The organism is Pseudarthrobacter niigatensis, from assembly GCF_030812615.1.
Taxonomy (GTDB): Bacteria; Actinomycetota; Actinomycetes; order Actinomycetales; family Micrococcaceae; genus Arthrobacter; species Arthrobacter niigatensis.
Genome location: NZ_JAUSTB010000001.1, coordinates 455,802 through 512,583, shown reverse-complemented (window position 1 = coordinate 512,583; position 56,782 = coordinate 455,802). Strand labels below are relative to the sequence as shown.

Sequence of the window (56,782 nt, the reverse complement as noted above, 5' to 3'; positions counted from 1 at the left end):
CTGGGCAGGGGCCGGAGCGGCCACGGGTTCGGTATTCAGGGTCATAGCGGCATCACCAGAGGGTTGCTTGGTTGGCCCGGCGTGCTACCCAGTTGAAGGTCAGCAGCAGCACGAGGTTGAGGACGGAATTGAACAGGCCAATGGCGGCCGAATAGCTGAACTGCGCTTGCTGGAGGCCTGCGTGGTAGACGTACGTCTGGATGATTTCCGACGCCGGCAGGTTCAGGTTGGTCTGCATCAGCAGGGCCTTTTCGAAACCGACGTTGAGCAGGTTACCGATGGCCAGGATGAACAGGACGGTGACCACGGGCATGATGCCCGGTAGGTCGATGTGCCGGATGCGCTGCAGTTTGGAGGCGCCGTCCACCTTGGCTGCGTCGTGCAGCGCAGGGTCGATGCCGGAGAGCGCAGCCAGATAAACGATCATGGAGAATCCTGCGTTTTGCCAGACATCCGAGATCACATAGATCGGCCGGAACCACTCGGACGAACCCATGAAGAAGATGGGTTCGCCGCCGGCCAGTTGGATAGCGTTGTTGACCAGGCCGGACCGTGGAGACAGCAGCACGAACATCATTCCCACCACCACCACCGTGGAAATGAAAGCCGGGGAGTACAGCACCGTCTGCGTGAACTTCTTGAACCGTTCGCTCTGCAGCTGGTTGACCAGCAGGGCCAGGACAATCGGGATGGGGAAGGCCACTACCAGCCCGAGGACCGCGATCCAAAAGGTATTCCCCACAACCTGGCCGAACTGGTACGAGTTGACGAACCTGATGAAGTGCTGGAGTCCCACCCATGGACTTCCCGTGAAGCCGTCAACCGGGTTGTAGTTGCGGAAGGCGATCTGCACTCCGTACATCGGCCAGTACTTGAACACCGCGATGTAGATGAGGGCCGGAGCAAGTAATACGTATAACTGCCAAGATCGGGCGACCTTTTTTAGATGCAGCGGCAGGGGAGTGCGGTGATTTGCGTTGGTAGGGGGAGCCGGCGGCGCTGCCGGTGTGGATCGAGCCAGGATGCGGCTCATGGCTTCTCCTTGGGATGAGTCACTGAGTTTCTTTCGATGAGCGGACAGGTAATGAATTCCACCTGGCCGTCGGGTTCGGCGCCTCGCAAAATGAGGTCCACGGCGCGGCGGCCCATCTCCACGAACGGCAGCTCAAGGGTAGTGAGGCCGGGCCGGAGGTGCTGGGCGAGGGTTTCCTGGTTGTCGAAGCCGATGATGGATAGGTCACGCGGAATCGAAAGGTGCAGTTCCTGGGCGGCTTGGTAGGCGCCCCAGGCGGTACGGTCGTTGGCGCAGAAGATGGCGGTCGGCGGCTGTGCTGCCGTGAGCAGGTCCATGGCGTGGGTGAAGCCGTCCTCCTCGTTGCCCCTGCCGAAGCGCACCAGCTCCGGCAAAACGTCGAGCCCCGCCTCGCTCATGGCCTGTGTGTAGCCCCGGAAACGTCCGACGGCGGCGGGGAGTTCGCTTTCCAGGGTTTCGATGTTGATCATCGCCACCCGGGTGTGGCCGGCGTTCAGGAGATGCCGGGTAGCCGTGAGGCCCCCCAATTCCTCGTCGGGAGCCACGCTGTGCAGGCGCAGCTTTCGGTCCTGGGAGTTCAGCACCACGGAAGGGACGCCCATGAGCGCCTCGGGCACGTCCAGGCGGCGGTGGTACATGCCGGCATACACCACCCCCGCCACCTTGTAGCTGAGCATGGAGTCCAGCGACGCTGCCTCGAGGGCCTTGTTTCCGCCCGTGTTCATGGTGAGCAGGAGCAGGCCGTCTTCCCATGCCCGTTCCTGTGCGCCTTCGATGATCTTTCCGGCGAAGGGAGCGGTGGCCACGGCATCCCCGAGGAATCCGATGATTCCAGAGATGCCGTCACGCAAGGTTTTGGCATGGGCATTGGTACGGTATCCGAGCTTCTGAACGGCATCCTGCACCCGTTTGCGCGTGTCGTTCGAAAAACGCGATCCGGTGGCCGAATTCAGGACCAGGGAGACGGTTGCCTGCGAGACACCCGCTTCCGCCGCCACGTCGTGCATGGTTGGTCCTGAGCGTGGGCGGGGTCGTGCCATGGGCACCTCCTTGGGCCGTTGGTTATTCGAAGTAGTTATTCGTATAACTGGATTGCTGTAAAACTGTAACCTGCGCCATATTGAACCGTCAAGGGCCGCAGCGCCGCCTAATTTCGAAGCCCGGAGTGTGGACTCCGCGACTTGCCGGCCAGACGTTTGCTCGCTCACTGGTCATGCCCAGGAACTGGGTGCGGTGCTGCAGTGTTGCTTGCGAGCGGTCAGCCCACGACCTTCTGGAGATCGGCTGTCGAAGCGCGGGGGATGAGGGTTGCCCGCATTTCGGGCCCTGCCGTTGGTGGCGGAGTTCCTTCCATGGCTTTGAGTGCTAAACGCCCAAGGTAACGTCCCAACCTGGCGGTGTCCACGGTGATGGTGGATAACTGGGGCTGGAACATCGAGGAAAGTGGTGTGTTATCGAATCCGATGATCGAGAGGTCTCCGGGAACTGTCAATCCGCCTCGGAGGGCGGCTCCTGTGAACGCGAGTAATCGACGCTGACACCGGCCAGATGCGCCACTTCCTCGCGGCGCAGGCCGGGGACGCGGCGGGTCCCGCTGTACAGCGGAACGCCTGCCTGCTCGGGGGTCAGTTTGGCGCGCCGGGTAGTGAGGAAGCTGCTGATCTCGGACCGGGAATCCATAGCTCCAAGGGTAGGCCTGCCGCCTCGGGCGCTTACAGGACCTGTCAGACCATGTCTCACCAGGTCCTTCTGCCCTGCACTCAGGTACGGCATTGTCGAGGAAGCAATGCGTGTTCGGCTCCCACCGAACCTCCGCGAAGGAACCGCCTCGTCAATGACAACGTCCATCACTTCGACGTGCCACGGAATACCCGTGGCCGCCGTCGTGGCCACCAGAGCGGCGACCTCAATTCAGGTCAGCGACGGTGGGGTCACATGAGCGCTGCATCTGGATTGTGTTGGGCGCGCGGTCCAAGCAAAAGATACAAATGAGTCCTCGAGAAGATGGACTCTGACACGATGTCAGCGCGGAGAATCAGAGGCATGACCGATATCTCGAAGCTCATGCCCATCGGCCACTTCTCCTCGCTCAGCAGGATCAGCGTCAGGATGTTGCGGCACTACGATGCGAACGGAGTCCTCGCTCCGGCTTTTGTCGATCAAGCCACTGGTTACCGCTGGTATTCCCACGACCAGCTCCGCGAGGCAAACGAAATCCGTCGGCTAAGGGACGTGGGCTTCGGGGTGTCTGCCATAGGGGCGCTTCTTGCTAGCCGCGGGACCCGCGCATACACACAAGCCCTGTCCGCTCAGCGGGCTGGCCTTGCCGAGGAATCGTCAGCCGCCCTGCGACGGATGGCTCTCATTGAACGAATGCTGAATCAACAATTTCAGGAGGACGCCATGTCTGCCGTGTCTGCCCAACTCACCTATCTGCACGAGCAAACCCTCATCTCGCTTCGCGGCCGGGTGCCCGACTACAGTGCCGAGGGCGAACTGTGGGCCCGGTTCATGCCTGAGATCTCGGCCCAAGGGATCCGCATCACGGGCGCCGGCGGGTGCATTGAGCATGACGGTGAATACCGCGAGCATGACGTCGACGAGTCGGTCTTCCTTGAAGTAGCGCCCGATACGGAGGCCGCGGAGCCACTGAGCGTGCTGCACTTTCCAGCACGTCGCGTGGTGACCGCTACGGTCACCGGGCCGTACACGGATGCGATTCCCTGGGCCCATGCCGTGATAGCAGCGTTTATCGCGGATAACGGATTGCGGCCCGCAAGGGAAGACCACGACCTTGCGACGCACCACTTCAACATTTATCGCAACGATCCGAGCCAAACGCCCGAAGCCGAGCTCGTGACCTCAGTGTTCATGCCTGTCGTGGACGCATTGTCAGATGTGGACTCCGAGGGCCGCTAAGCGATCTGCGTGAGAGCGAGAAACGGGTTCTATCCAGTCTGGTTTAACCCACCCGAGGATGGTGCCGGGCTGGTATCTGCAGGATAAAGTCGCCGGAGTGCACTTTGATTACGCGCCACACCCAGGCCGCTTCCCCGCCGCCCCAGTGTGCTGGCGCGACGATTGCCTCGCGCAAAGCCGTAGCGATGTGGCCCGTCGAGCAGCCGCTCCAGGATGAGCAGGGGCCGCCGCGCTCCGACGATGCCGAGGGCAGGGGCGAGGTGGCTCACTCGGTCGGATCGGCGTCCGGTTTCATCCAAAACGGCGAGTAGTGGTAACCGTCGGGGTCGTCGAACTGGCGCTGGTACATGAATGGGTAGTCGTCGGTGTCACCAATCCGCCCGCCGGCTGCGCCGGCGCGCTCCGTGAGCTCATCGACTGCCTCACGGCTGCCGAGGTCGAACGAGACCGTGACCTTCGAAGGAGTGTCGGTTCCGCCGACCAGCTCTTCGGCGCCCCCGACGTGACTATGTCAGTCTGATCGGAGCCCACCAGGACGGCTTGATTGGTACCCACCTCAGCGACATGCCGAACCTGATGACGGCTTGATTGGTACCCACCTGTGAACGTAGACCCCATCCAATTGGGATCTACCACGGGAGGACCAGGATGGGGTCAAGAGTGGAGTTGTTCGCGGGAATTCGGAGAGACGCCAGGGTTGAGGAGCTGTCGATCCGAGAGCTTGCGCGCAGGTACCAGGTATCAAGGAAGACCGTCAGACGGGCTCTGACTTCACCGGTTCCACCGCCGCGCAAGACTCCGCAGAGAATCTCGCCCCGGCTTGAGCCCTTCAAGTCAGCGATAGATGCAATGTTGATTGAGGACACGACAGCACCGAGGAAGCAGCGCCACACCGCGAAAAGAATCCTTGCCCGGCTGATCGAGGAGCATGCAGCGCAGGATCTGTCCTATTCAACGGTGCGGGATTACGTCAGGGTGCGTCGGGCCCAGATCGATGTTGAAGCGGGCCGGCGGGTTGAAGTGTCTGTCCCGCAGGAACACGCACCAGGCGCCGAGGCCGAGGTTGATTTCGGTGAAGTCTGGGTCGTGTTGAACGGGGTGAAGACGAAATGCCACATGTTCGTGTTCCGATTGTCCCGATCCGGCAAGGCTATCCACCGGATCTATCCCACGCAGGCGCAAGAAGCTTTCCTTGAAGGGCATATCGAGGCGTTCAACGAGATCGGCGGCGTCCCAACGAAACACATCCGGTATGACAACCTGACCTCCGCAGTGACGGCCGTGGTGTTTGGGCAGGGACGGCAGCGGGTCGAGAACGAGAGGTGGGTCCTGTTCAAATCGACCTTCGTTTTTGACGCCTTTTACTGCCAGCCCGGAATCGCGGGGGCTCACGAGAAGGGCGGTGTTGAAGGTGAGGTTGGTTGGTTCCGACGGAACCGTCTCTCGCCCATGCCGGTGGTGGAGTCTCTGGATGAGCTCAACGACAGAATCCGAGTCTGGGAGGCACAGGACGAGCGGCGCAGGATCAGCCACAGGATACGAACGATCGGTGAAGACTTCAGCGCCGAGCAGCCTTTCCTGGCGCCTTTGCCGCTTGAAGGTTTCGACCCCGGGCTGGTCCTGACCCCCAGAGTTGACCGATCTTCGATGATCACAGTCCGGATGGTCAAATACTCCGTCCCGGCCCGGCTCATCGGTAGGAAAGTCCGCGTCTCACTCCGGGCTTCCGAAATCATCGTGTTCGACGGCAACACGGTCGTCGCCCGTCATGCCAGGCTCTCTGTCAAGGGCGGGCAGTCGGTCCAGCTCGATCACTATTTGGAGGTCCTCAGAACCAAACCTGGTGCCCTCCCCGGATCCACGGCCTTGGCCAGGGCGCGCGAGACTGGCGTGTTCACCTCGGCGCATGAGGCGTTCTGGGAAGCATCCCGCAGGGTCAACGGTGACGCGGACGGGACAAGGGAACTGATCGAGGTTCTGTTGCTGCACCGATCCATGGACGCGCTGGATATTCAGGCAGGGATCGCCGCGGCTCTCTCCGTTGGCGCGGTCAGTGGCGATGTCGTGGCTGTAGAGGCACGCAGGCACGCAGCCAGTGTCCTGGCTGAGACCGCAGGCGGGTCCGATTCAGACCGTCGTTCCGGTGCTCGCGACGAAGTGAAAGTGCAACGAGTTGTCAGTCTCACCCAACGCCGCCTCATGGACCCCGCTGCGGTCATTGCCGGCCTGCCTCAGGACAAACGTCCGCTCCCCACGGTCACCATCTATGACGAATTGCTGGCCAAACGCACTCCAACCCCGGCACCCGCAGGAACTGCCCCAAAGGAGAACATCTCATGACACCCACGGCCCCAGCTGCTTCAATCACCCCCGCTCTGCGGAGACGCCGTGGACTCACGGAACAGGCCGCCGTCGCGGCCGTCGACCAAGCCTGCCGGCGGCTGCGCTTACCTACCGTCCGGGCTGTCTTGGATGAGGCCCTTTCCGTAGCAGGGAAGGAACAGCTGAGCTATCAGGGATTTCTGGCCGAACTGTTGTTGGCAGAGTGTGATGACCGGGACAGGCGTTCGTCCGTCAGGCGGGTCAAGGCAGCTGGGTTCCCGAGGGATAAATGGCTTGGTGACTTCGATTTTGAAGCAAATACGAACATCAACCCGGCTACCATCCACACTCTGGCCAGTGGCGAATGGATCCGCAAAGGCGCACCCCTGTGCCTGATCGGGGATTCCGGGACCGGAAAATCCCACCTCCTCATCGGACTGGGCACCGCGGCCGCGGAGAAGGGCTTCAGGGTCAAATACACTCTCGCGACCCGGCTCGTGAATGAGCTCGTCGAAGCCGCAGACGAGAAGGTGCTGGCCAAAACCATCGCCCGCTACGGCCGTGTGGATCTGCTCTGCATCGATGAACTTGGCTACATGGAGCTGGATAAACGAGGCGCAGATCTACTCTTCCAAGTCCTTACCGAGAGAGAAGAGAAAGCATCCGTCGCGATCGCCTCCAATGAGTCCTTCTCCGGCTGGACGAAGACCTTCACCGATCCGCGCCTCTGTGCGGCCATTGTGGACCGCCTCACGTTCAATGGGACTATTATTGAAACCGGGACCGATTCCTATCGCCTTGCACATACCATTGCGCAACAATCTGCATGATGTCGCGAAGTTGACCGGGAGTGGGCGGCAAAGCCGGGCAGCCCATGTAAGGTTCATGCGCGGCTGAGGATCGGATTGGACGCTTAGCGCAGGGGCGCCGGGGTTATTCGCGACCCCGTTCCAAGCAAATGGGATAGGGCGGACCGTTACTTCCAACACCCCTTTACCCTGACTGTCTTACCGCGAAAAGAGAGAGCCTGCACCCCTAATCGGGGTGCAGGCTCTCTTTTGACCCAACGCCTTGGTTCTACCTGGGGCGGAAGGTCATTCTGGCGAGGAGACGGACGTCTTCGTAGGTGCTGCCCTCGACCCCGGTGTCTGCTGGATTGAGGCCAGAGCCGTCACCAGCAGAGCCGCCACGGCGAGGAGCACCATCTGCGATTGAGAGCCACCTATGTAGCTTCTGAGAAGAACGTTACCCACAAGGGCTTCACCCCCTGTAACCGTCGCACCAATGACATATGACACGGTCAGGAGCACAGCCGAAACCAGGGCCGCGACGAGTCTTCCCAGCCCAAACAAGCCGCCCAGGACCTGACGCAACAGTAGAACCGCTGTGAAGCTGATAACTACGATAACGAATTGGAGTTCCCACGGAAAACGCGGTGAAACACCGGCCGTCGGTCTTCCCATAAGGTCAGCCACGTAGCCCCCGAGACTGGCATCGATGAAGATGCCTACATAACCAACGACGGTGAGGGCGACCAAGCTAATCAAGCTGGACAGCAATGTTCGAATAGCCATTTGACTCCTATTCAGGGAATTTCACGAAAGAGAAAGTGTCCGCTGTGCCTTCGATGGGAAGCTCACTAACAGCCGGGAGCCCGTCATTGGGACGCTGAAGAACAAGCTGTCCGGATCCTTCCGAACGCACTTGGTGTAGCACTCCGGCCTCTCGGCGGGCAGCGACGGACGTCAGAGCACTGGTATCGACGTCTGCCGGCAACAAGTGAGCAACGACCTGCGAGGCTGGATCGGCGCCTGAGGCCATGGCCGTGAGCCCGCTGTGTACGAACTTTTCAACGGCAATACACGAAGCTGTACTCGCCTGCTCCGGGCCATTCGTTTGGACGATAAGGCAAACCTCACGGCCTGAATGATCCTGACCAGTCGAGTACGTTGCCTTGTCGTCGACCGCGATAACTCTGACAGAGGCTTTGTCCACGCGGCTGATGATTGGTTTGCCCAATTTGTCCGCAGCTGCGGAATCGGTTTGAACCTGCGCGGCGGCGAGAACAGGAACGAGATCCGTTCCGCTGATGCTTCGCTGCTCTCCGGCAAGCGCAGGGGAAACCCCGACGCCAATGCTGACAACCGCAACGGCGCCAACGGAAACGACTAACGCGGATGCTTTAGAAAAATTCATTTTTCCCCCAAAATTTTGAGTAGCTACTAACCAACATACTGATCACAAAGAAGCTGCGGGTTATGACGGGCTTCAGGGTAGGACGTGTTCCACCAGCACTTGCTTTCGCCATAGCGATACAGGGCATGGCTATAACTGGACCAAGCTTCGCCCTGAGCAGCGCCCGTACTGTATGCGTTGCCGTTGGCGTAGTTGTATGTGCCGCCGTAGGACCAGGACTGGAACCCCAATGGCGGCGTGTACCCGACGTGGGTACCCCCGCCGGACAGGTTGTCAATGAACCCGCTGCCACGAACCTGGTTCGCGTAGTTGAAATCAGCGTGGTAGCGGCGGGTGTAGGCCTGAGCCGCCGTTGAGGCCATGATGACGAATACCAGCGCGAGCAGCGCTGCTACTAATAGTGTGATTGGACGTGTGATTTTAGTCTTACTCGCCTCTATTACTAATGCCGAGTTATTCATAGAAACCCCCAAATCTAGCTTTTGCTTCGGACGTGGTGAGGCTAACACGAACTCGGATTCTCCGCTTGTCACGTTCTATTGCCGGCTAGTCTGTGTAATTGACTGGAATTCAAAGAAGAAGTATGCATTTCTGCGTTCGGAAGGCGGAAGGCGGAAGGCGGAAGGCGGAAGGCGGAAGGCGGAAGGCGGAAGGCGGAAGGCGGGAGGGCCAAGCTGGATCATGCTCGACCTCGTCCGCTGGCGTGCTTGATGGATGGATCAAAGCCGTCCTCGCGGCCCAACTCGGTTGACACAATCAGTCGTCGCAGACCGTGGTTAGGCGTTGCACTGACCACTGAGGTGCCCTAAACGCTAAACAGCCTCGTCCCACTTCCTCAGAACTAGAAATCCCAGCGCGGAAGAGCGCTCCGCAGTCATGAAATCGAAACGTATCGGTCAATGCCTGTCACCGATCGCATTCAGGCGAGTAGCAGCATTAAGCCGCTGATGCCGACGTGCCTAATGATGGGCCGAGCATACAGATCGATCCATCCTGTCCCAAGTCCGCTCACATGTCTGCGCCAAACTTGGGCTTGCAGAACTGGCATCCGGAACATTGCCCTAGGCCCGCCCATTCAGGAGGTAGGCCGCGCGGAACATCGGGGGAACATGGCGGGGATAGCAAGTATCGGAGCTTGGCTGTTCACGACGCCCGGCCAAACTAGGTTTCCCAGTCCCTTGCAACTGCCGCGCCCCAGGTGGGTGCCAATCAAGCCGTCCTGGTGGGCTCCAATCAAGTTGACACAGTCACCGACGCTCGCGTACATCTCTCGGCTGCCGAGCATGACGTACTGCTCGGGCGCGATCGCGAAGCATGAGACGTTGCGACCGGACATTTCTGGGTTGAGGGTCCAGCCCAGGGCGGTGTAGAAGGCGGTCGCGCGCTCGACACTTTCAACCGGGCAGGTGATGAAGAGGCTCATGTGGCTCATACTTGCGAAATGCAAGTCCGAGGTCAAGGTCTCGGCCCACACGGACCACGATTTGCAGGAGGGTTGCAGAACGTTCAGAGGTACGGGCGGGATCTAGGGACCGAACCGTGAGTTGCCTTTCTGCGGTCGGTGGAGGCGCTGTTTGTCGATGCAGGTGCTGCGCGCCCGAGCGTCGCAGGTCATCGACTATCGGCCCGCACGGGATCGGGAACGCCTTACGCCCCGTACCAAGCGTGGACACAGGTCACTCTCACAGCAGCAGCGTCTCGAGCTCTCCAAGTCGCCAGAACAGGTCGGGGAGGCCGTTCAATCCGTTGCGTACCGACTCGTGCGACAGCGCGAGGCCAGGGCCGGTGCTCGCCTCGGCGCCGGCAAGGCACCGGAGGATGTTCCACCTCGTGTGCTCCAACCAGCCGCCGATCATGAAGACAAACCAGCTTGGCCCTGGTGGCGGCAGCACTCCGCCTCCCGCGACATAGCCGTCGAGAACGGAGCGGAAAATGGCGGGCTTGATGTCCTCCAAGCCGGGTCCCTTTGCGAGGCTCAGCGCGGTCGAGCCAAGTTCACTGGACAGGTCGAGCATCCCCGAGAGCTCCCAATCGAGTAACACCGGCCGGCCCTCCCGAGCGAGCAGATTCCACGGTTGAATGTCCCGATGGGTCAGCACGACCGGGCCTGGCCGTTCGCAGGTGTCGACGAAGTGGGCAATCGCGAGGAATGTTTCGATGTGAGAGGCGAACTCGTCGGCCCAAGGCTGTCCGGTTGCCTTCGCCCGCGCGGCGAGCTCGGACCAGTCATGTGACGTCGGGTCCTCGATCGATGCATTCGTCCATGGGACGTCGAGCGCATGGATGCGTCCGAGGATCTCGCCGATCTCAAACGCGTATGCCGCCGACACGGGCGCTTCGGGCACCTTTTCGCCTTCGACCCAGCGGTGAACGAGTGTGTTGTAGCTGGCCGAGATTGGCTCTGGCATCGGAATGCCGGCAGCGAAGGCCGCCCATTCAAACCTGAACACGTCCTCGACGCGATGGGCCCAGCGGCGGTCGACGAGGTTCAGTTCCTTTATTGCGAACGACCCTTGGTCGGTGTCGAGCCGGTACATCCGGTTGGCGAATCCGCCGTGCACGCGAATCATCGGCCCTGTCGGGGCGCCGAGATGCGAAAGGTTCACCCACCCATTCTAGGAACTGGCGCTTCATAGCGGCACCGGGCGTTTCCGCAATGCGTGCTGAGGATCACCGGCAGGCCGAGGAACGGCGACCTACCAAACACATCCCTTCCAGGCCGGGTGATTTGGCCATGCAAAAACAATTCGGCGGCAGCCCTTCATAGCATCAGCGCCTTGAGTTTGGTGGCCCCTGAGACTGAGATTGCGATCGCTGCCGACGGCTTAGGGCCTGGAGTGGTTCCCGCTGTTCCTAGATTGGTTCGGATCACATTGTCGCGGAGACTACCTCCCGGAGCGGGACTCCCAAGGGGTAGGGTGTGCCGTAGCCGACGAAGGAGCCATGATGAGCTACAAATATCGAACTGTGCGGGTTCGCGGTACCGAGATGGTTGGAACCATTGCAAGGAAGCACGGGGGTGCGGCTGAAATCTACGAAACGTCCAAAGACTTGAGCACATCAGTAGTTCCGGTGTTTTTCGAGGCAACGGGCGAGATCCGTTTCTTTGACAGGTCAGTACTGGAGGACGTGGTGGCACCGTCCACATAGCCCTCCGGCAGGGTCCGTAGCGAAGCTGCCCCGCGTTGGCCGCCTGGTGTCAAAGACCTATTTACTACCCTCCTGGAGGTCCCATTCCCTCAGCAAGCTTTCCCGGGCAAGGGCGTAGCGGCCGGTCTTGAAGTAGTTTCCGTGCGTGGCCACCAGTGCCTGATACGAGTCGGGCTCTATCTCGAGGGCAACGCCGTCCAGCGCGTTCGCTTCCGGGGTGTCGTGCGGATAGGCGTAGACGGGGAAGCCGAGGTAGTCCGTCCGTCGCCATACATTCAGCCACACTCCAGGACCGGTTGCGCCGCCGCCCAGGAGGCCCGCGAGTTGGCCATCGGACGGGACGGGCGGCGTTGGGAGAAAACGGCCCTTCCACGGATCGCTCCCGAAATATCGTGGTCCCTGTACACCCGGAGTCCCAAGGACGGCCGGTCCCCACAGGTCGGGGAAGAATCTGCCGAAATATGGGCGCAGTTGGACACCGAAAGTGAGCAATCTGATCCTGGACAAAAGGTCGCTGACCCTGTCCTTGGCCGCGTCGGCATCCGTGCCCCTTGGCCCGGCCTCGAGCTCCCTGTGCTGGGCCATGGCGGCCAGGTGATATATCGCGGCTATGCCCAGGACGGCTCCCAGGCTGTGTGTAGCCAAAAGAATGCGGCGCGAGGGCTGCACCTGATCGAGCACTGCCGGGTCGTCCACCTTCTTCTGGTCGGTGAGCCATTGGAGCATCCGGTTGGCAAGTTCGGGAACCACACGTTCTGAGTAGCAAGCGGGGCCAAAAGGGTGGCCGGCCCTTGGCAGCCAAGCCACCAGATCCCAAAGCAGCCCGAGCGGCCTGCCTGTTCCCACGACGGCGCTCGAAATTGCTACCCCTACTATCAACACCCCCGCGGCTGTCAGGGCGCTCGTGGCCACCCAAGTGCCGGCCGGGGAGACTGCGTTCCAGAACCACAGGTGCCGGAGCCACTCATGGCCTGTGCCGTTCTCATGGAGGATGGTCAACGCAAGGACCATGAGGACGCCCGCGAGGGTGGCCCCTGCTGCCAGCTCTACCACCCGCTCACCGCGTTGCAGCAGGGCGCTTCTGCGGCGGACGGCCATTATTTCTGACGTGTAGGGCAGTTCGCTGTCAGCGATCGGAGGAGTGGTGATTCCTTCACCGATCCAGAGGCTGCCCAGCATGAGCGTGCCCAGGATGACCACGGCTGCAAGGACCAGGAGCACCATGACTCCACCCGCTGCCCAATAAAGGAAGGGGATTGAAATGGCAGACGCATCGTCGTTGAGCAGGGTGCGGAAGAGAGGATGGGTGCTGTCCCGTTGCCAAAGGAGGGCGCCGGCCTGCAGCCAGTTGCCGACACCCACGACGATGGCGCTCGAGTAGAAGGCCGCGAGCAGAAGGCTGAGATACATTATTACGCCGGGAGCCAGGCCATGCCATGCTTCTGCCTGCCGACCCAGCGGCCGCACGGGCGCCCTGTCACGCTGGTTCATGAGGGATACCGCCACGGCCAGCAGGCAGGCCGCGCATATTCCGAAGGCAGCGCTTACGGACATTGGTGCAAAATTCCACTGGCCAATAATGATGAGGATGCCGATGAGGGCAATACACCACAACAGGGTTCCCCAGACGACGGCGGCATTCGGGGCCAGGCGCATAAGGAATCCCGAGGTCGCGAGTATCGCCAGGAGGGCAACGAGCACTGTCGGCACTAGCTGGGCCACCGTGAAGGGGGCTGCCTGCCCGGCACTGGTAGCGCGGCAGACCACTACCACCGTGCAAAGGTAGACGGCGAAGCTGGAAAGAAGAAGGATCATAGCCCAGACCATGCGGGAAAACCCGGCTCCAAGGGGTGCACGGACGCTCTCTGACCCCCAGTACATGACGGAGCCGGCTACGACTACAAGGAGCAGGCACGTAACCGCCACTAAAGTCGTGGCAATGCCGGCGTCGTCCTTCGACGCCTCCCTGAGGTCGGCGGCGAGAAGGAAGGTCACGAGCAGGACGCTGGCGGCAATGTGTGCCACTCCTGTCGGCGAGTTGACGCGCCGGATCCACAACCGCGGTGCAGCGAGGACCGGCGTGCGCCGCAGCCCGTTTTCCATCGTGCGGCGTTCCCGCTTCTTTGGAACAGGAGAATGGCCCTGGACTCGCTTTTGATCCGTAAACCGGGTCCGAAAACGAACATCACTGGACAGGCTGATGGCGGCCAGGAGTGCAATGGCGACGATCGGAAAAGTTGACACGGCTGCAAGACGTTGGCCCCGCGTCAAGCTCCTAAGACCATCGAACCAGTGCGGCATGGCATCGCACATCTGCAGGTGCCCGTCCGCGGTAACGCGAAAGCACTGAACGGCGATGAAGTCCATGGCAGCCGTGGCGATGGCCGTTGCCAGCAAGAGCGTCAGCAGCAGACTGAACAGACGTACGAGTGCCGCACCTGTTCCGGGGTCGACTCCGTCGCCGCGTCTATCATCGGCTTTGAGAACACGTGCCCAGTAGGCGGCGTTTGCGAAACCGAAGGGGGCAATCAAAAACCATCCAACGTTATAAAGTGCCCGGACGCTCTTACCAAGAAACCCGTTCGGCGCGAAGCGGTCCAGCTTGCCCCAACTGTATGCCTCAAGCCGTGTTCTCGAATCCGGCGACGAGGACGCATCTGCGGGGGACTGCCTCACCTTGTAAAATCCGGCCAACTTGTCAACGAGCCTGATTCCGTCGTGGTCCGCCGGCCCTACGTCTGCAGGCTCGACTCCCAGCATCTCGTAAGGTGGGGTATTCCGGACTCCATGGACGCGAAGCTCGAGAATTTCCCGTGCTGAGGACATGGCCCCTCCCCGGTGACTGTCCCTGGCAACTCAGCTGACGCTGGTCGATGTGTGGGTGAGGGTGTCGTCAACAAAAGCGACTTTGGCTATGTATTGCTGATAGAGCCGGACGGCATCTTCGAGATGAAGACGGCCAAAAGCCAACGCTCCCGCGAGACCTTCCAATTCCGCATTGCACGCCTCCGCGGCACTGACACGGGAGGCGAGCTCATGGGAGTTGGACAGACCCGTCGACACAGCCGCGGTCAGGGAACAAAGTACGGCGAGCAGGCAAAGGATGCGCCATACTGTCGAGTCGTCGTCCAGCGACAGCAGAGCCTGGACGCCCTCTGTGAACTTAGTACCCCCTGCAGCGGGCCCAACGGTCAGTGCTGCGGCCAGGGCGCTCCCTATGACACTCATGTTGATCAGCCTGTTCCTCCGGGGCCGGGCCTGACGCAGAAAAGTTCTGATATCCGCGCGGCGCTGTTCAATGAGCTCGGAAAGCTGCTGACGGGTTGCTGGGTCTTCCTTCATGTCATCCTCCGCACCGACCTGGGAATGAGCGAACCTATTTCGGCAATACCGCAGAATCTTGTGCACGTTGGGAAAGCGGCCGGGTTGCTGCTGCGGTCAGGACACCAGGATTTGTACACTTTGGCTCCTCAGTGAGTCCGGACTTTGACTGCGTCCCAGGCAGATGAAACGGCGTTTGCTTCTCTACTTGCTGTTCCGTAGCGGGATCGCGCGGACCTGAGGGTGAGGCCAGCGAACGAGCTGAAGGTTGCATTGGGCCGTAGCCTGGGATCAGCGAGGGTGTCGTACCAGATCTGTCCGGGCGCTTCCCATGCGTTGCCTCCAATGCCGGTGGCCACGAGATAGAACGCGCGGTTCGGGATTCCGGAGTTGGTGTGGACGCCACCATTGTCGGTGGTCGTCCGGACGTAGCCGTCCATCGTGGCAGGCTGGTGGTCGTACTGGTTGGCGGTACCGGGAGCCTTCATGGAACGGAGGGCGGGGGACAGCAGCGGACCGACGATATCAGCGCCGATAAGCCAGTCCGCTTGTTGGGCGGACTGGCCGAGGTGATACTGCTTGACCAGGACGCCGAAAACATCCGAGCACGATTCGTTCAGTGCACCGGACTGGCCGGAGTAGGTCAGGTTTGCTTCGTGTTGGGTCACGCCGTGGGTGAGCTCATGCCCGACCACGTCGGTGCCTTTGGTGGTGTCTGTAAGCGTCTTGCCGTCGCCGTCGCCGAAAAACATGTGGCCGGCTCCGTCGTAAAAGGCGTTGTCGTAGTTCGTGCCGAAGTGAACCAGTCCCTCCAGCGGCATGCCTTGGTCATCGATCGAGTCCCTGTGGAAGATATCCCAGTAGAGGGCGTACGTGTAACCGAAATTGTCATAAGCCTGGTTCACGGAATGGTCGGCGTCCGGTGGGTCTCCTTCGGAGCGCACGAGCCTCCCCGGAACCTGGTCACTGGAATGTGCCTGGTCGTAAATTCTGCGGGTGGGGGCACCCCCCGCCGTCGTGCGCCCAACCGCCGTGGGGTGCTGGAGGGTGCGGGCTGCGATCTCGGCCCTGGCGACCCGAAGTCCTTGATCGATGGCCAGCGTAGACAGTAGCGAGTCCCTGTGGGCAGCGTCCGCGCCGCGGGCCAGTTCGATCAGTAGGTCCGGGGGAAGGATGCAAGCAAGGGAGTGGCGGCTCGCGGCACGTGGCGATCCCTGCGGTGTGCGTGCGGACATGATGATCTCCTTACTAACGGTTTCTTGGCACCTGAGGTTCCCGGAGCCGGCGCATGGATGGGAGGACCAGCTGGGCTAGGGCGAGACGGATGAGAACACGGCGTCGGTCCGGTTGGATGTATTCGCGTCATTGGCCCGTATGGACAGCGACGCAAATGATGAGCCCGCGGGTGCCAGCCCGGCGTAGTCGCCAATGAAGAACCCGCGGGCGGAGGGTGCGGTCGTCATGTCGGAAGGGCCGTGCATGACCGGTGAAATAGGGGATCTCCGGTTCACATGCACGAACGTTGACAGCAGCGGCAGGGTCGCTCGCGTGCGGTTGGCGCCTCGTGCTGCTGCTGTGCGCGTGGGGCTCCATGCGGGCCTGCCAGCGGCTGAACTCCGGGGTACGTTCCGGGAATCCCTGGCGGACGCGGAGAACAAGTCCGCTGACAGGCGGGTGTCCTGGTAATTCCTTGCCGGCGGAAGGGCGGAGTACCTGTTCTCTTGTGCATCCATCGTTTTCCCCGCTCCGGGGCTCGTTGTTAGGCTGCAGCTGCGGGGGGACGGTCTTTACCTATGGTGAGGACCATCGGCGGGCATGATTTCTACTGACGGAACCTTAGGTTCGGGAGAGCCTTTCAGGCTAGTGCCCTTTGGCCCTGTTCAAGAACGGGGTCAACCACATGGCCGGATACCCAATCCAGTGACCGCTGCCCGGACGATCAGCTGTAGGGGGCTACGGCCGATCCGAAGCCCATCGAGAGGCACCGGCCCGGGACCGCGCCGGCGAGTGCCAAGGCGGGCTCGATCATGGGACTGCTTCCCTCCAGTCCTGTGTCGAACAGGACCCACCCGACGCGGATCAGCGCCAGCCGAGTTGTGGAGCCACGTCCTTCAGGATCGACTCAAGCACGTGGGCGTTGTAGTCCACACCAAGCTGGTTGGGGACAGTAAGGAGCAGGGTGTCCGCCGCGGCGATGGCCTCGTCTTTGGCCAACATGGCGGCCAGCTCGTCAGGGGCGCCAGCGTAGGAGCGGCCAAAGATTGCCCGGGTCTTCTCGTCAATGTTCCCGATCTGGTCGGAGCTTTGACGGTCACGGCCAAAGTATCGCCAGTCGAGGTCGTTCGTCAGGGCGAAGATGCTGCGGCTGACTGAGACGCGCGGTTCCCGTTCGTGCCCGGCCTCCTTCCAGGCCTGCCGGTACAGTTCGATCTGCTCGGCCTGCTGGACATGGAAGGGCTTGCCGCTCTCGTCGTCTTTGAGCGTGGAACTCTGCAGGTTCATGCCCAGCTTCGCGGCCCACACCGCCGTTGCGTTCGAGCCGGAACCCCACCAAATACGGTCCCGCAGTCCCTCCGAGTAGGGCTCAATGCGCAGCAACCCAGGAGGATTGGGGAACATCGGGCGGGGGCTCGGCGCCGCGAAGCCCTTCCCGGTGAGAACCTCGAGCAGGCGCTCAGTATGCCGGCGGCCCATGTCCGCATCCGATTCCCCTTCCTTCGGGGCGAAACCGAAGTAGCGCCACCCATCGATGACCTGCTCGGGTGAACCTCGGCTGATGCCAAGCTGCAACCGGCCGCCGGAAATCAAGTCGGCCGCGCCCGCGTCCTCCGCCATGTAGAGCGGATTCTCGTAACGCATGTCGATCACGCCGGTACCAATGTCAATGCGGTTTGTGCGTGCCCCGATCGCGGCCAGCAGCGGGAACGGGGAAGCATATTGCTGGGCGAAGTGGTGGACACGGAAGTACGCGCCGTCCGCTCCCAGTTCCTCTGCCGCGACGGCCAAGTCGATGGCCTGCAATAACGCGTCCGACGCGCTGCGTGTGCCGGACTCCGGGTGGTCGGTCCAATGGCCAAAGGACAAGAATCCGATACTCTTCACACCGAAAGCCAACATAGTGGTGCACGATCCTATTCCGCCGGGCACCGGCGGCCACACAGATCCTGGCTCAACCCGTCACCCGTACTCCGCCGACCGCGCCCGTCCACGGTGTATCTGCGGGCCCCGGCAAGGACAGGTGCGCGGAGACATAGCCTTCCTGGAGCGTGATCACCTGTGACGTTGCCCCCGGGCAGTCCACAGTGAGCTCGACGGGCCAGAGGGTGACCTTGGGATTCTCCTGCCGGATGAAGATCTTGGCGTTGGACCCCCCAATGCAGGCTGCCGTCACCGTGTATCGGCCAGCCGCAGGCACCTCCTCGGTTGTGCCAAAACCCCTGGCCGGGCCGTCAAGTGGCCCTTCCTGAAAGAGCAGGACCGGCCCGGGCACCGACTTAAGGAGTCCGTCCAGCTCCTGGTAGTTCCGCACCTCCCGTTCAAGGACCAGCGGGTTCGGCGTTGGGGTGGCGGCCTGCGTTCCCCCAAGGAGTCCGGGTACGGGGGTACCGGGTTCGGCGGGCGTCCTGTTGGCCGGGTCCGGGTAGTCATAGGCACACCCCGCCGCTGCTGCCAGTGGGACCAGCAGGCACAGGGACAGAACCAGTCGATGCCGGACGGCGTTCATGGCCACAATTCCATGGTGGTCGCGGCCGCCGCCTGGGGCAACCATGGCGGATGGAACGGGCAGTCCAAAAAATGCTACTCAACTACTAATTATGTACAGCGGTTCTCCAGGTATTCGCACGCACGTCGCTTGCCGTTCAGTCCGCATGGTGAGACTCGGGCGGTGACTTCACCATGTAAGGCCCACGAGGCTGAAAGTGTTTTCCTGTCCCCTTCCCGCCGCGGCTTCCTTGCCGCTGCGCTGGCCGGTGCCGCCGTGACCCTGGCACCCCTATCCTTTGCCGCGGCCGATACCGGCACCAGCAGGTCCAAGAAGATCACCGGGCACCTCGATCCGGGTGCCGCTGATTTCGTGTACCTGCCGGTTGAGGTACCCGCCGGCGTGAACAAGATCAGCGTTTCGTACAGCTACAGCAAACCCTCGGTTACTCCGGGACTCCTGTCCAATGCCTGCGACATCGGAATCTTCGACAAAAAGGGCACCGACCTTGCCGGAAAGGGATTCCGCGGCTGGTCCGGCGGCTTCCGTACCGAGTTCTTCATCAGCGCCGCCGAAGCCACCCCAGGGTATCTGCCTGGACCCGTGGGCAAAGGCACCTGGAATATCGCGCTTGGCCCCTACCAGGTGGCCGAACAGGGCATGGACTACACCGTCAACGTCACCCTCGACTACGGCCCTGACGGCACCCCTTTCCGTCCCCAGTACCCGGCCACGCAGGTAAACGGACGCGGCCCGGGTTGGTACCGCGGAGACGCCCATCTGCACACCGTCTACTCCGATGGCAAGCGCACCCCGGCGGAAGTTGCTGCCGGAGCGAGGGCAGCGAAACTCGACTTCATGATCAGCACCGACCACAACACGCCTGCTTCCCACGGAGCCTGGGGACCCCTGGCCGGCGACGACCTGCTCATCCTCACCGGCGAGGAAGTCACCACGCGCAACGGCCACTACCTCGCGCTGGGCATCGAACCAGGGGACTGGATCGACTGGCGCTACCGCGCCCGTGACAAAGGCTTCGAGCAGGAGGCCCAGCACATCCACGCCTCCGGCGGCCTGGTAGTCCCCGCGCACCCGTATTGCCCCTATGTCGCCTGCCGCTGGAAGTTCGGCTACGACGATGCGGACGCCGTCGAAGTCTGGACCGGCCCGTGGACTGTGGACGACGAATATGCCATCAACACGTGGGACTCCATGCTCGCCCATTCGGTGCGCACCGGCGGACGCTGGGTCCCGGCCATGGGCAACAGCGACGCGCACAGCGAGCCGCAGGTCATCGGCCTGCCACACAACGTGGTCAACGCCCAGGCCCTTTCCCACGATGCCATCCTTGACGGCATCCGCAACGGGCACAGCTGGGTTGCAGAGTCCGCCAACATCTCCCTGGACTTTGGCGTTTCCGCGGGAGGCCGTAAGGCAGGCATAGGGGAGAGGCTCGACGTTAGTGCCGATGCGCCCGTGACGGTCCGTGTGAATGTCAGCGGAGTCCCTAATGGCGTCATCCGGATCATCACCGACGAGGGACAGACGCAGCAAGTGGCGCTCCCGGCCTCCGGCCAGGGCACGCACACCTGGGTCACTACCGCGCAGCTTTCCGCTTATGTCAGGGCAGAAGTGCGCCACCCGATGGCTGACGGAACCGCCAGCAACGGCACCAACATGGGCGCGGCACTCTTGCTGGGCCCCATGGCTGCGTTGACCAATCCGATCTTCCTCGGGTCCAAATAACCTTGCCGGAGCAGGTGCACCCGCAAAGGGTCGCTACGTCCTGACTGGCGCCATGCCAGCGGGTCTGGCCTGGGCAGTTTCAGGACTGCGTCCGGCGTGGGCTGATCTCCGCCGTCGGGCTTTTGCAAGGGACACCAACAACGTCAGTATGGTGCCCGTCCAAGCAAACCAGGTGAGGAACACCAGACCGATTGCCACTAAGGGGTGCATGGCCACAGCTTAGGACGGCACGACGGGGAGACGTGGGTGAAACTCCGCACCGCTTGGGCGGGAATTCTTCCGGCGCACGGTCACGGCGACTTCCCGTACCTTTGGTGTTCATGCCGCCCAGTTGGGGCTGAAGGTGCCGATCAACGGGCCCTGAGCGCCACAGTCCGGGCATGATGGAAGGCGGCCAGTGCCACGGCGCTGGCCGCCAACCGAAGGCTATGGATTCGGTACCACCGCGCCAGCAAGGGACCACGCTGGTCGTCTGGGAGCGGATGGGGGCTGAAAAACAGCCGGGGATTGAGATACCGAAGGATGTAGGCGGTTGCGGCCGCGCCTGCCGCGGAACTCGCCGCGCCCACGATCAGTGACACTCTGGCGGACGGGCGGTCCCACCCCACGATGAGTGCGCCGATGGCCGCAGGTGCATTGAGCGGCGCAACCGGTGCGTAATACCGGCCCGGGCTGCCTGCCCCGAAAGGGGAGCGGGAGAGCTCGCTGCTGGCCTCGGCACCGGCCACGCGATGGGGAACCTTGACGAGAAGCTCATAGAGGTTGCCGAAGAACCAGTGCGCATGGGTGAATTCAGCAACATTCATGAGCCGCCCGGCGAGTACGTCGCGGCGAAAATTAAGGGTCTCTCCCATGTGCACAATGTACGCTCCGAGGGGCGCCGCCGGAATGGAAGTTGGGCCCTTTGGGAAAACGGACGACGCCGGGCGGCGGCAGTGCGCGAAGCTCGCCTCGGGGGATCGCCTACGCGTCTCAAGGCCCGGCTGCAGGGCGTGCGCCCTCAGTGCAGGTGGCGCTCCCAGTCCAGGGGCACCCGTCCTGCCGGTCCCGGGACGGGTTGGCTGAGCGGACGGTGCTGGGGCGGCGCGAGCACCGTCCCTTCGTAGTATTCCTCCGTGGCGTAGTTCCAAAACCAGTCCTCGCCGGGTTCGAAGGAACGGACAAAAGGATGGCCGGTGCCGGCCGCGTGTGCGCTCGCATGCTGGGCTGGCGAGGAGTCACAGCATCCGATGTGGCCGCATTGGGCGCACCGGCGCAGATGGAACCACCACCCGCCTTGGTTCTCGCACTCTGCACAGCCCGTACCGCTGGGCCGCGCGGAAGGATTGATTCCTGGGGGAAGGCTCATCTGATGGGTTCCTTTGCGTGGAGCATGCCTGAAACGGATGCATCCCCTGCAGGATAAGTCACTGCGGGCCCCGCCTGAAGCGACACTGTCAGACGTGAAAATCCGTGGCCGGCACCCGTGCGTGGTCCTGTGATCTTCATGCTCCTTCCGACTACTGGCCCTTCCGGGTGCAGGCGGGAACCGTCACCGGCCCGGCGGCATCGTGTCGGACTGCCTCCGTAACGCGGCCCACGCCTGGAAGCCACCGACCAGGTCGGTCGCCCGGGTCAGCCCCAGCCGTTGCAGGGTATGCGCAGCGAGGCTGGAACTGTACCCCTCATTGCACACCACCACGATCCTCCGCGTGAAGTCGTCAGCGCCGGGGATCCGGTGGGGGCTGGAAGGGTCGAGCCGCCACTCGAGCACGTTCCGGTCAATGACGATTGCTCCGGGAAGCGCCCCATCACGGTCCCGCTGATCGGCCGGCCTGGTGTCGACAACAAGGGCACCCGCCGCCATTTCCAGTTCAAGATCGGCAGGATGAACACGATCAAGTCCCATCCGGCTCTCAATGAGTAACTGGTCGATCGTAAGACCCCCGGTGGGACCGATCGGAGTTTCGTTGGAGACAGGACACTGTTCCACCATCAAGTACCTCGCCTTTCATGCGTCGGGCGCCGTTTCCGTCGGCGTCTTCAGATTATGGAGGGAGCAGCGGCACAGCCGCCCCGCCACGCCATGGGACCACGCTCAGTGCAGGCAGGCAGTGGTGCGTCCAGTGCCGTGACCAAGGCCTCTACGACGGCGTTCCCCTGTGTGCCAAACTGCGCTTTATGCCGTACTTCCTGGAGTACGTGACCAGCCATACTGTCAGTCGAGCTGCCATCAATGGCAGCACGCTGCATGAAGCCCTGGTGCACGCCCAGAAGGCTTTGATGGGTCTGCCCTGCATCATTGCGGTCCTGCGCCATGCGTCTGCTGACAGCCGCGTGTTTGGGGAGGGAGCGGCGTTGGCCGGCTTCACGGCTGCCCAGGGCTGGAGGATCCAGGTGCGGAGCAGGCCGCAGCTGATGCCGGATCAGGAAGGTCCGGGGGATTAGTTGTTTCCATGGACCCAACTGGCTGTGGGGGTGGCGGAGCGCGGTACCGGAAATTAGGCTCGGCTCACGTGGGGAAATCCAGTTCTTCGAAAGGAAACGACCATGACAGTGCCGCATATCCTGCTCCGCCTGGTGACGGGGGCCTTCGCCGCAGCCTTGGTCTTGGACCGGAAGCCAGGGGACGCACGTTGCAGCTGAAATTCACCACAACCCTCCGGGGGACCGGCGGCAAAGTGGGCATCGAGGTCCCGGAGGAAATCGTCGAAGCACTTAACGCGGGCAGGCGGCCGCCAGTGGTTGTGACCATCAACGGAAAAAGCTACCGCAGCACCATCGCGGTTATGGGCGGCCAGAACATGATCGGGCTCAGCGCTGCCAACAGGGAGCTGACAGGCACCTCTGCCGGGGACACAGTGGAGGTGGCCCTGGGGCTGGACACGCAGCCGCGGAGCGTCGATGTTCCCCCCGACCTTGCCGAAGCACTTGAGGCCGAACCTGCGGCACATGCTTTCTACCAAACGCTCAGTTACAGCACCCAACGCCGCTACGTCGAGCCTGTTGCCGAGTCGAAGACTCCGGAAACCCGGTCACGCCGGATTGCCAAAGTGGTGAGTGACCTCAAGGCCGGCAAGAAGTAGCCAAGGGCATCATCCTGGACAAAGGCAGCGGCCTTGGCTGCCCGGAGGGGCCGGGAAGCCAAGGCCGCTTCCGTGGACTAGCTAGTTTTTTCCCGCATGGCTCCGCCGGGATTCCTGCGCATCCCCCTCTCCGCCTGCCACTGGCCTGTCACCGCCTCGGCGCAGGCTCAGCATTACAAGTCCGGCGGCGAGCAGGCAACATGCCAGGAAAATGGACGTGGCCAGGAAGCTGCCGTGCGTCACGTCCTGCAGATACCCGCCCACGTAGGGCCCCACGAATCCGCCGAGGTTGCCTACTGCGTTGATCAGTCCCATGGCGGTGCCGGCCACCGCCACCGGCATGGCGCGGGATGCGGAAGCCCAGAACGGCCCGTCATAGGCCAAGGCTCCGGCGACGGCGATGCTGATGAGGGTGACCGCGAGGAACGGAAGGTTGTCCCCGGTTGCCACCGAGATGACCAGGGCAACAGCGCCGATGGCCATGGACAACAGCACGTGGGTGGAGTAGCGGCCCGATCGGTCGGCGGCCTTGGCGTTGTACCAGAGGCCGAACATGGCCAGCACGTACGGTATGGCCGTGACCAGGCCTACCTCCAGGGAAGAACCGGAGGTGATCGTCTTGATGACATGCGGGAGCCAGATGTTGATGCCGTAGAACCCGATCTGGATGAGGAAATAGACCAGGGTCAGCCGCCACACCACTGCGTTGGACAGGACGTGCCGCAGGCCGAGTTTTTCCTGCTGGGGATGGGCCGCGGCATCAGCAGCAAGGCCCTGTTCGATGTACTCACGCTCCTGCTCGGAGCACCATTTGGCGTCGCGCGGGTGGTCGGCGATCAGGGCCCACCACAACGGCGCGGCGATGACGAACGGGAAGATTCCCTCGATGATGAACAGCCACCGCCAGTCCGAGAAGGACAGTATCCACCCGGACAGCGGGGCCGTGATGATTGACGCAATGGCGATGTTCATCATCCAGAACGCATAGGCCCGGGCCCGTTCGGCAGCGGGGAACCAGTGGCTGATCAGGACTAGGATCGCCGGCCAGATCCCCGCCTCGGCCACGCCGAGGAAGAAGCGCACCACGAGCAGCTGGGTGAAATCCTGGATGAATCCGGAGAGGACCGCCAGCACGCCCCAGACAAGCACCATGATGCCAACGAATTTCTTGGCGCTCCAGTGCTCGGCAAGGTGTCCGCCTGGTATCTGCAGGACGAGGTAGCCGATGAAGAAGATACCCGCAGCCAGCCCTTGTTGCGCGGCGTCGATGCCAAGGTCCTGATGCAGGCCGTTGAGGGCGAAGCCGATGTTGGTTCGGTCCATGAACGAGATGATGTACACGATGATTGCGACGGGAATCAGCCTCTTCCACCGGGCGTTTCCCACCGCAGTCGCTGACATGGCGTTGCGTGCCATCGGAATTGCTCCTTCGCAATATGGCTTATCAGATAGCACCCCAGCATGCTGACGCTCTCCCGCGGACCCGGACGGGCCTGCTTTCCGTGCAGGACGGAAGGAGCGGGACTTGTGCGGGGGCCGCCGCGGCGGTGGAATCCATCAGGTGTCCCGTCGCTCCTGGCCCCACGCGGAATATTCTCTTATTCAATAGCAACTTTTGCGTATACGCAAGAGATTTAGGCTGGTGAGGCATTTTTTTCCGGACCTTCGGGGCCGGAGGCGTAGCCAAGTTGCAAGGCACAGTGGACGAGGGGGAAATGACTGAAAGCCTGTGGAGTGTTTCCAAGTTGGCGGTGGTTCTTGGGGTCCCATTCTTCACTGAGCAGGCCCACATCGTTCCGGAGTGTCAACAGACGTTCGAACAGGTCGGTGGCCTGCTCGCGGCGTCCTATTCCCAGGAGCGCGTCGACCAGCCAGAAGGAGCAGGCGAGGAACACGCCCTCGGTGCCGGGCAGCCCGTCATTGGCCGCTTCCGGGTGGTAGCGCAGAACGAAGCCGTCCCGGGTGAGGTTCTTTTGGATAGCTTCGACAGTGCCGGTGACGCGTGGATGGTTGCGTGGCAGGAACCCGACGCGGGGGATAAGCAGCAGGCTGGCGTCGAGTTCGGTGCTGCCGTAGGACTGGACGAAAGTGTTGTGCTTTTCGTCAAAGCCCTGGGCCATGACGTCGTCGTGGATCTGCTTCCGCAGCGCAGCCCAACGATCCCGGGGACCCGGCAGCCCGTACTGCTGGACGCCTTTGACCATCCGGTCAGCGGCGACCCAGGCCATGACCTTTGAATGGGTGAAGTTGCGCCGGGGGCCCCGCATCTCCCACAGCCCGTTGTCCGGCTGGTCCCAAGCTCCCTCAAGGTATTCCATGAGCGCCACCTGGATGTCCCAGGAATCATCCGCAGCACCGTTAGGGGCAGCGGCCCGTGTGAGCGCGAGGCCGTCGAGTACCTCGCCCCACACGTCCAGCTGAAGCTGCGGTGCCGCCGCGTTTCCCGTTCGGACCGGCTTCGAGCCCTCAAACCCCTTGAGCCATGGAAGTTCGGCCTCGGGCAGTCGGCGGGTGCCGTCGATCCCGTACATGATCTGCAGATCGGCGGGGTCGCCTGCGACGGCCCGCAGCAGCCATTCCCGCCACGCAGCTGCTTCCTCGGTGTAACCGCATGCGAGCAGGGACTGCAGCGTCAGGGTGGCGTCCCGGAGCCAGCAGTACCGGTAGTCCCAGTTGCGGCTGCCGCCGGGGTCTTCGGGCAGGGACGTGGTGGGGGCCGCCACGATGCCGCCGGTAGGGGCATAGGTCAGTGCCTTGAGGGTAATGAGGGACCGTTGGACGGCGTCGTGATAGCGGCCGGCAGTGGTGTTGCGGCCGGTCCACTGATCCCAGAAAGCCTGCGTGGAAGCCAGGGCCCGGTTGGGGTCGGTCCGGTCCGGAACTGGCTTCCAGCTCGGTGCCCAATGCAGGACGAAAGGGACCCGCTCACCGGCCTTGACGGTGAATTCGCTGATGGTCCGCATGTCCTGGCCCCTCGCGGGCGCCGGGGTGCTGAGGTAGGCGGCGTCCGGACCGGCAATGGCGCTGATGCCGTAACCCATGCGCCGGACCCAGGGAACGATGCGCCCGTAGTCGAAGCGGAGCAGCAGCTCGCCTTTCATGCGTACGCTCCCGTTGAGACCCTCCACTATGCGGACCATGTCGACAGAGTCATCGCGGGCAGGCATGAAGTCCGTGACCCGCACGCTGCCGTCTGCAGTGTCCCATTCCGTCTCCAGGATCAGGGTTCCGGGCCGGTAGCGCCGCCGGGTGCAGTCGCCGGCCCCGGCCGGTGCCAGAAGCCAGCGTCCCGCCTCCGGGGAGTCCAGGAGTGCCGCAAAGCAGGCCGGCGAATCGAAATTTGGCAGGCACATCCAGTCGATGGATCCGTTGCGGCCAACCAGGGCTGCTGTGTGCAGATCACCCACCATTGCATAGTCGCTGATCTCCGCCATCAGGCACCCCCGGAGGTGGGTCGACCGTCCGGTTCATTGTGCGGTGTCTCCATTGAAGGGGTCCTTCCTGGCGCTGTGAGCTTTGTTGGCGGGCCGCGGCGGCTGGTCAGCCGACCCTGTATCCGTCGGCGTCCGCGGTACGGAGCGAGAGGCCGTTGCCGCTGCCCGCTCCGGGGCTGAGCCACCCGCCGTCGGGGTCCAGCGTTCCATCGAAGAAGAGGCTCTCGATGCGGACGTGGTCGTGGAACCATTCCAGGTGCCGGAAGTTGGGGGTGGCGGCGGCTACGGCGGCGCTCAGGTTGGGAGCGCAATGGCCGGAGACTTCCAGGCCGTGGGCAGCGGCGAGCGCGGCGACGCGGAGCCATTCGCTGATGCCCCCGCACCTGCTCACATCCGCCTGCAGGCAGTCGACGGCACCGGCCGCGCACATCCGCAGGAAGTAGGGAAGCCCGGTTCCGTACTCGCCGGCGGCCACGTCGGCGTCGACGGCGTTCCTGACTTCCCGCAGCCCGGGCAGGTTGTCGCTGGAGACCGGCTCCTCGAACCAGGAAACGTCTTCGCCGGAAACCGCGCGCATTACGCGGACCGCCTGCTTGGCTGTGTACGCACCGTTGGCGTCGACGAAAAGTTCCACGCCAGGGCCGACGGCGGCGCGCGCCTGGTGGATCCGCTCCAGGTCCCGCCGGACGTCCGTCCCGTTGTCCTGTCCAATCTTGATCTTTACACGGGGGATGTGCTGTCCGTGGGCCCAGCCTTCGAGCTGGTCGCGCAGCTGGGTTTCCGTGTAGGTGGTGAAGCCGCCGCTGCCATAGACCGCCACCTTGTCCCGGACGGCGCCGAGCAGCTTGTGCAGCGGAAGGTCCAGAAGGCGGGCCTTCAGGTCCCAGAGGGCGCAGTCGACGGCGGATACGGCGTAGGACGCGAGGCCTGTTCTTCCCGGGTTGCGGACGCAACGCGCCATGGCCGCCGCGGCGGCGGGAACGTCGAGGGCGTCGATGCCGCACACGGCAGGACCGAGAAGGTCCTCCACCAGGGCTGCTGCCGCCGGGGGACCGTAGGTCCAGCCCAGTCCGGTCTTTCCGCCCGCTGCTGCCTGAACCAGGACCATGGTGGTGGAGTCCCAGCTGAACGTGCCGTCCGCTTCCGGCCCCTCCGTCGGAACCGTGTAGGTCGCCGTCTGGACATCGGCGATGGGAACCTCTGCACTGTCCGGCGCGGTCCTGGCCACCGGTCAGCCCTCCTTGTGCGGCAGGAATTCCTGGATCTTGGTCTTGACCCCTTCCTTGACCACGCCCCAGGCGCTGTCGTCGCCCTTGATCATGGCCTCCGCGCTGTTCCGGGCCTGTTCGAAGGTGGCGTGTGGGGGGATGGGTGGAATGTCGGGATCGGTGCGGACGTCCAGCAGGGTGGGCCGGTCTGTGGCGAGGGCCTTCTCCCAGGCCGGCCCCACGTCGTCGGGATCCTGCACGTGGATGCCCAGCAGCCCCAGGCTTTCCGCGAACCCGGCGTAGTCGACGTCGGGCAGCGCCTGGGACTCGCGGAAGGCAGGCACACCGCCCATGGCACGCATTTCCCAGGTGACCTGGTTCAGGTCGTTGTTATGCAGTACAGCCACCACCAGCCGGGGGTCGCTCCATTCGCGCCAGTAGTGCTTGACGGTGATCAGCTCGGCGAGCCCGTTCATCTGCATGGCTCCGTCCCCGGCGAAGGCGATGGCGGGCCGGTCCGGGTGGGCGAACTTGGCGCCGATGGCGTAGGGGACGCCGGGGCCCATGGTGGCCAGGTTGCCGGACAGCGAACCCCGGACCCCGTCCCGGAACTTGAGCTGCCGGGCGTACCAGTTCGCCGACGAACCGGAATCGGCGCTGAGCATCGCGTTCTCCGGGAGCCGGATGGACAGCTCTGCGAACAGCCTCATGGGGTTGATGGGGTTCGCACTGACCATGGCTTCTTTGTGCATGGTTTCCCACCAGCGGCTGACGGACTTCTCCAGGTTCTCCTGCCAGGACCGGTCCTGCTTGCGGTCCAGGTGCGGGATCAAGGCGCGCAGGGCGGTGGCGGCATCGGCCACGATGTTGAATTCGTTGGTATAGCGCAGCCCGATCATTTTCGCATCGATATCGATCTGCACACCGCGGGCCTGGCCCGGTTCGGGCAGGAACTGGGTGTACGGGAAGCTGGAGCCTATGGTGAGCAGCGTGTCGCAGTCCCGCATCATTTCGTAGCTGGGCCGGGTGCCCAGCAGCCCGATGGATCCTGTGACGTAGGGCAGGTCATCGGGCAGGGAGTCCTTGCCCAGCAGGGCCTTGGCCACCCCGGCTCCGAGCAGGTCGGCCACTTCCTTGACTTCTGCGGCCGCGCTGCGGGCGCCCTGCCCGATCAGGATGGCCACCTTGGAGCCCTCGTTCAGGAGCTGGGCGGCAGCACGGATTGAGCCGCTGTCCGGCTGGATCCCCGGCCAGCGGATGCCGAGGCTGGAAGGCACCATCTTGAATTCGTGGGTGGGTGCGGAATATTCGAGTTCCTGCACGTCGGCCGGGATGATCACAGCGGTGGGCGCCCGCTGGGCCTCGGCGATGCGGATGGCCCGGTCGATGACGTTGGGCAGTTGCTGGGGAACGGTGACCATTTGGACGTAGTCGGAGGCCACGTCCTTGAACAGGGTCAGCAGGTCCACCTCCTGTTGGTAGGAGCCGCCCATGGCGCTCCGTGCCGTTTGGCCGACGATGGCCACCACGGGAACATGGTCCAGCTTCGCGTCGTAGAGCCCGTTGAGCAGGTGGATGGCGCCCGGGCCGGAGGTGGCCATGCACACGGCAGGGTGCCCGTCGAACTTGGCGTAGCCAACAGCTTCGAATGCGGCCATCTCCTCGTGGCGCGCCTGGATGAATTTCGGCCAGTTGCCCGCCTTGCCGAAGGCGGCAAGGATGCCGTTGATGCCGTCTCCGGGGAAACCGAAGACCTTGTCCACGCCCCACTCACCCAGCCGGGAGAGCAGGTAGTCAGCCACTGTTGTTGCCATGATCAGTCTTCCTTTTCACTCGCCGGGGCGCCCTTGCGGGCGCCCCGGATCAGGACGCGTGCGGCGCGGGCCGCCAGGGCCATGATGGTCAAGGCCGGGTTGGCGCTGCCCTGGGTGGGCAGCACGCTGCCATCGGTAACCAGCAGGTTGGGTACGGCGAAACTGCGCAGGTTGCGGTCCACCACTCCGTCCCGCTCACCGGCGGCCATGCGGGCCCCGCCCACCAGGTGCGCATAGCGGTTGATGGTGATGACCTCCTCCGCTCCGGCAGCGGTGAGGATCTGTTCCATGACTTTCTGTGCGGCGGACATCAGCCGCCGGTCGTTGTCACACTGGCTGTAGGTGAAACAGGCCACGGGGATGCCATTGCGGTCCGTTTCCTCCGCAAGCGTCACCCTGTTTCCTGCAAGGGGCAGGAACTCGCAGAGGGCACCCAGGCAGGCCCAGTGCGGGTAGTCGCTCATGTGACGGCGCAGCGCCGGACCCCAGTGGCCCTGCGCCGCAACATGCTCCGCCCACGTAATCGGAAGGGGCGAAACAGTCTGGATGGAGAAGCCACGCTTGTACGGCTTCCCGGGGTCTGTTTCGTAGAACTCCTCCGTGCTCACTTCCGGGGGCGGGGCCTTCCACATCCGGACCTCTGCCTGGAACCGGCCCGCGGTCTGCGGCGCGCCCTGCACCATCAGGTACCGGCCCACCTGGTCGAAGTCGTTGCACATGCCGTCCGGGAACCGTGGTGAGGTGGAGTTCAGCAGAAGCCGCGGAGTTTCGATCGAGTAGCCGGCCACTGCCACCATCCGGGCCCGCTGGAACCGGCGGAGGCCGCCATGGACATATTCGACGCCGGTCGCCAGGCCTGTGTGCTCGTCAAACCCCACGCGCGTGGCCATGGAGTCGGCCCGGATTTCGGCGCCGTGGGCCAGGGCGTCCGGGACATGGGTGATCAGGGGAGAGGCCTTGGCGTTGACTTTGCAGCCCTGGAGGCAGAAGCCGCGGTAGATGCAGTGCGGGCGGTTGCCGAATCGGCCGTTGGCGATGGCCACCGGCCCCACCCTTGCGGTAATGCCGCAGGCGTTCGCACCTCTGAGGAACAGCTCACCGTTCCCGGATACCGGGTGCGGCCGGTGGGGGTAGCTGTGCGGATCGCCCCACGGCCAGTGCTCCCCGGCCACGGGCAGTTCGCCTTCGATGTCCTCATAAAACTCCCGGAGTTCGGCGTACTCCAACGGCCAGTCCGCGCCCACTCCGTCCTCGCTCCACGTGCGGAAATCGCTTGGATGGAACCGGGGCGTGTACCCGGCGAAATGAACCATGGACCCTCCCACCCCGCGGCCCGAATTGTTCGAGCCCAGCGGCACCGGATCCTTGCCCGTGATCACCCGGGGCTCGGTCCAGTACAGATGGTGGGAGCCGGCTTCGTCGCTGACCCAGTCCTGCTCGGGTTCCCAGAACGGACCCGCCTCCAACGCCACCGCCCGCCACCCGGCCCGTGACAGGCGCTGCAGCAGTGTGGCGCCCCCGGCACCGCAACCCACAATGACAATGTCCACCTCCTCCTCGTGGCGGAAACGGCGCATGTCCTCGCGCAGCAGCAGGTTGCTGCCAGGTCCGGCGGGCAAGAGCCAGGCTGACTCGTTCCGGCTGCGCAGGGTGCTCACGGGCCGGTCCTTCGGGTGGGGTCTGCACCGGGGCGGATGTCGCGCACTTCGAACGGCTCCAGCCGGTCCACGCCCAGGTTCTTGTAGCCGCGCGGGTACGCCGGGCCGGCAAAGCCGATCTCATCCCAGGCCAAGGGATGGGAGTAGAACGCTGTGCAGGCGTACCGTGTCCACAAGCTCCAGACCCGGTCCGCCGGAAGCCCGTGCCACAATTCCTGCTGCAGATCGCAGACGTCCTGCAGCAGGGCCGCCTGGTGCTCCGGATCCAGCAGGGCGAAGCTGCAGCCGCCCCGCGATCCCGCTTCGGAGTCCAGCGCAGCGAGGGTGGCACGCCAGGCTTCACCGTCGCGGGGCATATTGCCGTAGTGCCAGCCGTCGGTTTGCTCCTCCGCCAGCCGGGCGTCCACCATGTTCACCACCGGGACCCGCGGCTCGTCGTGCTGGTCCAGCAGCAGGTCGAAGAGGGTTCGTGCCGCAGCTTCCTCAGCCGGCGTGAAGAAACGGATGTCCGGAGGCAGCGTCATCCGCGACTGCACGACGGAGGCCGTCACGCGGTCCCAGTGCCGCGCCTGGGCGAGGGTGCTGAAGCCCGGGTACCGGCCGCCGCCGTCGTCTTCGCCCAAGGGGAGCGCGCTCACGGTTCCCTCCGCAAGACCGAGGCCAGGACACCCATGCCCCCTACCATTGTCACCAACAGCGGGGCGAACAAAGGCGGACCCATCTCCAGGTTGTAGCGCAGGTTGGACAGGCCGCCGGGCTTCTGCCTGATTCCCCGCAGGTGCAGCCAGGTACCCTGCAGCCCGTTCGCCACAATGGCAGCGCTGGCCAGCGGGAGTGCCGTTTTGGCCATGCGGCGGCTGAAGACACCGGCAACGCCCGCGGCCGCGCCAACGGGGCCAAGAGCCACGGGTGCCCACATCCACTTGTTTCCGAAACTCGCTTTGTCGTGCTCAAGGAATACTTCCGCGGCGGTCACCAAGGCGCCTGCCGCCGTCAGCGCGGCAAGCGACCGCTCAAACCGTCCGGTCCGTACATTCCGGATGAGCCTGTCGATGCCGTGTAGTGTTCCGGCCGCGGCCCTTTCTGCCTGGTGTGTTCTCACGATTCTCCTTACCTGCGGAAGGTCCCGTACTGGGTGACTTGGAACCTTCAAACTTTGCGGGAGAGCAACCAGCGGAGGAAACTGGTCCCCATGGATGCTGCTGGTGGACCTGAGCCCACGCCGGAACCTTCGAGCCGGGAAGTTGAGGCGGTGATGCTGGCCGCCGACACCCTTTTGCGGGTCGTGGCCCGCTCAGTGGCCGAGGTCGAGGATGTGGTGAACACTCCGCAGCTGCGCGTCCTGGTCCTCATCCACACCCGTGGACCGCAGAACCTTGGCGGGGTGGCAGCCGAACTGGGCGTGCACGCCTCCAATGCCACCCGCATCTGCGACCGCCTGGTCGCTGCCGGCCTGCTGGAGCGGAGGGAGGATCCTGCGGACCGGCGATACGTTCGCCTGGAACTCAGCGTGAAGGGAAAGTCCTTGGTGGACTCGGTGCTGGACCACCGGCGGCAGGCGATTGCGGAGGTCATTTCGCGTATGCCGTCGGGCCGCCGCCCAGCACTGGCTGCGGCCTTGGAAGCCTTCGCGGCCGCCGCCGGTGGCCAAGGCACTTCGGACGGCCGCTTTACCTTGGGAGCCGGCACTTGAAGTCGCCGGTTTCTGCTGCGGCAAGACATACTTCATTCAACTCCCATAGTTGCGTATACGCAATAGTTAGTGTTTTGCCTTCGATTGGAAAAGGCGCGGCGGCTCCTGGCCGCGAAGCACCTAGAGCGGCCGTATGCCCCATTCGGCAGAGTGGGATTGCCCGGGTTCGAGTGTGGTCAGGCCTTCGCCGGAATTGAAGGCGTCAGGGGCGCATGTCATGGGTTCCACTCCCAGCCCGCTGCGGTGCCGCTCCTGCTCGGGAAGAGTGTCCCCGGTGAAAATCTCCAGGTACGGGTAAGCCTCGTCCACCCATAGTTCGACTCCTCCGGAGTGGTCCGGACGCAGGAGCTTTACCCGGGCGCGACCGTCACCGTCCCGCACCAGGCCGGTGTAGGCGACATCGACGTGCCGTCCGCCGAGCTGTTGGAGTTCCCGAAGATCATAGGCAGTGCCGTCCACTTGTTCATGCCCGGTGGGGATGCCCCGCTCATCCACCGGGAGGAAGGTGTGGCCGGGCACCTGGACCAATGCGGAGTCGATGGAACCCCGGCGCCCCACGCCCGTACTGAGATAGGGATGCGCCCCGGTGCCGTAGGGGCACGGTTCCAGGCTGCGGTTCACTGACGTAGTGCGAACTCTCAACCCGCCCTCGCCAATCCGGTAGTCCAGGCGGCAGTCGAGCACCCAGGGCCATCCCTGGCAGGCGTGCAGGGTGTATGCGAACGAGATTGCATCCTCCGTATGGTGCAGCACGGCCCAGTTCCGCCAACGTGTCAGCCCATGGATCGCTCCGCCCTTGTCCGGCTCGCTCAGGTCAAGCTGGAGGCGCCTGCCTTCCCAGGTGTAACTGCCGCTGCCGATTCGGTTGGGCCACGGAATGAGGGACTGCCCGCGCGCGCCCGTGCACATGGCCTCCGGACCGTACCCATCCAGCAGGCTCCGGCCGTCGTGTTGGTATGTCCGCAGGGCGCCTCCAACCTCGGTCAAAATGACCTCGTGCCCGCCGGAGGCTATTGCATATTGCCGCCCCGAAGGGAGTCGGCGGTCGGTTCCGGGGTCCCTATAGGATGGTTCCTTGGTCATGGCGGCGGCCTCCTTTAGTGGGTCAGGTCCAGGACGACCTTGACGTCGTCGGACCGGTGCTGGACAGCATCAGCGAAGTCCGCCAAAGGAATCCGCCGGGTGATGAGGCGTCGCAGCCAGTCGTGATCTGCCTTGGCAAGTGCCTGGGCGGCAGCGTCATAGTGGCGCCGATTGGCGTTGACGCTCCCAAAAACCACTCCGTTCATGAGCACCTCCTCCCGGTTGAGGGCGCCGACATCCACCTTTGTCTGTTTTCCGGTCCCCGAGACGCCGGTGAGGCAGGTGATGGCGTCCTGGTCCCGGCACTTAAGGGCATCAAGGACCACCTGGGTGACTCCGGTGCATTCGACCAGGACGTCGGGCTTCAGGCCTGATTCCGGGAGGGGTTCGCTGTGGTAGGACGCCCCCAGGTCGCGGACAAGCTGGGGTTTCAGTCCGTCCGTGACGACGTCGAAGACATGGACCTCAAGGCCCTGTTGGACTCCTAAGAGTGCCGCGAGCAGTCCAACGGGTCCCGCGCCGGTAACCACCGCCGTGTGGGGGTCGAAAAAGGCGCGCTGCCCGATTCTGTTGATCTGTTCCCAGGCCTTGGCAACAATCGTGGTGGGTTCGAGCAGGACCCCCACGTCCTCCAGGCCGGAGCCGAGCTTGACCATGGCATCGGCGTCCGCCCGCCAGTGCTGCCGCGCGAAACCGTCCAGGCCCTTGATGCCATGCTCGGTGTAGTTGCCGTTCAGGCACATGTCCCATTCACCCGCGGCGCAGGCCTTGCAGGGTTCCGGGTCAGGGCGGCGGACAATTCCCACCACCAAGTCACCCTTTTCCAAGCCGGACGCCGGGGGAGCGGCCACCACCCGGCCAAGATTTTCGTGCCCAAGCACCAGGAAGTCCTGGCCCGGCGGCGCTTCCCCGTATTCAGCCTTGATGATCTCGATGTCGGTCCCGCAGAGCCCTACCGCCAGTGCCTCCACCAGCACCTGGCCCTCGTTTTCGGGCGGCTCCGGGAGGTCGCGAAGGCGTAAAGAGTCTGTTGACCCCGGTGTCACTGTCAGTGCACGCATCGTCTCTCCTCAAGTGGACAGTCCGTACAGCCAGTCTCGTTCGTTATTTGCGGTTACGCAATGATCAGTGGGCTGCGAATATTTGCTGCTGCTCGGCGGTCCAGTGCGCAGCCGTGCACGTGATTTTCACCTCCAGTCGTCCCGGAAGGGAATATTGCGGCCCGCTTCCGCCTTGTCAATGGTGAGGCGCCGACCGGTGGCTGCCTCACCCGAAAGGACTCCCTTGCCCGTAGCTTTCATTCCATTCACCATGCACGCGTCCGCGCGGCATGACCACCGACGCACCTTCCGCACCGACATCGAACGCCTGACCGACGGACACCTCCGGTCGACGCCCCTGGACGTTATCAGGTCAACAAACACCCAGGCTGTGTTCCGCGGCGCAGTGCCGAAAGGCGCGCATACAGCCACGGATGCCAGCCTGGCCCGGTACCTCCAGGACCGGCTCGCAAGCGAGAACATCCACCTCGACCTCAGCGTCAGTATCGAACGGTAAACCAAACGTGCAGCGCGGGCCACCGGGCTGTCACACTGGCCGCTGCAGCCCCGGGATATCCGGGCCGGCAACGGCTTTTTTGGTTTTAAGCCGAACGCTTGCATGACAACAGGACACGCCTGGCCCCGTCCTGTTGCTCTGGCCGCTCTCTGGGATATGCTCCAGAAATGGCACCGCGAAGTTTTCTTCAATGGCCGGTCGTCCGTCAACTGACCACGGGCGACCTCTTGGGCCGTGGACCGTCGGTAACCTCGGCCAGGACGAAGGCCATTGCCCCCCGGACCGCAACTGCCGACCGCGTCGTGCAAAGTGTGTGCCCCTACTGCGCAGTGGGATGCGGGCAGCGCGTCTACGTCAAGGACGAGAAAGTCATCCAGATCGAAGGCGATCCGGATTCACCGATTTCCCGCGGCCGGCTCTGCCCCAAGGGTTCCGCCAGCGAGCAACTGGTAAATTCGCCGGGCAGGCAGACCAAGGTCCTTTACCGTGCGCCGCGATCTACCGAATGGCAGCGCCTGGACCTGGCCACCGCCGTCGAGATGATCGCGGAGAGGTTCATCGAAACCCGCCGCCGGACGTGGCAGCAGGAAGATGAACACGGCCGGCTGCTGCGCAGGACCATGGGCATCGCCTCACTGGGCGGCGCAACCTTGGACAACGAAGAGAACTACTTAATCAAGAAGCTCTTTACGGCTGCCGGGGCGGTGCAGACCGAGAACCAGGCGCGTATTTGACACTCCGCAACGGTTCCCAGTTTGGGAGCCTCGTTTGGACGCGGTGGCGCTACGCAGTCACTGCAGGACATGGCCAACGCCGACTGCATCATCATCCAGGGTTCCAACATGGCCGAGTGCCATCCCGTGGGATTCCAGTGGGTTGCCGAGGCCAAGGCCCGCGGAGCCAAGGTCATCCACATCGACCCCCGGTTCACGCGGACGTCCGCGGTTTCGGACAAGCACATCCCCATTCGGGCTGGATCTGACGTTGTGCTGCTTGGCGCGCTCATCAACTACGTGATCGCCAACGACCTCTGGTTCAAGGAGTACGTCAGCGCATACACCAACGCTGCCACCTTGGTCCACGACGATTACCGGGACGCCGAGGACCTGGGCGGCCTGTTCTCCGGATTCGACCCGGAGCGGCGCGCCTACGACACATCCTCCTGGGGTTACGCCGAAAAAGACGACGGTGTAATCGACGACCCTGGTTCCGGATCTGAACATGGCGCCGATGCCGGGGCGCGTGCCCACGGCGACACGTTCGGCAGCGGTGGTCCGCCCATGGAACATGCCGAAGTACTGCGTGACGACACCCTGCAGAACCCCCGGACGGTCTTCCAGATCGTGAAGCGGCACTACGCCCGCTACACGCCTGAGATGGTCCAGGACATGTGCGGCATCAGTGTCGCGGACTTCGAATACCTGGCGCGCACCATCACTGAGAACTCGGGACGCGACCGGACCACCTGCTTCGCATACGCCGTGGGATGGACCCAGCATTCCCTGGGCACACAGTTCATTCGCGCCGCAGCGATCCTGCAGCTCCTGCTCGGAAACGTGGGAAGGCCGGGCAGTGGAATCATGGCCCTGCGCGGCCACGCCAGCATCCAGGGCTCCACCGACATCCCAACCCTGTTCAACCTGCTGCCCGGATACCTGCCGATGCCGAGCGCGGGCCGCCACGACACCCTCGAAGAGTATCTGGCGGTTGTGGGATCCAAGCAACAAAAAGGCTTCTGGGCCGACGCGGACGCCTACACCATCAGCCTGCTCAAGGCCTGGTGGGGGGAGGCAGCAACGGCAGAGAACGACTGGGCTTACGACTACCTTCCGAGGCTCACCGGCGCCCACGGGACGTATGAGACTGTGATGGGCATGCTCGAGGACCAGGTGGAGGGTTACTTCCTGCTCGGCCAGAACCCGGCGGTCGGCTCGGCGCACGGCCGGATGCAGCGCATGGGAATGTCGCACCTCAAGTGGCTGGTGGTCCGGGACCTGAACATGATCGAGTCGGCGACCTGGTGGAAGGACGGCCCGGAAATCGAATCAGGGGAACTCCGCACCGAGGACATCGAGACCGAGGTCTTCTTCCTGCCGGCAGCAACGCACGTGGAGAAGGCCGGGTCCTTCACCCAGACCCAGCGGCTGCTTCAGTGGCGGCACCAGGCGGTGGCCCCGCCGGGGGAGTGCCAGAGCGAACTGCAGTTCTTCTTCGAACTGGGCAACCGGATCCGGGAGAAGCTGGCCGGCTCGCAGGACGAGCGTGACCGTCCGCTGCTGGACCTGACGTGGGACTACCCCACGGACGAACACGGCGACCCCGACGCCGAGGCAGTGCTGGCCGAAATCAACGGCCGCCACATGGCCGGTGCCGACGCCGGCAAGCCCCTTTCCGCCTACACCGAACTGCGCGCCGACGGTTCCACGGCTGCCGGCTGCTGGATCTACACGGGCGTCTATGCCGACGGTTTCAACCACGCTGCCAACCGCAAGCCCGGCCGGGAGCAGGGGCCCGCGGCTTCCGAATGGGGTTGGGCGTGGCCCGCGAACCGGCGCATCCTGTACAACCGGGCCTCGGCCGACCCTGCAGGTAAACCCTGGAGCGAGCGGAAGAAGTACATCTGGTGGGACCAGGAGCAGGGTAAATGGGTGGGCGACGACGTGCCCGACTTCCCGGTCGACCTGGCGCCGGACAGCAAACCCGATCCGTCCGTCGGCGGTCCGGCCGCACTCAGCGGTGACGACCCCTTCATCATGCAGGCCGACGGCAAGGGCTGGTTGTTTGCGCCGAAGGGCCTGATGGACGGGCCCCTTCCCACGCACTACGAGGCGCAGGAATCGCCGGTTGCCAACGCGCTGTACCCGCAGCAGCAAAACCCGGCAAGGCTGGTGTTCCCCCGCGCGGACAACCTCAGCGCGCCGAGCGCCGGTACCAGCGGGGCAGACGTCTACCCGTTCGTCTTCACCACATACCGGCTCACCGAGCACCATACGGCGGGTGGAATGAGCCGCTGGCTCCCGTACCTGTCGGAGCTGCAGCCGGAGATGTTCTGCGAGGTCTCGCCCGAACTGGCCGCCGAACGTGACCTGGAGCCGTACGGGTGGGCCACCATCATTTCGCCCCGCTCCGCCATCGAGGCGAAGGTGCTTGTCACTGACCGGATGGCGCCCCTCAAGGTCGGCGGCCACACCGTGCACCAGATCGGGCTGCCCTACCACTGGGGCGTCGGCAGCAACGCAGTCGTCAGCGGGGACGCCGCCAACGACCTGCTGGGTGTGACGCTGGATCCCAACGTACAAATCCAGGAATCCAAGGTGGCCTCCTGCGACATCCGTCCGGGGCGCCGGCCGCGGGGCAAGGATTTGCTGGCCTTGGTGGCCGAGTACCAGGCGAGGGCCGGGGTAACCACCGCGACCAGCAACCAGGCGGTCACTGACCCTGCTGCGGAGGGCATCGAACCCGCTGGCGGCAATGGCCACGCCGATGGTGGGCCGCGATGATGGGAGTCATCGTTGGCCCCGCCGACACAAACCTTGCCCGGCCCGGAACCCAGCCCCAGTGCAGCGTTCCGGGCATCGACCCGACGTTGGAGAACTAGATGGGCCAGCTGTCCGGACCGACCGACCCCACCGCCGATGCCCATTGGGAGCACAACCATCCGCGGAAGGGATTCTTCACCGACACCTCGATCTGCATTGGCTGCAAGGCCTGCGAAGTGGCCTGCAAGGAGTGGAACCACAACCCGCAGGACGGCAACCTCGAACTTCTGGGGTCCTCCTACGACAACACCGGTTCGCTGGGCGCCAGCACGTGGCGGCATGTCGCCTTCATCGAACAGGGCCAGGAACGCATTGTCGAAGCCCGCGAATCGGGACGGGCCCTGGTCAGCCTGGGCATGCCCCGGATCGGGCCTCCCACCCCGGCTGCGATAGACCAGGCTGATACCACCCCGCCGGACACCGCCGATTTCCGCTGGCTGATGTCCTCCGACGTGTGCAAGCACTGCACCCATGCCGGGTGCCTGGACGTCTGCCCCACCGGCGCGCTGTTCCGCACCGAGTTCGGCACCGTGGTGGTGCAGGACGACGTCTGCAACGGCTGCGGAACCTGCGTGGCCGGGTGCCCGTTCGGCGTCATTGAACGCCGCAGCAACGGCACCGTCAAGGTCGCCACCAGCAGGGAGGACCAGCACGCCAAGCATCCCGCCGTCCCCAACGAGGGCATCGCCCAAAAGTGCACGCTGTGTTACGACCGCCTGGTGGCCGACGAGACACCGGCGTGTGCAAAGGCGTGCCCGACGACGTCCATCAAGTTTGGCGACCACGATGCCATGGTGGAGACGGCCCGGGAACGCGTTGACGCCCTGCACGCACAGGGAATGACCGAGGCCAGGCTGTACGGCGCGAATGAAAACGACGGCGTCGGCGGCACCGGATCGGTGTTCCTCCTCCTGGACGAACCGGAGGTCTACGGACTTCCACCGGACCCACGGGTACCCACCGCTGACCTGCCGACGATGTACCGGCGGGCTGGCCTGGCAGTGGCGGGAATGGCCGCGGCGGCTGCGCTGGCTTTCCTGGGAGGACGCGCGTGACACTTTCCGAGTTCGACAGTTTCCGGCCATCCGAACCTGCCCGCCGTCGCCGTGAGGGTGGCAAACGTGGCTCCGGCCGCCGTCGGGACAGCGGTGACGGTTCCCGGGAAATGCCGATGGTTCCGGAGCCGGAATTCACTTCCTACTACGGCCGTCCGGTGGTTAAGCCTGCCCCCTGGGGCGATGACGTCGCGATCTACCTTTTCCTGGGTGGCGTGGCCGCCGGATCGGCTTTCCTTGGCCTCGGCGGGCAACTGACCGGACGCCCGGTGCTGCGCAGAAATGCGCGGCTGGGCGCCCTGGCTGCAGTGGGCGCCGGCGCAGTTTTCCTGGTGAAGGACCTGGGCCGGCCGGAGCGGTTCCTGCACATGCTGCGGACTTTCAAGGTCACCTCGCCGATGAGCGTCGGCTCGTGGATCCTCAGCGCCTTCAGCGCCGGCGCGGGAGTATCAGCTGTGGCGGAAATCGACCGGATGAGCGGAAACCGGCTGCCCTTGGGTCCCTTGCGCAAAGTGCTGAAGGCGGTCGAAGGACCAGCCGGCATCGAAGCCGCAGTTTTCGCCGGACCCCTGGCTGCCTACACAGCCGTCCTCCTGGGCGATACTGCCACACCGACGTGGAACGCCGCCCATGAGGAACTGCCGTTCGTTTTCGTGAGTTCCGCCTGCCTGGCCTCTGCCGGCCTGGCTATGGTCACGACGCCGGTAAGCGAAACAGGTCCGGCGCGGAATCTCGCCGTGCTGGGCGTGTTGGGCGACGTTGCGGCCATGAAGGTGATGGAGCACCGGATGGACCCGGTTGCCGCCGAGCCGCTGCACCAGGGCAAGGCCGGGACAATGCTCAAATGGAGTGAGCGGCTGGCCGTCGCCGGCGGCCTTGGCGCGCTGCTCGGCGGACGGAACCGTATGGTGGCCGCGGCCTCGGGACTGGCGCTGCTTACCGCTTCGGCACTGACCCGGTTCGGTGTGTTCGAGGCGGGCCTCGCCTCGGCCAGGGATCCAAGGTACACCATTGAACCGCAAAAGAACCGGCTGGCGGCCCGCCGCGCGGCCGGGGTCACCGGCGATTCAATTACCACCGGCAGCTGACCGGCTGCCCCTAAGAGGGCCTCAACGGACTTCGATGCCCTGCCCGGCGGTGGTGTGGCCAATGACGGGGTGCCCCGGCAGCTCGCCTACAACGAGCAGGCCGCCTGAGGTTTGGGCATCAGCCAGGAGCAGCAGGTCGTCGTCACTGACGCCGGCGGCGGCGCTGAGATGCGGCCGGACCCAGTCCAGGTTGCGCCGGGTACCCCCGGACACGAAACCGTCCCGGAGCGCCTCGCGGGCTCCCTGGATCACCGGTACCGAGGCCAGGTCAACCACCGCCCCGACGTCCGAGGCCCGGACCATCTTGTAAAGGTGTCCAAGAAGCCCGAATCCGGTCACGTCGGTTGCCGCCCTGACACCGGCAGCCACCGCGGCGTCGGCCGCGTCGCGGTTCAGGGCAGCCATGGTTTCCACGGCTTCAGGGAACACCTCGCCGGTCTGCTTGTGCCGGTTGTTGAGAAGTCCGACGCCGATTGGCTTGGTGAGCGTAATGGGCAGTCCGGGCCGGGCGGCATCGTTGCGCAGCAAACGGTCCGGATGCGCCACGCCCGTCACTGCCATGCCGTACTTTGGCTCAGGGTCATCAATTGAGTGGCCCCCAAGAACCGGACAACCCGCCTGCGAGGCTACGCTCAGCCCGCCGCGCAGGACTTCGGTCATCAGCTCCATGGGGAGGACGCCCCGGGGCCAGCCGATGAGGTTGATCGCCGTGATTGGCCGGCCGCCCATGGCGTAAATGTCCGAGAGCGCATTGGCTGCGGCGATCCGGCCCCAGTCGAAGGCGTCGTTGACCACGGGAGTGAAAAAGTCCGCCGTGGTCAGGACGGCAAGGTCCTCACGCACCAGGACCACCGCCGCGTCGTCGCCAGTGTCGAGGCCCACCAGTACCTCGGCTCCGGGCTGGCCGATCAGGCCACGGACCGCGTCTTCGAGCTCGCCCGGAGGAATTTTGCAGGCGCAGCCACCCCCGTGGGCATAGTCGGTGAGCCGGACTGCGCCGGCGGCACCTGCATCGAGTTGCTGGATTGACGTCTGGGCCTCATTCACCTGCCCAGCGTACCTTCAAGGCAACCCTGCTATATTGAGGCGCGGTGGCGTCCGGGTCCTGGTGGGCCCCCCGGTCTTCAAAACCGGTGCGGCTGAGCATCTCGGCCTGGCGGGTTCGATTCCCGTCCGCCACCGCCAACTTTCGGCAACGAATGCCGCGATACGAGGAGGGCTGTGGACCAGGTCGATCCCCGGCGCCTGATTCCCCGCACGAATGACCTGCTGGCACTGCCGGCGGTCCGCGAGGCCCGCACCCGGCTGAACGGGCGCATCATCCGCGAACTCGTCCGGGATGTCCAGGAGCAGGCCCGGAGCGGCGGGCTCCCGGCCGGCCAGGTGGAACCTGTCCTGCTGGCTGCCGTCGCTGCCCGGACGGCAACAACCCTGCGCCCGGTCTTGAACGCCACCGGTGTCATCGTGCACACCAACCTGGGGCGTGCGCCGCTTTCCGAAGGCGCTGTTGCCGCCCTCGTCGCGGCCAGCGGCTACGTGGACGTGGAGCTCGACCTGTCGGACGGCAGCCGTTCACGCCGCGGCGCCGGAGCCCGCGCCGCCCTCCTCGCTGCATGTCCTGCGGCCGAGGACGCGCTGGTGGTGAACAACGGAGCGGCAGCACTGGTGCTCGCCACGACGGCCCTGGCGGCCGGCCGCGAGGTGGTGCTGAGCCGGGGCGAACTGGTGGAAATCGGTGCCGGGTTCAGGCTCACCGACCTGATGGAATCCACGGGTGCAAGGCTTCGCGAAGTAGGCACCACCAACCGGACCCACCTCCATGACTACGCCGGGGCGCTCGGACCGGATACCGGGTGCATCCTCAAGGTCCACCCCAGCAATTTCCGTGTTGACGGCTTTACCTCGGCTGTTCCCATGGCTGAGCTGAGCCGGCTGGCTGCCGGCAACGGGGTACCCCTCGTGGCTGACCTCGGCAGCGGACTGCTGGCACCGGACCCGTTCCTGCCGGATGAACCGGATGCCGCCACCGCTTTGGCGAGTGGGGCCGACGTCGTGATTGCCAGCGGCGACAAACTGCTGGGCGGCCCCCAGGCCGGCCTGCTGCTGGGCCGCAGGGAAGTCATCGCACGGCTGGCGCGCCACCCGCTGGCCCGCGCGGTCAGGGCCGATAAACTTGCCCTTGCCGCCCTGGAGGCGACCGTTGCCGGCGGCCCGCCGCCGGTCGTCCAGGCGCTGCACGCCGACGCCGGGCAACTGCGCCGCCGAACTGACCGGCTGGCCCGGGAACTTGGTGCAGCCGTGGTCCCGCATGACGGCAGGGTAGGCGGCGGAGGTGCCCCGGGGGTTCCCCTGGCCGGGTGGGCACTCCGGCTCCCGGAAGGCGTCGCCCGGCTCCTGCGGACCGGGGATCCGGCCGTGCTGCCGCGCGTCCACGACGGCTTCTGTTTGGTTGACCTGCGGTGCGTCCCCGAACGGGACGACGCCCGGATCGCCGCGGCCGTACGGGAGGCGTTGGCAAGCCTCGAAGCCGCGGATGCCGGCAGGGCGGGCTGAGCGGTGCACGTCGTTGCCACAGCCGGACATGTCGATTCCGGTAAAAGCACCCTGGTCCGTGCCCTCACCGGCATGGAACCGGACCGCTGGGAGGAAGAACGCCGCCGCGGCTTGACCATCGACCTTGGCTACGCCTGGACCACGTTGCCCTCCGGGCAGGATGTTGCGTTCGTCGACGTACCCGGCCACGAACGGTTCCTCGGAAACATGCTGGCCGGCATTGGGCCGGCGCCGGTGGTCTGCTTCGTGGTGGCCGCGGACGAGGGCTGGCAGGCCCAGTCCAGCGACCACCGGGACGCCGTTGCTGCGTTGGGCATCGACCACGGCGTCGTGGTGCTGAGCCGGGCAGACCGGGCCACGGGGCAGCAGGTTGCAGACGTGCTCTCGCGGACCCGCGCAGAGCTGGCCGGGACAGGGCTGCGGGATGCTCCCGCGGTGGTGGTGTCCGCCATCGACGGGACCAGGCTTCCGGAGTTACGGGCAACGCTCGACGACGTCCTGGCCCGGGTGCCTGCCCCGGTCACCACCGGGCGGGTCAGGTTGTGGGTGGACCGCTCGTTTACCATCACCGGTTCCGGAACCGTGGTGACCGGAACCCTGGCGGCAGGAACGCTGGCCCAGGGCGACCGGCTGGAACTGCTCGGGCACACCGGTACCCGGACTGTGGTGGTCCGGGGCCTGCAAAGCCGTGACACCTCCTACCCTTCCGTGGAGCCGGTAAGCCGAGTGGCATTGAACCTGCGCGACGTTGCAGCGACGGACGTCCGGCGCGGAGACGCCCTGGTCTCCCCGGGCGCCTGGCCCACCACGGCCGTGGTGGGCATCCACCGCACCACCGGGGCGGCATACACGGACGTACCGGAACAACTCATGGTCCATGTCGGCACCGCATCCGTGCCGGCCCGGCTGCGTCCCTTCGGGGCGGACCACGCCCGGCTGGTCCTCGACCGGCACCTGCCCCTGGTCCTGGGGGACCGGCTGGTGCTGCGCGACCCCGGAAGCCGCACCGTGCTGGGCGGCGCACGCATCCTCGATGCCGACCCCCCGGTCCTGCGGCGGCGCGGTGACGGTGCCCACTGGGCCCAGCGCCTTGCGGGGATGGATCCCTCAGGTGATGTGCTGGGGGAAGTGGCGGCCCGCAGGGCCGTGCAGCCAGACCGCCTGCGCCGGCTCGGACTGCTGTCCGGGCATGACGCCGAGGCACCCGCCGGCGTGCAGGTCATCGAGGACTGGTGGGTGCACGCTCCCGTCTTTCAGTCCTGGCAGCACCAGCTGCGCGCCGCGGTCCAGGCGCTGCAGGAGCGGGACGCCCTGGCACCGGGCCTTTCCATGGGCGCCGCACGGGACCTTCTCAAGTTGCCCGACGAGAAGCTGCTTTCCCACGTCATCCTCGGGGCCGGCCTGGAACAGGACGGCGGCCACGTCCGGATTCCCGGGAGCCAGGGCAACCTTGGACACATCGAGCCGGCCATCGCCAGGCTGGAGGGCAGGCTCGGCGTGGACGCCTTCCGCGCCCCCGAAGCCGATGAGCTGGCGGCACTCGGCCTGGGTGCCCGCGAGCTCGCCGCGGCCGAGCGCACCGGACGCATACTGAGGCTGCGCGACGGGGTGGTGCTGCTGCCCACCGCACCGGCTCTGGCCATGCGCACCCTCGCCGGTTTGGAGCAGCCCTTCACCACGAGCCAGGCGCGCCAGGCCCTCGGCACGACACGCCGGATCGCCGTGCCGCTGCTGGAACACCTCGATGCCCGCGGCTGGACCAGGAGGCTCGACGCCGGGCACCGCACCGTAGTGCGCTGACCCGCCGTCGGCCGGGAAAGCCGCCGGCCCCGGTTAGCCGGGGCCGCCGTCCCGGAGATGGCGCAGGATGTCGTCCACTACGCGCGCGAGCGGCGCGGAGGCGTCGATTGGGATGCCGCCCGGCGGGATTTCTTCCCGGGTTACGTGCAGGTGTTCGATCAGCTGCCGTTCCGCCGCCTGGCCGCCCCATTCGTCCGGCGGCCGCTGGTCAAGGCGCCGACGCAGCGTTTCAACATCCGTCTCCAGGACGAAGACGGCATCGAACAGGTCGATGAAGGAGGCCAGGTTCCTGGACCCGCCGCAGAAGAATGTCGCTGGTTCCCGCTGGTCTGCGGCCAGCTCCCGGACGTCGGCCACCCGCCAGAGGTGATGGCTGTGCACTGCGGTTCCGGTGATCCCCGCAACCGGTTCGCCGGTTTCCGGATCACCTTGGTAGGCGAGGTCACGGTCTCCGTTGATGGCCTGGTAGCCGCGCCGCCGCAGTTCATGGCATACAGCGGTCTTACCTGTACCGGAACCGCCCTCGACAAGGTAATTCTTCCTGCCCATGCCTGATGGTACCGACGAACGGCAGGGGTGTGATGGTTTGATTGGTCGGTGCTTCGTGTAAAACGCTTTGTGGTCTTCAGCCTTTTCGTGCTCTGTGCCAGTGCAGCGTTCTCTTTCTGGGTGATGGGCCAGGCAGGCGCCGGGGACATCGCCGCCACGCCGGCGCCGCCCCTCGCCGCGGCCAGGCTCCAGGCCGCGCCTGACGGGATCGCCACCGCCGTCAACGTCACACCGGTCCCCGAATCCACGTGGCTTGGCCACGCCGCCGCAGCAACCGGCATTCCCGTGCGCGCGCTGCGCGCCTACGTCAGTGCCGTTGTCACCGCCAACCAAGCTGCTCCCGCGTGTGGAATCGGCTGGAACACTTTGGCCGCCGTCGGCTTCGTCGAATCAGCCCACGGAACCTACGGCGGCGGCAGCCTGAGTTCCGCCGGCCAGGCCAGCGGCCCGATCGTGGGCCCGAGCCTCAACGGTGCAGGGTTCGCCGCCATTCCTGACACCGACGGCGGAGCCTTGGACGGTGACGCGCAATGGGACCACGCGGTGGGCCCGATGCAGTTCATCCCCTCCACGTGGCGGATCGCCGGGATGGACGGGAACGGGGATGGGGCAGCGGACCCGTTCAACATTGACGATGCAGCCTTAAGCGCGGCCACATATCTGTGCGGCCACGGCGGTGACCTCACCACTGCCCGGGGCTGGGCGGATGCAGTGCACGCCTACAACCAGTCCGACGCCTACCTCCGCCAGGTGCGCTCCCAGGCCACCGCCTACGCAGCGGCAACGGACACGGTCCAATGACGGGCAGGCGAAGCAGCGGGCCCCGGCGTCCTGCCCGTCAGGCGCGCTGCCAGGTGACCGGAAGCTCCTTCAACCCGTAAACGATGCTGCTTTCCATGCGTTCCAGTTCCGCTCCGGGAGCCAGGGACAGGCCCGGCAGGCGGGTCAGCAGCGCCTCCAGGGCGATCCTGGCCTCAAGCCGTGCCAGCGGGGCACCCAGGCAAAAGTGGATGCCATGGCCGAAGGCCAGGTGCCGGTTGGGGCTGCGGTCGATGTCGAACTCAGCGGCCGCCGGGAACTGCTGCCCGTCGCGGTTGGCCGAGCCGATCCACGCCACTATCGGAGCGCCGGCGGGAACCCTCTGGCCGCTGAGGACAGTTTCCGCGACCGCCACCCGGTACATGGACTGGACCGGTGACCGAAAGCGGAGGACTTCTTCGAGCGCCTGGGGGAGCAGGCCCGGTTCCTCAAGGAGCCGGCCAAGCGTGCCGGGTGACTCGGCCAGGCACAAAACGGCGTTGCCAATCAGGTTTGTGGTGGTCTCATTGCCTGCAACCAGCAGGAGGCTGCAGAAACCGAGCAGTTCCGGCACCGTCAGCCGTTGCCCGCCGATCTCCGCGGACAGCAGGCTGCTGATAAGGTCCGTGCCGGGCCTGCTCCGGCGCCGGTCGATCAGGGCGAGGAAGTATTCCACCATTTCTGACGTGGTGGTGTCCTGGGTTTCGCCCGCGGGAGCGGTCCGCGTTTGGCTGACGATGACATCAGACCAGTGCTTGAAGCGCTCCCGGTCCTCCGCGGGAATGCCCAACAGCTCCGAAATCACGATGACCGGCAACGGATAGGCCAGGTCCCTGATCAGGTCCGCGCTTCCGCCGGCAGCGATCCCGTCGAGGAGCTCGTTGGTGAGTCCGGCGATGCGGGGAGCCAGGGCGTCCACGGCCTTGGGCGTGAACGCCTGCGTGACCAGGGAACGCAACTGTCGGTGCCTCGGGGGATCGGTGGTGATCAGGCTCGCCGCGAATAGTTGCCCGGTACCGGACGGATTGTCCCCGCCCATCCGCGATGAAAACGTTGCGTGTTCCGACAACACCCGCTGGACGTCTTCGTACCGGAAAACATGCCAGCTGCCCGACTGGCTGTCCTGGAAGACCGGAGCCATTGCCCGCATGCGCTCGTACTGCGGAAAGGGATCAAGCGGATATTCGGCGGACTGGGTGGAATCCATGATGGCCTCTCTGCCAGCCGGCGCCTCCTGGGCACCAAAAGTGCCGGACCCTTGTTTGTGTGACCGGAGGTTTTTGATCCTAGCCCTGGCGGGCCCCGGCGTCATCAGGTGCGGGCCGCCAGGTGCGCGTCCCGCTCGTATGGCCGGGGGATGGGGTAAGTTCGGCCCTATGGAATGCGTAGTGATCTACAGCGTGCGCGAGGGTGTGGACAGGGCGACGGTCATGTCCGTCTATCCCCGGCACAAGGCCTTCTACGAAGCTTTCCGGGCCGACGGCGGAGGGCTGACTGCCCTGGGCCCTTTCCAGTCTCCCGAAGCCGGCCTGAGCTCAATGGGCATCTTCACTTCGCGCAGTGAAGCTGAACGGTTCATCGCCGGAGACCCCTTCGTAACCGAGGGGCTCGCAGACCCCAAGCTGCTCGAATGGAATGCCGTGCACCTCGCCTGAGGGACGCAGCCGCACGCAACTTTCCCACCAACCGACCACTGAACGCGAGGACTCACCATGCAGCACCGGACCCTGGGCCACAGCGGCGCCGTCGTCACCAGCTTCGCGCTGGGCACCATGACGTTCGGCGCGGAGGCGACCGAAGAAACCTCCCACGACATCCTGGACAGCTACTTCGACGCGGGCGGCAACTTCATTGATACCGCCGACGTCTACAGCTCGGGAGTGTCCGAAGAGATCATTGGGCGCTGGCTGGCCAGGCGGGCGGGCCTGAGGGACCGGGCGGTGATCGCCACCAAAGGGCGTTTCCCCATGGGAACGGCACCGAACGACGTCGGAACATCGCGCCGGCACTTGACCCGCGCACTCGATGATTCCCTCCGCCGCCTGGGAGTGGAACAGATCGACCTCTACCAGATGCACGCGTGGGACCCCATCACCCCCCTGGAGGAGACCGTTCGGTTCCTGGACGACGCCGTAGGCCGCGGGAAAATCGCGTACTACGGGTTTTCGAATTTCCTGGGCTGGCAGCTCACCAAGGCTGTCCATGTTGCACGCAGCCAGGGCTGGAACCCGCCCGTCAGCCTGCAGCCCCAATACAGCCTCCTGGTCCGGGACATCGAACATGAGATCGTACCGGCCGCGCTTGACGCAGGAATCGGCCTGTTGCCGTGGTCGCCGCTGGGCGGAGGATGGTTGTCCGGCAAGTACCGCCGCGACCAGCGGCCTTCCGGGGCAACCCGCCTGGGGGAGAACCCCGAACGCGGCATGGAAGCCTGGAAGGCACGCAATGACAACCCGCGTACGTGGGCAGTCATCGACGCCGTCGAAGATATCGCTGCCCACCACAATGTGAGCCCGGCCCAGGTGGCACTGGCCTGGCTGGCACACCGGCCCGCTGTGACGTCCGTAATCCTGGGTGCCCGCTCCACGGAGCAGCTTGCCGACAACCTGGCGGCCGCCCAGCTGCAGCTCAGCGCCGAAGAGGTCGCCCGTCTCACCCTGGCCAGCCAGCCCGACGTGGGGGTCTATCCCTACGGGCCCATGGCCCAGGAACAGCGCAGCCGCAAAATGGAGGGCGGACGGTAGCGCCCCACCGGCGGGTAATCGGGGGCCAGCCCTTACCGGGTGTGCTTGAGCACGTCCGGCAGCTCCTCCACGTATACCGTTTGCGGCGGGTCGAAGTAGATCACCAGCACTTCAGCGCCCACCGGGAAGTCACTGGTCTTGTCGAACGGATGGGCGTGGAATGCCATGGTGCCGCCAAGGTAGGGCAGCATGACTTCGCCGATGGTGCCCGGGCCGATGCGGCCGGTGACCCGCCCGATCTTGCCGGTCAGGCTCCTGTCGACCTCCTTGCGCATGGTATCCCTATGCCCCGGAAGCGGTGGGTGGCTGCTTGGCATCCTTGCCGTTCTTCAGCGCGGACCGGAGGGCGGGCAGGTAGTCGCCTGCCTGCGCCAGGATCCCGCCAAGCATCTTGTTGACGCCCTCGCCGCCGTTCAGGACGGTCATCTGCCCGACGTGCGAGAAGGGCTCAGCGGCGGCGGCAATGATGGCGGGCATGTTTTCGGCGAGCTGCTGTGAGATGACCGCGTCCTGGTTGGTGGCGAGGGCCTCGGCCCGCGCCTTGATGCCGTCTGCCTCGGCCAGGGCCCTCGCTTTGATCGCCGAGGCGGCTGCGTCGCCCTTGGCCTTGGTGGCGGCCGCTTCGGCCTCACCCGTAACCTTGGTGGCTCCGGCTGCCGCTGCCGCGGCCGTGGCGTTTGCCTGTGCGGTCACTTCGGTCCGGCGCGCGTTGGCCTGGGCCTCAAGCTCGGTGCGGCGCGCCAGTGCCTCGGCGGCACTGATGTCCGCAGCTTTCTGTCCCTCTGCGTCCGTGCGCTTGGCGTAGGCCTTCGCGTCGGCAGGTTTCCTGATGGTTGTCTGCAGTTTCTGCTCTTCCCGGTCTGCTTCCAGCTTGGCCACCTCTGTTTCCTGCACCACCACCTGCTGCCGTGCTGTGGCCTCGGCCAGCGGCCCGGCCTGGGCGGCATTGGCCCGGGCCCGTTCGGCGTTTGCCTGTGCCACCGACTGCCGGATCGCCGAGACACTCTGCGCATCGGCAATCAGGGCGGCCGCCTCCGCTTCCTTTTCCGCAGCTTCCCGGTTGCGCGTTGCCTCGGCGATCCGGGCCTCCATCTTCACCTGGGCGATATGCGGCTTCGCAATGTTCTGGATGTAGCCGGTGGGATCCTGCAGGTCCTTGATCTGCAGCGAGTCCACCACCAGTCCCAGCTTCTCCATCTCCACACCGCTGGCGCTGCGGACCTGTGAGGCGAGTTTGTCCCGTTCGCGGATGATCTCCTCCACGGTCATGCTGCCAATGATGGAGCGCAAGTGGCCCTCGAAGACGTTGTAGACCTGGCTTTCCATTTTTGGCTGCTGGCCCAGGAAACGTCGGGCGGCATTGGCGATAAAGGGCGGCGCGTCCCCGATCTTGTATATAACCACGCCTTCGACAATGACCTGGATTCCCTGCGAGGTGACACAGGAGACTTTAAGCTCGGTTTCATTCAATGTCAGCGAGAGCGGCCGTACCGTCTGCAGTCCGGGAAGGACCAGGGCACCTTTGCCCGTGACAATCTTGAAATCCATTCCCTCCCTGGTTTCCAGGGTTCCGCGGGTCAGCCCGGAAATGATCAGGGCCTCATTTGGTTCAGCCACTTTCCACATCAGTTTGGTGGCGACCCAGACAAACCCAACGGCAAAGAGCACTCCCAGAATAATGGCGATCAGCGGAAAGAACGCTGTAAAGTCCGGCATAACCAGATCCTTTCAATGCCGCGCAACGGCATCACGGTAAAACCCCAATAAACACAGCCGCCCATTTATCCGGCTACATAAAACTGCCGTCAATTCCGGTGCTTCCGGCCAGCTGTTGTAGACAGTCTGGTTCGGCCCCGGGCAAGAGTCCATAGCCGTGACGATATTTGCCTGCAGCAACAATAAAAGACGGGCGACGGCGGCACGCACAGTTCCCGGACGGGGTCCTGCGGCGTGGGAAACCGTTGACATGGGCAACCAGTGCTCGCACGATGGAAATGGAACCGCAATGCGGGTCCAGCGCCAGGCATTGACAATTTCTCCCTTTGTTCTTGCCATGAGGCCGGGCGCTCTACTGCATCTGACCAACGGAGTGATGATGAGTATTCAAGGAGTGACCCGGGAGCAGGCCGTACGCCGCGCCACGGTGGCGAGCGTGGTGGGTACCACCATCGAGTGGTACGACTTCTTCCTGTATGGGACGGCCGCCGCCCTGGTGTTTCCCCAGTTGTTCTTCCCGGGCCAGGTTGCCTTCGCCGGCGTGCTGGCGGCTTTCGGTACCCAGTTTGTCGGCTTTGTTGCCAGGCCAATCGGCGCGGCGATCTTCGGCCATTTCGGCGACCGGATTGGACGCAAGACGACACTTATGGCCACGCTCTTCCTGATGGCCTTCGGCACGGTCCTGATCGGCTGCCTGCCCACGTACCAAAGCATCGGCGTTGCCGCGCCGGTCCTCCTGGTCCTGCTCCGGATCATCCAGGGAATCGGCGTGGGAGGCGAGTGGGGCGGTTCTGTCCTGCTGAGCATGGAATGGGGCGACCAGAACCGCCGTGGTCTGTCCGCCTCCTGGCCCCAGATCGGGGTCCCGCTGGGGCTTGTCCTGTCCACCGGCGTCGTCAGGATCACCACGGCCGCAACGGGAACTGAAGGGTTTGCTGCCTACGGCTGGCGGATCCCGTTCATCCTGAGCATCATCCTGATCGGTGTGGGCCTGTTCGTCCGGCTGCGCGTCATCGAAAGCCCGGAGTTCGACGAAGTCCGCAAGTCCAACAAGGTGGTGCGGGCCCCGATCATCGAGGTGATCCGCCGGCAGCCCAAGGAGATCCTCCTTTCCGCCCTGGTGCGCACCTCGGAGCAGGCGCCCTTCTACCTCTTCATCACCTTCGTGATCACCTACGCCACCAAGCAGTTGAAGCTGGACAGCAACTCGATCCTTGATGACACGCTGATCGCGGCGGCGCTGGGGCTGGTCAGTGTTCCGCTGTTCGGGCGCCTGTCCGACCGCTTCGGGCGGCGGCGGGTGTACGGAACCGGGATTGTGCTTACCGCGCTGTTCGCATTCCCCTACTTTGGGCTGCTGAACACGCGGGACTCCCTGTGGGTTGGCGTTGCCGTGGTGGTCAGCCTGATCCTGCACGACATCCAGTACGGACCGCAGGCCGCCCTGATCGCCGAAAGTTTCGACACCGACATCCGCTACACGGGCGCCGGCCTGGGCTACCAGCTGGCCAGCGTGATTGCCGGAGGTCCCGCACCCCTCATCGCTGCCGCCCTGCTGGCGAGCTATGGCAATTCGACGTCGATTTCGCTGTACATCATCCTTTGCTGCGTGATTGCCATGCTTGCCCTGATCTTCCTGCCCAGGGCCAAGGGGGCGCTGGCCAAGGACGCCGCTGCCGCCGCAATGCCCAGAAACCTGTAGGGCCGGATGCGGACGGACTTTCAACCTGGACACCTGGGGCCGCGGGCCTTCTATAAATTACTGACGTCAGTGGTGGTTCCGCGGCCCATCGCCTGGGTGTCCAGCACATCCCCGGACGGGGTGGACAATCTTGCGCCGCACTCTTTTTTCACCGTGGCCTCGGTGGACCCGCCGATCATCCAGTTCACCTCCGTCGGCGAGAAGGATTCGCTGCGGAACATCGAGGCGACGGGGGAGTTCGTGGTGAACCTGGCGCCGGCGGCCCTGATCCAGGAGGTCAATGCCACTGGTACCAATTTCAGCCCCGATGTCAGCGAGTTCGATGCCGCCGGCCTGGCCCGTGAGCCCAGTGCCATGGTCCGGCCGCCCCGGGTCAAGGACTCTCCGGCGGTGCTGGAATGCTCGCTTCACCAGACCCTGCGCATGGGTGACTGTGTCCTGGTGTTCGGCCTGGTAGTGCACGCCGCCGTCTCCTCCCGGGTGCTCAGCGGTGACCACCCGGACGTGGCCGGGCTTGATCCGCTGTCAAGGCTGGGCGGGGACGAATGGGGCATGCTTGGCCCCATCCTCCACCTGCCGCGGATCCGTGCCTCGCAGTGGCCTGGTCCTTTCAGGCCGCGGGAGGGCACATGACGGAGCCTGGCGCGGGAGCCATGCCAGCCCCGGGGGAGGCAGGCTTCTGATGGCGGCGGTCGGTGTTGACGTGGCGGAGTCCATTGCCACGATTTCCTTCGGCAGCGGCGAGCGGCTCAATGCCCTGGGCCAGAGGGACTGGGAGGATCTGCGGTGCGCAGTACACGGGCTGGCCTCCGGCCCGACCCTGCGCGCCGTCGTGGTGCGCGGCCGCGGTGGAGTGTTTTGCGCCGGCTCCGACATAAGCGAATGGGACGGGACGTCGGGCGCGGACGTTGGCCGGACCTTTGACGTTCTGGAAGCCGCATTGCAGGCACTCGAGGACTTGCCCGTCCCAACGCTGGCCGTGGTCGAAGGGGTTGCGGCCGGTGGGGGCTGCCAGCTTGCCCTTGCCTGCGACCTGCAACTGCTCACCCCAACAGCGCGGATGGGCATGCCCGTGGCACGCCTGGGCTTGCTGGTTCCGGCCACCTTCGCCGCCCGCCTGGCACTGCGGGTAGGTCCGTCCCGGGCCAAGGACCTTCTTTACACGGGCCGTATGCTCACTGCCCGCGAGGCCTGGGACATGGGGCTGGTCACCACCCTCGCCCCCGACGACGATGCGGACGCGGCCCTGGCTGCAGTCCTCGACCCGTGGAAAGGCGTCTCGTCGGCGTCTCTAAAGGCATCGAAGGCAGCGGTGGACGAGGGCCTGCGCCTCCTGACGGAAGCCGGCCGCCGCGCGCCAAAGGGCCCTGCGGTGGATCCGGTGGAATTCCGCGACCGGGTCACGGGCTTTCTCCACCGCCGGACCGGGGCGGGGCCGCCGGCTCCACCACCGTGACGTCCAAAGGCATCCGGTTGACGCGGCGCAGGCGTCCGGCCAGCACGCTGCGGAGTCCGTGAGCCACCATCCGCCGCTTGGTCAGGAACCTGAATTCCGGATGGTCCGAGGTGACAAGGTCCACGATGGGCAGCGCCGCCTCGCCCGCATTTTGTCCCCACAGCCCCACCACCACCTGCAGGCCGCCGAGGCGCTGTTGGTAGCCCGGCTGGGACCGCACCCGCGCCAGGAGCGCAGTTTCCACGAGTCCGGGGTTCATGCCGTGGACCCGTACGCCGGTGCCCTTGGTTTCCAGGCGGAGCGTCTCGGTGAACTGGCGGACCCACCGCTTGCTTGAGGCGTAGGCGTTCTGCAGCGCCACCGGACCCCGGTCGCCCTGGCCGTAGAGGTTGACCAGGTCGCCGTGCCCCTGGCCCAGGAATACCGGCAAGGCAACCCTGGAGCCGTGGAACGTACCCAGGATGTTGGTGCGCACCACGCGCGTGAAGTCGTCGGCGGGCGTCGACGCTGTGGGTCCGTACACCCCCGACGTTCCCGCATTGTTAACCCAGATATCCAGCGTTCCCCGGGCAACGGCCTCGTCGCGAAGCGCCTCAACGTCAGCCAGTTCGGCGGTGTCGCAGCGGCGTCCGGATGCCGCGATCCCCTCATCGAGCAGGCGGCGGACGGCCGCAGCAACGTCGTCCCCGGACCTGGCTGCAAGCACCACCGTTGCGCCGTGCAGGCCCAGCACGCGGGCCATGGCAAACCCCAGCCCCCGCGACGAGCCGGTCACCACCGCTACCCGGCCGCGAAGGATGTCCTGGCCAGGCGCCGCCCGTTGGATCCGCATCCCCTTGTCCTACGCCGTTACGGCTGTGGCGGCAAGGCTACCGGCTTAGTGGTCCGTGCCGGGGGAAGCCGCCCGGAGCGCTGCCGCGAGGTAGGGGGCAGTGCGGCTGCTGCGGGAACGCGCGACGGCGGCCGGGCCGCCGGCGGCGACGATCCTGCCGCCGGCGTCGCCACCGGCGGGCCCCAGGTCCATCACCCAGTCTGCGGCCGCCACCACATCCATGGCGTGTTCCACGACGATCACCGTGTTCCCGGCGTCCACCAGGCGGTTCAACTGTGCCATGAGGAGCTGGACGTCGGCCGGGTGCAGGCCGGTGGTGGGCTCATCCAGGAGGTACAGGGTGTGCCCCCGGCGTGCCCGCTGCAGTTCCGTAGCCAACTTGATCCGCTGGGCCTCCCCGCCGGAAAGTTCGGTGGCAGGCTGGCCAAGACGAAGGTAGCCCAGGCCCACCTCCTGGAGCGTCTTGAGGGACCGGGCGGCCGAGGGCACGCCGGCGAGGAAACCAGAGGCAGCGTTGACCGTCATGCCCAGCACTTCGGCGATGTTCCTGCCCTGGTAGGTGACCGCCAGGGTTTCCGGGTTGTACCGCGTTCCGTCGCATTCCGGACACGGACCGTAGCTGCCGGGAAGGAACAGGAGCTCCACGGCCACGAAACCTTCGCCCTGGCACGTCTCGCACCTGCCCCCTGCCACGTTGAAGGAAAAGCGGCCGGCCCCGAATCCCCGGCTCCGGGCAGCCCCGGTGGCGGCGAATTCCTTGCGGACCGCATCGAACAGGCCCGTGTAGGTTGCCAGATTGGAGCGCGGGGTCCGGCCGATCGGCCTCTGGTCCACTTTCACCAGGCGGTCGATCAGCTCCAGGCCGGACACGTACCCAACGGTCCCGGTTCCGCCCTGTTCCCCCGCGTCCTCGTCCGGCTCCTCGTCTGGTGTTCCGGTCCCGGCCTGCAGCACGGCGCCGGCGACATCGGCCAGGACCCGGCTGACCAGGGTGGACTTTCCGGAACCGGAGACCCCGGTGACCGCTGTCAGGACGCCAAGCGGAAAA

The 56,782-nt window shown here is 64.9% G+C and carries 52 protein-coding genes, 1 tRNA gene and 4 pseudogenes (2 of these 57 only partly in view); 22 read left to right on the top strand and 35 right to left on the bottom strand.

Annotated elements, in window-relative coordinates; all coding sequences use genetic code 11:
* The 5 genes and pseudogenes from J2T23_RS02430 to J2T23_RS02410 all read right to left on the bottom strand — a co-directional run.
* Window positions 1–45, bottom strand: the beginning of a protein-coding gene (locus tag J2T23_RS02430; RefSeq protein ID WP_141181476.1) for a carbohydrate ABC transporter permease. Its footprint begins 936 nt before the window's first position; only the first 45 of its 981 coding nucleotides appear in the window; it begins with the start codon at window positions 43–45; its stop codon lies off the left edge, out of view.
* A gap of 7 nt (window positions 46–52) precedes the next feature.
* On the bottom strand, window positions 53–1,033 hold the full coding sequence (locus tag J2T23_RS02425) for an ABC transporter permease (protein ID WP_168223137.1): 981 nt from the start codon (window positions 1,031–1,033) through the stop codon (window positions 53–55).
* Entirely contained in the window at window positions 1,030–2,073 is a 1,044-nt protein-coding gene (locus J2T23_RS02420; protein WP_307356777.1) for a LacI family DNA-binding transcriptional regulator, read from the bottom strand. Before J2T23_RS02420 ends, J2T23_RS02425 begins: the two co-directional genes overlap by 4 nt.
* 218 nt (window positions 2,074–2,291) lie before the next feature.
* Window positions 2,292–2,543: pseudogene (locus J2T23_RS02415) on the bottom strand (substrate-binding domain-containing protein); the annotation flags it as partial.
* Window positions 2,544–2,557: 14 nt separating this feature from the next.
* A pseudogene (locus J2T23_RS02410) lies at window positions 2,558–2,713 on the bottom strand (transcriptional regulator); the annotation flags it as partial.
* Between the two features lie 363 nt (window positions 2,714–3,076).
* Here J2T23_RS02410 and J2T23_RS02405 point away from each other — a divergent pair.
* Window positions 3,077–3,952, top strand: a complete 876-nt coding sequence (locus J2T23_RS02405; RefSeq protein WP_307356775.1) for a MerR family transcriptional regulator — start codon at window positions 3,077–3,079, stop codon at window positions 3,950–3,952.
* Window positions 3,953–4,217: 265 nt separating this feature from the next.
* Here the strand turns inward: J2T23_RS02405 and J2T23_RS02400 are convergent.
* Window positions 4,218–4,463: pseudogene (locus tag J2T23_RS02400) on the bottom strand (VOC family protein); the annotation flags it as partial.
* 137 nt (window positions 4,464–4,600) lie between these two features.
* Between J2T23_RS02400 and istA the strand changes: the two are divergent.
* Both istA and istB read left to right on the top strand, forming a co-directional pair.
* Window positions 4,601–6,292, top strand: a complete 1,692-nt coding sequence (gene istA / locus J2T23_RS02395; protein WP_307356774.1) for an IS21 family transposase — start codon at window positions 4,601–4,603, stop codon at window positions 6,290–6,292.
* On the top strand, window positions 6,289–7,104 hold the full coding sequence (gene istB / locus J2T23_RS02390) for an IS21-like element helper ATPase IstB (RefSeq protein WP_307356772.1): 816 nt from the start codon (window positions 6,289–6,291) through the stop codon (window positions 7,102–7,104). Before istA ends, istB begins: the two co-directional genes overlap by 4 nt.
* 264 nt (window positions 7,105–7,368) lie before the next feature.
* On the opposite strand, the gene J2T23_RS02385 is transcribed toward istB, so the two are convergent.
* Window positions 7,369–7,848, bottom strand: coding sequence for a hypothetical protein (locus J2T23_RS02385; RefSeq protein ID WP_307356770.1), 480 nt, complete (start codon window positions 7,846–7,848; stop codon window positions 7,369–7,371).
* A 352-nt stretch (window positions 7,849–8,200) separates the two neighbouring features.
* Between J2T23_RS02385 and J2T23_RS02380 the strand changes: the two genes are divergently transcribed.
* The gene (locus tag J2T23_RS02380; protein WP_307356768.1) at window positions 8,201–8,446 is read left to right on the top strand and encodes a hypothetical protein; all 246 of its coding nucleotides are present in this window, start codon (window positions 8,201–8,203) and stop codon (window positions 8,444–8,446) included.
* 50 nt (window positions 8,447–8,496) lie between these two features.
* Here the strand turns inward: J2T23_RS02380 and J2T23_RS02375 are convergent, their stop codons facing one another.
* From J2T23_RS02375 to J2T23_RS02365, 3 genes are all read right to left on the bottom strand, one after another.
* On the bottom strand, window positions 8,497–8,931 hold the full coding sequence (locus J2T23_RS02375) for a hypothetical protein (RefSeq protein ID WP_307356767.1): 435 nt from the start codon (window positions 8,929–8,931) through the stop codon (window positions 8,497–8,499).
* Window positions 8,932–9,545: 614 nt separating this feature from the next.
* Window positions 9,546–9,893 (bottom strand): VOC family protein, encoded by a 348-nt coding sequence (locus J2T23_RS02370; protein WP_307356765.1) that lies wholly within the window; start codon window positions 9,891–9,893, stop codon window positions 9,546–9,548.
* Between the two features lie 259 nt (window positions 9,894–10,152).
* Complete coding sequence (locus tag J2T23_RS02365) at window positions 10,153–11,076, bottom strand: phosphotransferase family protein (RefSeq protein ID WP_307356763.1); 924 nt, start codon at window positions 11,074–11,076, stop codon at window positions 10,153–10,155.
* Window positions 11,077–11,413: 337 nt separating this feature from the next.
* On the opposite strand from J2T23_RS02365, the gene J2T23_RS02360 reads away from it, so the two are divergent.
* The gene (locus J2T23_RS02360) at window positions 11,414–11,620 is read left to right on the top strand and encodes a hypothetical protein (RefSeq protein WP_307356761.1); all 207 of its coding nucleotides are present in this window, start codon (window positions 11,414–11,416) and stop codon (window positions 11,618–11,620) included.
* 57 nt (window positions 11,621–11,677) lie between these two features.
* Here the strand turns inward: J2T23_RS02360 and J2T23_RS02355 are convergent, their stop codons facing one another.
* From J2T23_RS02355 to J2T23_RS02330, 6 genes are all read right to left on the bottom strand, one after another.
* Window positions 11,678–13,723, bottom strand: a complete 2,046-nt coding sequence (locus tag J2T23_RS02355) for a hypothetical protein (RefSeq protein ID WP_307356759.1) — start codon at window positions 13,721–13,723, stop codon at window positions 11,678–11,680.
* Between the two features lie 753 nt (window positions 13,724–14,476).
* The gene (locus J2T23_RS02350) at window positions 14,477–14,962 is read right to left on the bottom strand and encodes a hypothetical protein (RefSeq protein ID WP_141181481.1); all 486 of its coding nucleotides are present in this window, start codon (window positions 14,960–14,962) and stop codon (window positions 14,477–14,479) included.
* Window positions 14,963–15,090: 128 nt separating this feature from the next.
* Entirely contained in the window at window positions 15,091–16,176 is a 1,086-nt protein-coding gene (locus J2T23_RS02345; RefSeq protein WP_307356756.1) for a M4 family metallopeptidase, read from the bottom strand.
* Between the two features lie 75 nt (window positions 16,177–16,251).
* Complete coding sequence (locus J2T23_RS02340) at window positions 16,252–16,404, bottom strand: hypothetical protein (protein ID WP_307356754.1); 153 nt, start codon at window positions 16,402–16,404, stop codon at window positions 16,252–16,254.
* Between the two features lie 616 nt (window positions 16,405–17,020).
* Window positions 17,021–18,043, bottom strand: coding sequence for an LLM class flavin-dependent oxidoreductase (locus J2T23_RS02335; RefSeq protein WP_307356752.1), 1,023 nt, complete (start codon window positions 18,041–18,043; stop codon window positions 17,021–17,023).
* 67 nt (window positions 18,044–18,110) lie between these two features.
* Window positions 18,111–18,710, bottom strand: coding sequence for a hypothetical protein (locus J2T23_RS02330; RefSeq protein ID WP_307356751.1), 600 nt, complete (start codon window positions 18,708–18,710; stop codon window positions 18,111–18,113).
* A gap of 117 nt (window positions 18,711–18,827) precedes the next feature.
* Between J2T23_RS02330 and J2T23_RS02325 the strand changes: the two genes are divergently transcribed.
* Entirely contained in the window at window positions 18,828–20,390 is a 1,563-nt protein-coding gene (locus J2T23_RS02325) for a CehA/McbA family metallohydrolase (RefSeq protein ID WP_307356748.1), read from the top strand.
* Between the two features lie 350 nt (window positions 20,391–20,740).
* Here the strand turns inward: J2T23_RS02325 and J2T23_RS02320 are convergent, their stop codons facing one another.
* The 3 genes from J2T23_RS02320 to J2T23_RS02310 all read right to left on the bottom strand — a co-directional run bounded on the left by J2T23_RS02320 (window position 20,741) and on the right by J2T23_RS02310 (window position 22,278).
* The gene (locus tag J2T23_RS02320; RefSeq protein ID WP_307356746.1) at window positions 20,741–21,244 is read right to left on the bottom strand and encodes a hypothetical protein; all 504 of its coding nucleotides are present in this window, start codon (window positions 21,242–21,244) and stop codon (window positions 20,741–20,743) included.
* Window positions 21,245–21,390: 146 nt separating this feature from the next.
* Window positions 21,391–21,738, bottom strand: coding sequence for a UBP-type zinc finger domain-containing protein (locus J2T23_RS02315; RefSeq protein ID WP_307356744.1), 348 nt, complete (start codon window positions 21,736–21,738; stop codon window positions 21,391–21,393).
* A gap of 183 nt (window positions 21,739–21,921) precedes the next feature.
* Complete coding sequence (locus tag J2T23_RS02310) at window positions 21,922–22,278, bottom strand: rhodanese-like domain-containing protein (RefSeq protein ID WP_246857438.1); 357 nt, start codon at window positions 22,276–22,278, stop codon at window positions 21,922–21,924.
* A gap of 272 nt (window positions 22,279–22,550) precedes the next feature.
* Here J2T23_RS02310 and J2T23_RS02305 point away from each other — a divergent pair, with 272 nt between their 5' ends.
* Window positions 22,551–22,817 (top strand): hypothetical protein, encoded by a 267-nt coding sequence (locus tag J2T23_RS02305; protein WP_141181487.1) that lies wholly within the window; start codon window positions 22,551–22,553, stop codon window positions 22,815–22,817.
* Between the two features lie 188 nt (window positions 22,818–23,005).
* Complete coding sequence (locus tag J2T23_RS02300; protein ID WP_370871410.1) at window positions 23,006–23,455, top strand: YdeI/OmpD-associated family protein; 450 nt, start codon at window positions 23,006–23,008, stop codon at window positions 23,453–23,455.
* A gap of 81 nt (window positions 23,456–23,536) precedes the next feature.
* Here the strand turns inward: J2T23_RS02300 and J2T23_RS02295 are convergent, their stop codons facing one another.
* The 7 genes and pseudogenes from J2T23_RS02295 to J2T23_RS02265 form a co-directional block, all read right to left on the bottom strand.
* The gene (locus J2T23_RS02295) at window positions 23,537–24,871 is read right to left on the bottom strand and encodes an MFS transporter (protein WP_141160580.1); all 1,335 of its coding nucleotides are present in this window, start codon (window positions 24,869–24,871) and stop codon (window positions 23,537–23,539) included.
* Window positions 24,872–25,089: 218 nt separating this feature from the next.
* Window positions 25,090–26,904 (bottom strand): annotated as a pseudogene (locus J2T23_RS02290) (glycoside hydrolase family 15 protein); the annotation flags it as partial.
* Between the two features lie 91 nt (window positions 26,905–26,995).
* The gene (locus J2T23_RS02285; protein ID WP_307356740.1) at window positions 26,996–28,117 is read right to left on the bottom strand and encodes an enolase C-terminal domain-like protein; all 1,122 of its coding nucleotides are present in this window, start codon (window positions 28,115–28,117) and stop codon (window positions 26,996–26,998) included.
* A 3-nt stretch (window positions 28,118–28,120) separates the two neighbouring features.
* Window positions 28,121–29,911, bottom strand: coding sequence for a thiamine pyrophosphate-requiring protein (locus tag J2T23_RS02280; protein ID WP_307356737.1), 1,791 nt, complete (start codon window positions 29,909–29,911; stop codon window positions 28,121–28,123).
* 2 nt (window positions 29,912–29,913) lie between these two features.
* A complete protein-coding gene (locus J2T23_RS02275) occupies window positions 29,914–31,569 on the bottom strand; it encodes a GMC family oxidoreductase (RefSeq protein WP_210411234.1) in 1,656 nt (551 codons plus the stop codon).
* Entirely contained in the window at window positions 31,566–32,207 is a 642-nt protein-coding gene (locus tag J2T23_RS02270; RefSeq protein WP_141181490.1) for a gluconate 2-dehydrogenase subunit 3 family protein, read from the bottom strand. The genes J2T23_RS02275 and J2T23_RS02270 overlap by 4 nt, the downstream gene beginning before the upstream one ends.
* Entirely contained in the window at window positions 32,204–32,671 is a 468-nt protein-coding gene (locus J2T23_RS02265; protein ID WP_210418927.1) for a hypothetical protein, read from the bottom strand. The genes J2T23_RS02270 and J2T23_RS02265 overlap by 4 nt, the downstream gene beginning before the upstream one ends.
* 90 nt (window positions 32,672–32,761) lie before the next feature.
* On the opposite strand from J2T23_RS02265, the gene J2T23_RS02260 reads away from it, so the two are divergent.
* Window positions 32,762–33,262, top strand: coding sequence for a MarR family winged helix-turn-helix transcriptional regulator (locus J2T23_RS02260; protein WP_141160575.1), 501 nt, complete (start codon window positions 32,762–32,764; stop codon window positions 33,260–33,262).
* A 120-nt stretch (window positions 33,263–33,382) separates the two neighbouring features.
* Here the strand turns inward: J2T23_RS02260 and J2T23_RS02255 are convergent, their stop codons facing one another.
* Window positions 33,383–34,345, bottom strand: a complete 963-nt coding sequence (locus tag J2T23_RS02255) for an aldose 1-epimerase family protein (protein ID WP_307356732.1) — start codon at window positions 34,343–34,345, stop codon at window positions 33,383–33,385.
* A 14-nt stretch (window positions 34,346–34,359) separates the two neighbouring features.
* Complete coding sequence (locus tag J2T23_RS02250) at window positions 34,360–35,406, bottom strand: glucose 1-dehydrogenase (protein ID WP_141181492.1); 1,047 nt, start codon at window positions 35,404–35,406, stop codon at window positions 34,360–34,362.
* Between the two features lie 223 nt (window positions 35,407–35,629).
* On the opposite strand from J2T23_RS02250, the gene J2T23_RS02245 reads away from it, so the two are divergent.
* The 4 genes from J2T23_RS02245 (at window position 35,630) to nrfD (ending at window position 41,584) form a co-directional block, all read left to right on the top strand.
* The gene (locus J2T23_RS02245) at window positions 35,630–35,902 is read left to right on the top strand and encodes a hypothetical protein (RefSeq protein ID WP_246839691.1); all 273 of its coding nucleotides are present in this window, start codon (window positions 35,630–35,632) and stop codon (window positions 35,900–35,902) included.
* Between the two features lie 167 nt (window positions 35,903–36,069).
* Window positions 36,070–39,402, top strand: coding sequence for a formate dehydrogenase (fdh, locus tag J2T23_RS02240; RefSeq protein WP_307356730.1), 3,333 nt, complete (start codon window positions 36,070–36,072; stop codon window positions 39,400–39,402).
* A 98-nt stretch (window positions 39,403–39,500) separates the two neighbouring features.
* Entirely contained in the window at window positions 39,501–40,496 is a 996-nt protein-coding gene (locus J2T23_RS02235; RefSeq protein ID WP_141181495.1) for a 4Fe-4S dicluster domain-containing protein, read from the top strand.
* The gene (nrfD, locus tag J2T23_RS02230) at window positions 40,493–41,584 is read left to right on the top strand and encodes an NrfD/PsrC family molybdoenzyme membrane anchor subunit (protein ID WP_141160570.1); all 1,092 of its coding nucleotides are present in this window, start codon (window positions 40,493–40,495) and stop codon (window positions 41,582–41,584) included. Before J2T23_RS02235 ends, nrfD begins: the two co-directional genes overlap by 4 nt.
* A gap of 21 nt (window positions 41,585–41,605) precedes the next feature.
* Here nrfD and selD read toward each other — a convergent pair whose 3' ends face one another.
* Window positions 41,606–42,610 (bottom strand): selenide, water dikinase SelD, encoded by a 1,005-nt coding sequence (selD, locus tag J2T23_RS02225; protein ID WP_370871415.1) that lies wholly within the window; start codon window positions 42,608–42,610, stop codon window positions 41,606–41,608.
* A 64-nt stretch (window positions 42,611–42,674) separates the two neighbouring features.
* Here selD and J2T23_RS02220 point away from each other — a divergent pair.
* From J2T23_RS02220 to selB, 3 genes are all read left to right on the top strand, one after another.
* Window positions 42,675–42,769 (top strand) — tRNA-Sec (locus J2T23_RS02220).
* 36 nt (window positions 42,770–42,805) lie between these two features.
* Window positions 42,806–44,137, top strand: coding sequence for an L-seryl-tRNA(Sec) selenium transferase (gene selA / locus J2T23_RS02215; RefSeq protein ID WP_141160568.1), 1,332 nt, complete (start codon window positions 42,806–42,808; stop codon window positions 44,135–44,137).
* A 3-nt stretch (window positions 44,138–44,140) separates the two neighbouring features.
* Window positions 44,141–45,937 (top strand): selenocysteine-specific translation elongation factor, encoded by a 1,797-nt coding sequence (selB, locus tag J2T23_RS02210; protein WP_307356726.1) that lies wholly within the window; start codon window positions 44,141–44,143, stop codon window positions 45,935–45,937.
* A gap of 33 nt (window positions 45,938–45,970) precedes the next feature.
* Here the strand turns inward: selB and J2T23_RS02205 are convergent, their stop codons facing one another.
* On the bottom strand, window positions 45,971–46,486 hold the full coding sequence (locus tag J2T23_RS02205; RefSeq protein ID WP_141181500.1) for a nucleoside kinase: 516 nt from the start codon (window positions 46,484–46,486) through the stop codon (window positions 45,971–45,973).
* Window positions 46,487–46,555: 69 nt separating this feature from the next.
* Between J2T23_RS02205 and J2T23_RS02200 the strand changes: the two genes are divergently transcribed.
* On the top strand, window positions 46,556–47,287 hold the full coding sequence (locus J2T23_RS02200; RefSeq protein ID WP_370871409.1) for a lytic transglycosylase domain-containing protein: 732 nt from the start codon (window positions 46,556–46,558) through the stop codon (window positions 47,285–47,287).
* A 37-nt stretch (window positions 47,288–47,324) separates the two neighbouring features.
* On the opposite strand, the gene J2T23_RS02195 is transcribed toward J2T23_RS02200, so the two are convergent.
* Complete coding sequence (locus tag J2T23_RS02195; RefSeq protein ID WP_307356723.1) at window positions 47,325–48,491, bottom strand: cytochrome P450; 1,167 nt, start codon at window positions 48,489–48,491, stop codon at window positions 47,325–47,327.
* A 181-nt stretch (window positions 48,492–48,672) separates the two neighbouring features.
* Here J2T23_RS02195 and J2T23_RS02190 point away from each other — a divergent pair, with 181 nt between their 5' ends.
* Together J2T23_RS02190 and J2T23_RS02185 are read left to right on the top strand one after the other, a co-directional pair.
* Window positions 48,673–48,939: a YciI family protein gene (locus tag J2T23_RS02190; RefSeq protein ID WP_246839689.1), complete on the top strand. Its 267-nt coding sequence runs from the start codon at window positions 48,673–48,675 to the stop codon at window positions 48,937–48,939.
* Window positions 48,940–48,996: 57 nt separating this feature from the next.
* Entirely contained in the window at window positions 48,997–50,028 is a 1,032-nt protein-coding gene (locus J2T23_RS02185; RefSeq protein WP_307356719.1) for an aldo/keto reductase, read from the top strand.
* Between the two features lie 32 nt (window positions 50,029–50,060).
* Here the strand turns inward: J2T23_RS02185 and J2T23_RS02180 are convergent, their stop codons facing one another.
* Both J2T23_RS02180 and J2T23_RS02175 read right to left on the bottom strand, forming a co-directional pair.
* Window positions 50,061–50,303, bottom strand: a complete 243-nt coding sequence (locus J2T23_RS02180) for an NfeD C-terminal domain-containing protein (protein WP_141160562.1) — start codon at window positions 50,301–50,303, stop codon at window positions 50,061–50,063.
* Window positions 50,304–50,310: 7 nt separating this feature from the next.
* Window positions 50,311–51,744, bottom strand: a complete 1,434-nt coding sequence (locus J2T23_RS02175; protein WP_307356717.1) for an SPFH domain-containing protein — start codon at window positions 51,742–51,744, stop codon at window positions 50,311–50,313.
* Window positions 51,745–52,123: 379 nt separating this feature from the next.
* Here J2T23_RS02175 and J2T23_RS02170 point away from each other — a divergent pair, with 379 nt between their 5' ends.
* From J2T23_RS02170 to J2T23_RS02160, 3 genes are all read left to right on the top strand, one after another.
* Window positions 52,124–53,446 carry an MFS transporter gene (locus J2T23_RS02170; RefSeq protein ID WP_141160560.1) on the top strand — a complete coding sequence of 441 codons (1,323 nt, stop codon included), beginning with the start codon at window positions 52,124–52,126 and terminating at the stop codon, window positions 53,444–53,446.
* A gap of 69 nt (window positions 53,447–53,515) precedes the next feature.
* Entirely contained in the window at window positions 53,516–54,079 is a 564-nt protein-coding gene (locus J2T23_RS02165) for a flavin reductase family protein (protein WP_307356715.1), read from the top strand.
* A 49-nt stretch (window positions 54,080–54,128) separates the two neighbouring features.
* Entirely contained in the window at window positions 54,129–54,902 is a 774-nt protein-coding gene (locus tag J2T23_RS02160) for an enoyl-CoA hydratase/isomerase family protein (RefSeq protein WP_307356713.1), read from the top strand.
* Here the strand turns inward: J2T23_RS02160 and J2T23_RS02155 are convergent.
* Both J2T23_RS02155 and J2T23_RS02150 read right to left on the bottom strand, forming a co-directional pair.
* Window positions 54,847–55,734, bottom strand: a complete 888-nt coding sequence (locus J2T23_RS02155) for an SDR family oxidoreductase (RefSeq protein ID WP_141160557.1) — start codon at window positions 55,732–55,734, stop codon at window positions 54,847–54,849. The genes J2T23_RS02160 and J2T23_RS02155 overlap by 56 nt on opposite strands.
* A gap of 45 nt (window positions 55,735–55,779) precedes the next feature.
* A protein-coding gene (locus J2T23_RS02150) for an excinuclease ABC subunit UvrA (protein ID WP_370871408.1) crosses the window boundary here: on the bottom strand, window positions 55,780–56,782 show its 3' end. 1,583 nt of this gene lie beyond the right edge of the window; only the last 1,003 of its 2,586 coding nucleotides appear in the window; its start codon lies beyond the right edge, outside the window — the gene reads right to left on this strand; its stop codon occupies window positions 55,780–55,782.

Bases quoted from the DNA above. Each gene is read 5' to 3' on its own strand.
- J2T23_RS02360 (WP_307356761.1), top strand. From the start codon at position 11,414: ATGATGAGCTACAAATATCGAACTGTGCGGGTTCGCGGTACCGAGATG.
- J2T23_RS02170 (WP_141160560.1), top strand. From the start codon at position 52,124: ATGAGTATTCAAGGAGTGACCCGGGAGCAGGCCGTACGCCGCGCCACG.
- J2T23_RS02185 (WP_307356719.1), top strand. From the start codon at position 48,997: ATGCAGCACCGGACCCTGGGCCACAGCGGCGCCGTCGTCACCAGCTTC.
- J2T23_RS02260 (WP_141160575.1), top strand. From the start codon at position 32,762: ATGGATGCTGCTGGTGGACCTGAGCCCACGCCGGAACCTTCGAGCCGG.
- J2T23_RS02380 (WP_307356768.1), top strand. From the start codon at position 8,201: ATGATCCTGACCAGTCGAGTACGTTGCCTTGTCGTCGACCGCGATAAC.
- J2T23_RS02160 (WP_307356713.1), top strand. From the start codon at position 54,129: ATGGCGGCGGTCGGTGTTGACGTGGCGGAGTCCATTGCCACGATTTCC.
- J2T23_RS02155 (WP_141160557.1), bottom strand. From the start codon at position 55,734: ATGCGGATCCAACGGGCGGCGCCTGGCCAGGACATCCTTCGCGGCCGG.
- J2T23_RS02370 (WP_307356765.1), bottom strand. From the start codon at position 9,893: ATGAGCCTCTTCATCACCTGCCCGGTTGAAAGTGTCGAGCGCGCGACC.
- J2T23_RS02305 (WP_141181487.1), top strand. From the start codon at position 22,551: ATGCCGTACTTCCTGGAGTACGTGACCAGCCATACTGTCAGTCGAGCT.
- J2T23_RS02330 (WP_307356751.1), bottom strand. From the start codon at position 18,710: ATGGTTGCCCCAGGCGGCGGCCGCGACCACCATGGAATTGTGGCCATG.
- J2T23_RS02420 (WP_307356777.1), bottom strand. From the start codon at position 2,073: ATGGCACGACCCCGCCCACGCTCAGGACCAACCATGCACGACGTGGCG.
- J2T23_RS02295 (WP_141160580.1), bottom strand. From the start codon at position 24,871: ATGGCACGCAACGCCATGTCAGCGACTGCGGTGGGAAACGCCCGGTGG.
- J2T23_RS02340 (WP_307356754.1), bottom strand. From the start codon at position 16,404: ATGACGACCGCACCCTCCGCCCGCGGGTTCTTCATTGGCGACTACGCC.
- J2T23_RS02205 (WP_141181500.1), bottom strand. From the start codon at position 46,486: ATGGGCAGGAAGAATTACCTTGTCGAGGGCGGTTCCGGTACAGGTAAG.
- J2T23_RS02195 (WP_307356723.1), bottom strand. From the start codon at position 48,491: ATGGATTCCACCCAGTCCGCCGAATATCCGCTTGATCCCTTTCCGCAG.
- J2T23_RS02405 (WP_307356775.1), top strand. From the start codon at position 3,077: ATGACCGATATCTCGAAGCTCATGCCCATCGGCCACTTCTCCTCGCTC.
- J2T23_RS02235 (WP_141181495.1), top strand. From the start codon at position 39,501: ATGGGCCAGCTGTCCGGACCGACCGACCCCACCGCCGATGCCCATTGG.
- J2T23_RS02315 (WP_307356744.1), bottom strand. From the start codon at position 21,738: ATGAGCCTTCCCCCAGGAATCAATCCTTCCGCGCGGCCCAGCGGTACG.
- J2T23_RS02425 (WP_168223137.1), bottom strand. From the start codon at position 1,033: ATGAGCCGCATCCTGGCTCGATCCACACCGGCAGCGCCGCCGGCTCCC.
- istA (WP_307356774.1), top strand. From the start codon at position 4,601: ATGGGGTCAAGAGTGGAGTTGTTCGCGGGAATTCGGAGAGACGCCAGG.
- J2T23_RS02180 (WP_141160562.1), bottom strand. From the start codon at position 50,303: ATGCGCAAGGAGGTCGACAGGAGCCTGACCGGCAAGATCGGGCGGGTC.
- J2T23_RS02255 (WP_307356732.1), bottom strand. From the start codon at position 34,345: ATGACCAAGGAACCATCCTATAGGGACCCCGGAACCGACCGCCGACTC.
- J2T23_RS02175 (WP_307356717.1), bottom strand. From the start codon at position 51,744: ATGCCGGACTTTACAGCGTTCTTTCCGCTGATCGCCATTATTCTGGGA.
- J2T23_RS02280 (WP_307356737.1), bottom strand. From the start codon at position 29,911: ATGGCAACAACAGTGGCTGACTACCTGCTCTCCCGGCTGGGTGAGTGG.
- J2T23_RS02345 (WP_307356756.1), bottom strand. From the start codon at position 16,176: ATGTCCGCACGCACACCGCAGGGATCGCCACGTGCCGCGAGCCGCCAC.
- J2T23_RS02310 (WP_246857438.1), bottom strand. From the start codon at position 22,278: ATGGGACTTGATCGTGTTCATCCTGCCGATCTTGAACTGGAAATGGCG.
- J2T23_RS02385 (WP_307356770.1), bottom strand. From the start codon at position 7,848: ATGGCTATTCGAACATTGCTGTCCAGCTTGATTAGCTTGGTCGCCCTC.
- istB (WP_307356772.1), top strand. From the start codon at position 6,289: ATGACACCCACGGCCCCAGCTGCTTCAATCACCCCCGCTCTGCGGAGA.
- J2T23_RS02350 (WP_141181481.1), bottom strand. From the start codon at position 14,962: ATGAAGGAAGACCCAGCAACCCGTCAGCAGCTTTCCGAGCTCATTGAA.
- J2T23_RS02320 (WP_307356746.1), bottom strand. From the start codon at position 21,244: ATGGGAGAGACCCTTAATTTTCGCCGCGACGTACTCGCCGGGCGGCTC.
- J2T23_RS02355 (WP_307356759.1), bottom strand. From the start codon at position 13,723: ATGGAAAACGGGCTGCGGCGCACGCCGGTCCTCGCTGCACCGCGGTTG.
- J2T23_RS02250 (WP_141181492.1), bottom strand. From the start codon at position 35,406: ATGCGTGCACTGACAGTGACACCGGGGTCAACAGACTCTTTACGCCTT.
- J2T23_RS02375 (WP_307356767.1), bottom strand. From the start codon at position 8,931: ATGAATAACTCGGCATTAGTAATAGAGGCGAGTAAGACTAAAATCACA.